General features: G+C 30.7%; 39 protein-coding genes. 18 read left to right on the plus strand and 21 right to left on the minus strand.

The annotated features are described in order from the left end of the window. The first annotated feature begins 271 nt into the window (after nucleotides 1–271). Entirely contained in the window at nucleotides 272–1,123 is an 852-nt protein-coding gene (locus tag ACJMLB_RS07620) for an alpha/beta fold hydrolase (RefSeq protein ID WP_405324958.1), read from the plus strand. Between the two features lie 332 nt (nucleotides 1,124–1,455). Continuing rightward, nucleotides 1,456–2,367, plus strand: a complete 912-nt coding sequence (locus ACJMLB_RS07625; protein WP_405324962.1) for a pyrroline-5-carboxylate reductase family protein — start codon at nucleotides 1,456–1,458, stop codon at nucleotides 2,365–2,367. A 104-nt stretch (nucleotides 2,368–2,471) separates the two neighbouring features. Here ACJMLB_RS07625 and ACJMLB_RS07630 read toward each other — a convergent pair whose 3' ends face one another. From ACJMLB_RS07630 to ACJMLB_RS07660, 7 genes are all read right to left on the minus strand, one after another. Then, nucleotides 2,472–4,280: a YhgE/Pip family protein gene (locus ACJMLB_RS07630; RefSeq protein WP_405324965.1), complete on the minus strand. Its 1,809-nt coding sequence runs from the start codon at nucleotides 4,278–4,280 to the stop codon at nucleotides 2,472–2,474. Nucleotides 4,281–4,501: 221 nt separating this feature from the next. Then, a complete protein-coding gene (locus tag ACJMLB_RS07635) occupies nucleotides 4,502–4,846 on the minus strand; it encodes a nascent polypeptide-associated complex protein (protein WP_405324968.1) in 345 nt (114 codons plus the stop codon). Nucleotides 4,847–4,936: 90 nt separating this feature from the next. Continuing rightward, nucleotides 4,937–6,937 carry a tRNA guanosine(15) transglycosylase TgtA gene (gene tgtA, locus ACJMLB_RS07640; RefSeq protein WP_405324971.1) on the minus strand — a complete coding sequence of 667 codons (2,001 nt, stop codon included), beginning with the start codon at nucleotides 6,935–6,937 and terminating at the stop codon, nucleotides 4,937–4,939. Between the two features lie 194 nt (nucleotides 6,938–7,131). Continuing rightward, on the minus strand, nucleotides 7,132–7,659 hold the full coding sequence (locus tag ACJMLB_RS07645; protein WP_405324974.1) for a flavodoxin domain-containing protein: 528 nt from the start codon (nucleotides 7,657–7,659) through the stop codon (nucleotides 7,132–7,134). A gap of 5 nt (nucleotides 7,660–7,664) precedes the next feature. Then, the gene (locus ACJMLB_RS07650; RefSeq protein WP_405324977.1) at nucleotides 7,665–8,906 is read right to left on the minus strand and encodes an MnmC family methyltransferase; all 1,242 of its coding nucleotides are present in this window, start codon (nucleotides 8,904–8,906) and stop codon (nucleotides 7,665–7,667) included. A 137-nt stretch (nucleotides 8,907–9,043) separates the two neighbouring features. Next, nucleotides 9,044–9,817: a 4Fe-4S cluster-binding domain-containing protein gene (locus ACJMLB_RS07655; protein WP_405324979.1), complete on the minus strand. Its 774-nt coding sequence runs from the start codon at nucleotides 9,815–9,817 to the stop codon at nucleotides 9,044–9,046. A 53-nt stretch (nucleotides 9,818–9,870) separates the two neighbouring features. After that, nucleotides 9,871–11,988 (minus strand): pyruvate formate lyase family protein, encoded by a 2,118-nt coding sequence (locus ACJMLB_RS07660; protein WP_405324982.1) that lies wholly within the window; start codon nucleotides 11,986–11,988, stop codon nucleotides 9,871–9,873. A 333-nt stretch (nucleotides 11,989–12,321) separates the two neighbouring features. Here ACJMLB_RS07660 and ACJMLB_RS07665 point away from each other — a divergent pair, with 333 nt between their 5' ends. From ACJMLB_RS07665 to ACJMLB_RS07680, 4 genes are read left to right on the plus strand one after another with little or no spacing between them, the layout of a single operon-like run. After that, a complete protein-coding gene (locus ACJMLB_RS07665; RefSeq protein ID WP_405324984.1) occupies nucleotides 12,322–13,317 on the plus strand; it encodes a glycosyltransferase family 8 protein in 996 nt (331 codons plus the stop codon). A gap of 14 nt (nucleotides 13,318–13,331) precedes the next feature. Beyond that, nucleotides 13,332–14,156 carry a DUF4422 domain-containing protein gene (locus tag ACJMLB_RS07670; protein ID WP_405324987.1) on the plus strand — a complete coding sequence of 275 codons (825 nt, stop codon included), beginning with the start codon at nucleotides 13,332–13,334 and terminating at the stop codon, nucleotides 14,154–14,156. A 56-nt stretch (nucleotides 14,157–14,212) separates the two neighbouring features. Beyond that, a complete protein-coding gene (locus ACJMLB_RS07675; protein ID WP_405324990.1) occupies nucleotides 14,213–15,256 on the plus strand; it encodes a glycosyltransferase family 2 protein in 1,044 nt (347 codons plus the stop codon). Between the two features lie 37 nt (nucleotides 15,257–15,293). Then, nucleotides 15,294–16,718, plus strand: a complete 1,425-nt coding sequence (locus ACJMLB_RS07680; RefSeq protein ID WP_405324992.1) for a flippase — start codon at nucleotides 15,294–15,296, stop codon at nucleotides 16,716–16,718. Nucleotides 16,719–16,781: 63 nt separating this feature from the next. Here ACJMLB_RS07680 and glf read toward each other — a convergent pair whose 3' ends face one another. Next, complete coding sequence (glf, locus tag ACJMLB_RS07685; protein ID WP_405324995.1) at nucleotides 16,782–17,882, minus strand: UDP-galactopyranose mutase; 1,101 nt, start codon at nucleotides 17,880–17,882, stop codon at nucleotides 16,782–16,784. A gap of 289 nt (nucleotides 17,883–18,171) precedes the next feature. Between glf and ACJMLB_RS07690 the strand changes: the two genes are divergently transcribed. Beyond that, the gene (locus tag ACJMLB_RS07690; RefSeq protein ID WP_405324998.1) at nucleotides 18,172–19,236 is read left to right on the plus strand and encodes an acyltransferase; all 1,065 of its coding nucleotides are present in this window, start codon (nucleotides 18,172–18,174) and stop codon (nucleotides 19,234–19,236) included. A gap of 212 nt (nucleotides 19,237–19,448) precedes the next feature. Here ACJMLB_RS07690 and glmS read toward each other — a convergent pair whose 3' ends face one another. Next, on the minus strand, nucleotides 19,449–21,233 hold the full coding sequence (glmS, locus tag ACJMLB_RS07695; RefSeq protein WP_405325001.1) for a glutamine--fructose-6-phosphate transaminase (isomerizing): 1,785 nt from the start codon (nucleotides 21,231–21,233) through the stop codon (nucleotides 19,449–19,451). A 296-nt stretch (nucleotides 21,234–21,529) separates the two neighbouring features. Beyond that, nucleotides 21,530–22,234, minus strand: coding sequence for a hypothetical protein (locus ACJMLB_RS07700; protein WP_405325004.1), 705 nt, complete (start codon nucleotides 22,232–22,234; stop codon nucleotides 21,530–21,532). A 356-nt stretch (nucleotides 22,235–22,590) separates the two neighbouring features. Between ACJMLB_RS07700 and purC the strand changes: the two genes are divergently transcribed. The 5 genes from purC (at nucleotide 22,591) to ACJMLB_RS07725 (ending at nucleotide 26,485) form a co-directional block, all read left to right on the plus strand. Then, nucleotides 22,591–23,328, plus strand: coding sequence for a phosphoribosylaminoimidazolesuccinocarboxamide synthase (gene purC / locus ACJMLB_RS07705; RefSeq protein ID WP_405325007.1), 738 nt, complete (start codon nucleotides 22,591–22,593; stop codon nucleotides 23,326–23,328). Between the two features lie 149 nt (nucleotides 23,329–23,477). Further along, the gene (gene purS / locus ACJMLB_RS07710) at nucleotides 23,478–23,753 is read left to right on the plus strand and encodes a phosphoribosylformylglycinamidine synthase subunit PurS (RefSeq protein ID WP_405289418.1); all 276 of its coding nucleotides are present in this window, start codon (nucleotides 23,478–23,480) and stop codon (nucleotides 23,751–23,753) included. Nucleotides 23,754–23,823: 70 nt separating this feature from the next. Then, the gene (gene purQ, locus ACJMLB_RS07715) at nucleotides 23,824–24,477 is read left to right on the plus strand and encodes a phosphoribosylformylglycinamidine synthase subunit PurQ (RefSeq protein WP_304087542.1); all 654 of its coding nucleotides are present in this window, start codon (nucleotides 23,824–23,826) and stop codon (nucleotides 24,475–24,477) included. 142 nt (nucleotides 24,478–24,619) lie between these two features. Then, entirely contained in the window at nucleotides 24,620–25,333 is a 714-nt protein-coding gene (cobA, locus tag ACJMLB_RS07720) for a uroporphyrinogen-III C-methyltransferase (protein WP_405325010.1), read from the plus strand. Nucleotides 25,334–25,765: 432 nt separating this feature from the next. After that, the gene (locus ACJMLB_RS07725; protein ID WP_405325013.1) at nucleotides 25,766–26,485 is read left to right on the plus strand and encodes a DUF4013 domain-containing protein; all 720 of its coding nucleotides are present in this window, start codon (nucleotides 25,766–25,768) and stop codon (nucleotides 26,483–26,485) included. 264 nt (nucleotides 26,486–26,749) lie between these two features. On the opposite strand, the gene ACJMLB_RS07730 is transcribed toward ACJMLB_RS07725, so the two are convergent. After that, nucleotides 26,750–28,264 carry a B12-binding domain-containing radical SAM protein gene (locus ACJMLB_RS07730; protein WP_405325016.1) on the minus strand — a complete coding sequence of 505 codons (1,515 nt, stop codon included), beginning with the start codon at nucleotides 28,262–28,264 and terminating at the stop codon, nucleotides 26,750–26,752. Between the two features lie 174 nt (nucleotides 28,265–28,438). Here ACJMLB_RS07730 and ACJMLB_RS07735 point away from each other — a divergent pair, with 174 nt between their 5' ends. The 5 genes from ACJMLB_RS07735 to ACJMLB_RS07755 all read left to right on the plus strand — a co-directional run bounded on the left by ACJMLB_RS07735 (nucleotide 28,439) and on the right by ACJMLB_RS07755 (nucleotide 33,522). Next, entirely contained in the window at nucleotides 28,439–29,215 is a 777-nt protein-coding gene (locus ACJMLB_RS07735) for a uroporphyrinogen-III synthase (RefSeq protein ID WP_405325019.1), read from the plus strand. Between the two features lie 187 nt (nucleotides 29,216–29,402). Continuing rightward, a complete protein-coding gene (locus ACJMLB_RS07740) occupies nucleotides 29,403–30,443 on the plus strand; it encodes a glycosyltransferase family 2 protein (RefSeq protein ID WP_405325054.1) in 1,041 nt (346 codons plus the stop codon). 99 nt (nucleotides 30,444–30,542) lie between these two features. Further along, complete coding sequence (locus ACJMLB_RS07745) at nucleotides 30,543–30,875, plus strand: signal recognition particle subunit SRP19/SEC65 family protein (protein WP_405325022.1); 333 nt, start codon at nucleotides 30,543–30,545, stop codon at nucleotides 30,873–30,875. Between the two features lie 91 nt (nucleotides 30,876–30,966). After that, a complete protein-coding gene (locus ACJMLB_RS07750; RefSeq protein WP_405325025.1) occupies nucleotides 30,967–32,460 on the plus strand; it encodes a DHHA1 domain-containing protein in 1,494 nt (497 codons plus the stop codon). 234 nt (nucleotides 32,461–32,694) lie between these two features. Continuing rightward, complete coding sequence (locus tag ACJMLB_RS07755; RefSeq protein ID WP_405325028.1) at nucleotides 32,695–33,522, plus strand: winged helix-turn-helix transcriptional regulator; 828 nt, start codon at nucleotides 32,695–32,697, stop codon at nucleotides 33,520–33,522. 241 nt (nucleotides 33,523–33,763) lie between these two features. Here ACJMLB_RS07755 and ACJMLB_RS07760 read toward each other — a convergent pair whose 3' ends face one another. The 6 genes from ACJMLB_RS07760 to ACJMLB_RS07785 form a co-directional block, all read right to left on the minus strand. After that, nucleotides 33,764–34,456, minus strand: coding sequence for a Dna2/Cas4 domain-containing protein (locus ACJMLB_RS07760; RefSeq protein WP_405325031.1), 693 nt, complete (start codon nucleotides 34,454–34,456; stop codon nucleotides 33,764–33,766). Between the two features lie 166 nt (nucleotides 34,457–34,622). Next, complete coding sequence (locus tag ACJMLB_RS07765) at nucleotides 34,623–35,072, minus strand: RDD family protein (protein WP_405325034.1); 450 nt, start codon at nucleotides 35,070–35,072, stop codon at nucleotides 34,623–34,625. A gap of 49 nt (nucleotides 35,073–35,121) precedes the next feature. Continuing rightward, the gene (hypE, locus tag ACJMLB_RS07770; protein WP_292777486.1) at nucleotides 35,122–36,132 is read right to left on the minus strand and encodes a hydrogenase expression/formation protein HypE; all 1,011 of its coding nucleotides are present in this window, start codon (nucleotides 36,130–36,132) and stop codon (nucleotides 35,122–35,124) included. Nucleotides 36,133–36,465: 333 nt separating this feature from the next. After that, nucleotides 36,466–36,843, minus strand: a complete 378-nt coding sequence (locus tag ACJMLB_RS07775; protein ID WP_292787740.1) for a 30S ribosomal protein S8e — start codon at nucleotides 36,841–36,843, stop codon at nucleotides 36,466–36,468. A 440-nt stretch (nucleotides 36,844–37,283) separates the two neighbouring features. Then, on the minus strand, nucleotides 37,284–37,964 hold the full coding sequence (locus tag ACJMLB_RS07780; protein ID WP_405325038.1) for a TIGR02253 family HAD-type hydrolase: 681 nt from the start codon (nucleotides 37,962–37,964) through the stop codon (nucleotides 37,284–37,286). A gap of 167 nt (nucleotides 37,965–38,131) precedes the next feature. Next, on the minus strand, nucleotides 38,132–38,812 hold the full coding sequence (locus ACJMLB_RS07785; protein WP_296856192.1) for a DNA polymerase domain-containing protein: 681 nt from the start codon (nucleotides 38,810–38,812) through the stop codon (nucleotides 38,132–38,134). Between the two features lie 335 nt (nucleotides 38,813–39,147). Here ACJMLB_RS07785 and ACJMLB_RS07790 point away from each other — a divergent pair, with 335 nt between their 5' ends. Continuing rightward, entirely contained in the window at nucleotides 39,148–39,417 is a 270-nt protein-coding gene (locus tag ACJMLB_RS07790) for a winged helix-turn-helix domain-containing protein (protein ID WP_405325040.1), read from the plus strand. Between the two features lie 100 nt (nucleotides 39,418–39,517). Here the strand turns inward: ACJMLB_RS07790 and ACJMLB_RS07795 are convergent, their stop codons facing one another. The 4 genes from ACJMLB_RS07795 to hemB all read right to left on the minus strand — a co-directional run. After that, a complete protein-coding gene (locus tag ACJMLB_RS07795) occupies nucleotides 39,518–40,294 on the minus strand; it encodes an exodeoxyribonuclease III (protein WP_405325043.1) in 777 nt (258 codons plus the stop codon). A gap of 131 nt (nucleotides 40,295–40,425) precedes the next feature. After that, nucleotides 40,426–41,973 (minus strand): phenylalanine--tRNA ligase subunit alpha, encoded by a 1,548-nt coding sequence (locus ACJMLB_RS07800; protein ID WP_405325046.1) that lies wholly within the window; start codon nucleotides 41,971–41,973, stop codon nucleotides 40,426–40,428. Between the two features lie 230 nt (nucleotides 41,974–42,203). Next, nucleotides 42,204–43,103, minus strand: coding sequence for a triphosphoribosyl-dephospho-CoA synthase (locus ACJMLB_RS07805; RefSeq protein ID WP_405325048.1), 900 nt, complete (start codon nucleotides 43,101–43,103; stop codon nucleotides 42,204–42,206). 17 nt (nucleotides 43,104–43,120) lie between these two features. Then, on the minus strand, nucleotides 43,121–44,103 hold a 983-nt coding region (hemB, locus tag ACJMLB_RS07810), incomplete at its 5' end, for a porphobilinogen synthase (protein WP_405325051.1).

Raw genomic sequence — 44,103 nt, forward strand, 5'->3', positions numbered from 1 at the left:
ATTTAAGGTGTAACCATGGTAGTCACGGATATCCCAATCTAAAACACCTACCCAGTAAACATTATCTACAATTTTGTATGCATCAGCCTTCATTTTATCACTAATCCTTTTTTAGATTAAAAAATTATAATAAGAATTAATATAATATATAATCATTAACATTAATAAATAATATGTTTTGTTCGATAGTAGGACAACTAATTAAATAAGTTAATATTAAGATAAGATTAAATTTTATAATTTAAAGATTAAAATTTAACTAAATGATAAAATGACTTTAAGATATTACAATAATTTGGCATATGATGAGATTGGAGAGGAAAACAGTGAAACAATACTGTTTTTGCATGCTAAATTATTAGATAAATGGATTTGGAAAAAGCAAAAGGAAGACTATGATAAATACTTCAAAGGATTCCACTGCATATTCCTTGATCTTCCAAATCATGGCGACAGCAAATCCGAAGAGGAATTCAGCATAGAAAAATCCTCTATTGAAATATCTGAATTCATAGCTCATATTCTTAACCATAAAGATATCAAAAAGATAAATATTGTAGCTTTAGGAATTGGGGGATCAATAGCTATTGAAATCCTAAATGAAAATCCAAAAATAATAGACAATCTCATATTATCTGGGCTTGAAATAGCAGATTATAAGGAAAGCGAATCAGATAGCGTTGCAAATGGACTTGCAAAGGCACAATCAGAATACCTAAATGAAAAATCAGACATTTTCATTACAAAGGCCTATTTAAGATATTTTGGAATCAGCAAGGAACACTACAACGATGTTGAAAGGATTTTAGACATTAGCATTAGAGACGAAAGGAAAATAGCTTTTGAATCATTGAATTACACAATCCCTGAAAGCTTAAAGAACAATGAAAATACCATTGAAAAGGACAATGTTCTGATAATCTATGGAAGCAAAGAAGACTTGAACTGTACAAAATCTGCAATAGATTTAAAAAACATATTCATTAATGCAAAATTAGTTGAAATCATAAAAGGCAACCACCTCTGGAATATAATTGATTATGAATTGTTCAACACCACCATATCTGATTTCATTAAATCTGGAAACATTGGAGAAAATCCAAAAATAAGGATTTTAGAATAACTCCTAAGACCAATTAAAAACCATCCCATCAAATTGAAACCTAAAAACCACTTGATATATTCTAAATTATATTTAACTAAATTAAAGTTTAATAACTCTAAAATAAAGTTGAATAAATGCTTTAAATCCAAAAATAAAACTATAAAGTTTATTAATAAGTTAAATAATAAATTATATTAGTTATAAATAATTTTAGAATTATTTTATAACTGTATAGTTTTAATAAATTTTTTTAATTAAGATTTGAGTTTTTTAAATTCCATAATATGCATAATTTCGGACCAAAGAAATTCATTATCATAATTAAAAAAACACATAGTGAAAGGGAAACTATGAAAATAGGAGTTATCGGATACGGAAATATGGGATCAATGATAGTAAATAACATACTAAAACTTAATTTACTATTAGATGACGAAGAATTAATTGTTTCAAATAGACACCTTAATAAATTTGAAAGTTTAATTGAAGAATATCCAGAAGAAAATTTAAACATTACTTCAGATAACAAAGAAGTCGCAACACAATGTGAAAAGATCCTTATTTCCGTCGAAACTCCTCAATTTAAGGGAATCATTGAAGAAATCAAACCTTTCATCAATGAGAAAACACACATCATATACACCTGTGCAGGACTTAACTTTAACCATATCAAACCATTATTCGATGGAAAATTAAGTTTAGTAATTCCCACTTTAGCTTCAACAGTTACTTCAAATAACTCAATAAGTTCACTGGCAAGAAGAAAAGGAGTTACCCTTGTAAAACACAATTCAAAAGTGGAATTGCAAGAAAGACTCTTCGTTGAAGACCTGTTCAATGAATTCAGTTATGTCAGAAAAATTGACAATCCAATATATTTCAAGGAAGAAGAGGATAATCTCCATCCTGCAGATAATGAATTGGAAATGAGTACAATCATCAGCAGTTGCGGACCTGCTTTCATTGCAATCATGATGGAGAAGTTTGCACAAAGCTGCAGTGAAGCATCAAATATTTCCAAAGAGGAAATAGAGGAAATGATCTTAAAGACAGTTATAGGAACTGCAATGCTAAAGGATGATCAAGGATTATCCAATGAAGAGATTATCAATAGAGTAGCAACTAAAAAAGGAATCACTCAAGAAGGAGTGGATTTATTGGATAAGAAATTCAATAAAATCAGTAAAACCTTAATCAGAACATTATTAAACAGATATGATGAAGTTAATGAGGATATGAATAAAACATATCTTAAAAAATAGTAAATTTAAACTCTTTTTAACTCTTTTTAAAAAATAAACTTTTTAAAATAGATTAATAATCAAACTTTTTTAAAAAATAAATAAAAAAATAGAAATGATTTGTATTAAAACAAATCAGTTTCATTTAATTTTTCTTCAAACCAATGTGCTCTTTTATCTGCAAACATTTTTACAATTAATGCTAAAACCAAGGTTATTGCACCCATAGCTATTAAAATTAAAAATGATGGGATATAATTAGACCATACTAATCCCAATGCAGTTTCTCTTAGCAAAGTGATTCCATGAGTCATTGGCATATATGGGCTGACAGTCTGAAGGAATTGACCCATCAATTGAATAGGATAAATACCACCAGTACCTGAAATTTGGAATACCAGCCAAATTACAGCCAAACCTTTTCCTATATGCCCTAAAGCAGAAATCAAGGAGTAGCAAATCAGCATGAATATCAGTGCAATGAAATAGGCCGAAAGCACAAACAGCAATGGGTTGGCCATTTTAATTCCCAATATAAATGCTCCGATAAGAGTTACGGTAGTTTCTAAAACCGCCATTACCATGAAAATCAACAGTTTTCCAAAGTACATTTCAGAAGGAGTGTATTTTGTTCCTGTTGATTGTCCTGTTCTAAGCATTACACAAGTAATTATTGCCCCTACCCACATGGATAAAACCAAATAGAACGGAGCGACTTCAGAACCATAATCTGGAACAGCATATAATTCATTTTCCTTTAAGACAACAGGAGAATAAATATACTCTCCAACTTCACTTTCATTCACACCAGTTATGCTGGAAAGGGAATCTGCAGCACCTGAAAGACCGCTTGAAGCTGAAAACAATGCAGAAGAAGCACCATTTGCAAGCAATGCAGAACCTGCAGCTAAGCTTACAGAACCATCAGCCAATTGGGAACCTCCATTTGCAACACTAGAAGCCCCTTCAGCCAAATCAACTGAACCATTTGCTAATCTTGAAGATCCTTGTGCAAGATTGCTTGAAGCTCCAGCCAAATCAGAACTTGCATTAGCCAATTCTTTAGAACCGTGTACAACTGGCTTAATCTGATCAGGCAATACACTTTCATCAACAGAACTGTCTAACTGCTTTGCAGATTCCTGCACTTGAGTGGAACCAGCTGAAATCTGATTTGCAGATGATGAAATCTGTGAAGATCCCGCTTTAACTTGAGAAGAACCTGCAGAAAGATCATTAGCTCCTTTTTTCAAATCATTTGCCCCGGATTTAACTTGAGAAGCACCAGATTGCACTTTTGAAGCACCAGCACTTAATTTCCCAGCACCAGAGGACATTTGACTTGCACCAGATGCAAGTGCAGATTGCAAATCACCTAACTTTTGATATGCTGCAACATTAATGAATTGAACAATCTTTGCATTGACCTTATTGTAAACAGCTCTTGCTGCAGAGTCACTTAATTTAGAAGCCATCGGATTGGATTTTCTATTTACAATATATTCCAATTCTGCAGAATGAGGATTATCAGAGGTAATTGATTTGATTGAACTGCTGAAATTTTTTGGAATGACAATTCCAGCGTAATACGTTCCATTATTAACCCCCTCCCGCAAATCTTCTTCACTTACAAATGTCCAATAGAAATCATCATTTCTTTTCAATTCATCTTCCAGTTGGTCTCCTACATTAATATCTTCACCATCAAATGTTGCACCTTTATCCAAATTGGCAACTGCAAATTCAAGATTTCCAGTATTGTCATAAGGGTCCCAACAAGCTTGAATATTTATAAGAGCATATAAAGAAGGTAAAATTATTATGGCAAGCAATGTTAAAGCAACAATTGGATTTTTTGAAAATACATCCTTAAAATCCTTTTTAAGAAGTTCACGAACATTAGCTAGCCCACTTCCTAAATTTAATTCTCTCATATTTAACCTCACAATTTTATAAAAAATCTGTAATCATAAAATTTTATGTAATTATTACTATTTATATTTAATAATTTATATAGTTAAGTTTTAAAAAAAAGTAAAAGGATTTTTTGAAAAATAAAAAAATTAATAGATTAAAAAAGAATTAAAAAAAAGATAAAAAATGATAAGAAAAAAATTAAAAAAGATAAAAAAAGAATTAAAAAAATAGAAAATGATTAGCTATTTAATTTTAAAATAGCTTCTGCTAAATCTCCACCGGTTTCTCTTAAAGCCTTTTCAGCATCTGCAGCGCTTACACCAGCAGTATTAGCAACCATTTCAATGTCTTCCTCTGGAATTTCAATTTCCTTTTCCACTTCTACTGCAGTTCCGGTGACTTGATAGGTTTCTTGTCCCATAACAGTCATTAAGCTCACATCAGCAGGAGAAATGATTAAATCCTTATCTTCACAACGAATAATAACTTCTTGGACACCTTCAATTTCCTTCATGTCCATACCCATTTTCTTCATTTGTCTTTGCATATTCTTCATTTGTTTTGGGCTCATACCAGGTATCATAATATTTCCTCTAAAATTTTATTAAAATAATAATTGTTCTTATGAATTTTTATTTAATTATACTCTATTAATTAGAATATATAATAATTTTTATTTTTTAAATCCTTTTCTTGTTTTAATGGCTTGACCAGTTTTAAAGTCTAGCATCTCTTTGTGATTTAAAAGTGCTTTACCGAATGCTAAAAGTTCACCCTCTTCATTCACAATCAACACTTCATCATTGGATCTGATGTTTTCATCACAATCCTTAATGAACTTGGCAAAAACGCTTTTTCCATCACGGGCAAATGATTCAACACTGTTATCAATCATGACCTTGTTTCTCATTCCTTCAAGAGTTGCAAGTCTTTTTGCACCTAATTTAGATAGAATCAAGAAACTGTCAGAAGCTCTCATGTTTACAATATTCTGATTCTTATCAAATACATGTCTTATTTTGCCTGTTTTCTTACTCTTTTCGATTTTAATCTTTCCAGTGAATAAGGCATCTCCAGCACCGTGGCCGAACTGATAATCAGCAATTGCCTTCAATTTCTTGATGTCATCCTTTTCAAACTTGATTTCTTCAGGATGTGCGTATTCTTCAATGAAATCAAGTTCTAGCTCATCCAATACTTTAGGATGAATCAATACATTATCATAATTTTCTGCAAAATCAACTAGGAAGTCCCTTACAAACTCAACGGCAATCTTATCATGAATCTTAGGGGCATCACTTTGGCTTAATGGATAAACCTCATCCAATTCAAGTGGAATCAAGCAGAAAGGAATATCCAAAACAGCAAAATCTGTTTCCTTATTATCAATTAGGCAAGGTTCATCTTCACCTTTGGATTCATCCTTTGCATAAACAAGGAATTCCTTAAAAGTATTTGATAAATACTTGCTGTAAGGTTTTCTATAAGCTGGAAGGACAACAAGATTTTTCTTTTTGTCCATGTTTTCCAATTGCTTGAGATGTCTTGTAACTTCCGCTCTTTTCAATGATTCTGGACCAGTGTAGAAAAATGCAGACTTTTTGCTTCTAGGGTCATACTTTTCCAAGTCTTCACTGTACTCACCTAAATGCCTTAATGCATCAAGAAGCATAGGATGAGCTCTGCAACGTTCCTCTACAAGTTCCATCAAGCTTCCTTCAGCAATAGCTTGTCTGATAAGTCTAAGTTCTGCAAAGCTTACATGAAGATTATGTTGAGCTATAAGTTTCACTCTTTCTTCCTTAGGCATTGCCCTTAAGTCATCTGGAGTGTATTTGCAGCATACTTCACAGGAACAAGGCATTTCTGTCATGTTCTCAAGCTTAATAGTGCCTCTTGTAGTGAGGAATCTGTCCCCCTCAGCATATAATATATAAGCTGCAGAGTCGAATAAATCACATCCCATAGCGACACAAAGTGCAAAGATCATAGGATGCCCAGCACCCATCAAATGACGTGCCTTAGAGTCTGGCAAGCATTTGACTGAATGCATTACTGCATCAACAAGGTCCCTGTAGTGATACATTTCCATAAGGGGAACAACTGCACCAATCGGATACAAGTCTGCATCAAGCTTGGTAAGCTCAGTTGCACAGTATTCACGCAAATCAGGATATGTGGATCCTTGAACCACAGAGTTTATTTTCATTTCATAATCATTATCCTTAACAAAACTGATAGCTTCTTTTGCACGTTCAATGGTGATTTCAAGGTCTTCTTCAGCTTTCTCCCTATCTACATAAGGGCCAGTCGGAATATCAAGGGAAGTTCCTATATCAGTCCCAATAGCTTCCTGAAACTCAATGACTTCCTTGTTTGTAATGTCCACATCACCATAAACTGATAATTGGAATGAACCGGAATCAGTCATGATTGGACCATCAAAGTTGATTAGTTCATGCAATCCAACATCCAATGCCTTCTTGCTTAAGTCCTCATCCTTATAAATCAAATAAGCATTTGTGATTACAATATCTGCACCATAATCCTTAACGTTTATGGTTTGCTTTCTTGGATGGATTACAGGCATCAAGTTTGGTGTTTTAACATCTCCATGCTTTGTCTTTAAAACACCCACTCTTCCTCTCATATCTTTTGCTTTAATCTCAAACATTATTTTCTCATCCTTGTAAATAATATAAAAGTAAATTTAATAAATCTTTAAAATTGTTAAATATGATAAAATCTTTTAAAAATATAAAAAAATAGATTTATATATCTTATATTAACTTATTAGTTTAAAAAGTTTTTTAATGAAATAGATTATTGAATTTCATCCACCATAGGATTCAAAGCATCCAAAATACCCTATTGAATTTCATCCACCATAGGATTCAAAGCATCAAAATCAATATAACTGACATTTTTTCCATATGTTTCAATAACTGCCTTTATTTCTGCAGTCATTTCCTCTTCCTTCATTCCTTTTACTTTCCTATGGATAAATGCCATCATTGTTTTGTGCTTTAGATTAAGATGGGAATAATCTATTGCACCCCTCAAGAAATATACTCTTGCCTTATTATAAATGCATCCATGAACCTGTTCCTTTATTCCATTCATGATTCCTTCCCTATTCCTTTTATCATTAGGGTCAGCCAATCCGACGGTTCCGACGATAAGTTTCTTGTCTTGAACATTCCTGATTTTATTTAGGGTCTTCTTTAAACCCATGACGCTTCCAGCGTATAAAGGTGCAAGATAGACTATTGTATCATACTGATTTATGTCTGTAATTTCAGTGTATTCCACTGTTTCAATGCCTGTTCTTTTAGACAACTCATCAGCATATTGTTTTGTTGATCCGTATTGTGAAGCATAAATGATTATTTTCATGACATTCATTCCCCGTTTTCCTTAATGGGCATGTTCCTTTTATTTTTAATCTCAGCTAAACGTTTCATCATTTCCAAAACACGTGTCCTGGTATTGTTATCCTCAAGATATTCCTCTTTATAATCATTTTCAGGCTCTACAATATAGAATGCCTCATTTGAGAGAACTCCTGGAATGTTCATTTTAGCAAGGTTCCTCTCAACTCTTCGTTTCAATGGTTCGTCATCCATCACTTGGCCTAAAAATATTGGAGTCTTGACTGCAGAGGATATTTTAGTGTTATGACGTGCATTATGCCTTTCTTCAGTCCTGTTGTCAAGAATCTCTTGAGATGAAAGATTGAGATTTGGGTCCCTAAATGGAATTCCAACATCAGATAAAGCCATTTTTATCTCATCATTTTTAGGCAGGGATTTTGTAAGATTTTTAGGATTTGGTGATGCCAATGTTCCTCCTTGGAAACGTCCAAAGATTGGACCTAAAGATACATAGAAATCCGCTTCAATAAATGCCATTCTTACTGGAGAAGATGAAGTATATGTACAGACAATTCCATTTTCCTTAATCACTCTTCTAAACTCCTTGAAAAAGTCCACGGACACCAATTCAGGAGACATGTTTTGGCTGAAAGGATCCAAAAATATTGCATCATAAGTATTGTCTTCCAGTTTTTGTATGACTTGTCTTGCATCATCAATATGAATCTTCAAATCAATGTTTTCTGCAATTTCTGTGCTTTCCAGTTCCAATGAGGCATATTCACAATCAATTAATGATTGTTCTATTGCCTTTTTGGTAATGTCATGAGCATCTATTGGAGAAGGAACCATTAAACCAGCCGCAAGGGTTGGCTTGGATATTTCAAGCAAATCTATGTGCAGATTTGTGCTCCCATTAGCATTCTTTAAAAAGTCATCAATAGCTGCAGATGAATTGTATCCAAGTCCTGCACAGATGTCTAGAATAGCTATGTCTTCATCATAATCAAGCTTTAATGGCTTTATGAACTTTTCAAATGATTCGCTTATTGCTCCTGTTGAAGTATGTAGTGTTTCCACCTTATGGTTTATTTCCTTTGACTTTATGCTGTATGATCCATCATCTGTCTTAACAAAATATTCATTGTATTTGGAAAAAATGGAATTTCTAAATTTAGCATCCTTGTATTTTCTCTCATTGTCAAATGCTTCATTTATTAAATCATAAATGGTTTCATCAATTACAGTAGACTCTTCAACATAGCTCATTTAATCACTTGAAATGTTTTTAAAATTAGTAAGAATAATAATACACTTTTATATTAGTTTATTTATTATTTAAAGTTAAAGTTTAAAATTTTAGTTATTCTAATTGAAATAAGAATTGATTTGAAAAAATAAAATCATTACAAACTGATTATTTTAACATCGGAATTCAATTCTTTGATTTTTTCAAATATTTCATTTAATTCATTATCATCAACTGCAGAAAAATTAGTGAAATCCTGATTTAATGATTCATATTTGCTTTCAGCTAAATTATGGGTTTTAAAAATCTCTACATTAAAATCAGAGTATTTTTCAATGCATTTTAGAATATTTTTTACATTATCATCTTTTAGCGTATACTCATTATTCAAAGGAATTCTGAAAGTAATTCTATTTTTATCTATTTCTGAACTGTTAATTATTTCTAAGTTTTTATAATATGAATCAACATCAAGATTTAAAACATTTTTCGCTTCCTCTTTATCCAAAATCTTCATGTCAATGAAAATCTCATCAATATACTCAATAGCTATTTCTAAAAGGTCAGAAGGGACAGATAAGGAAGTTTCAAAACAAATGTTAATGTTTTTGCTCCTTAATGACTTCAAAAGAGGTTTTAGTTCCCTTATTTGAAGCAATGGCTCACCTCCAGAGAATGTTACGCCACCATTGTTTTCAGTGTAAAACACTTCATCCTTTAGAATCTCCTTTTCAAGGTCGTCCAATGAAATGTCATAGCCAAATGACTCTTCCTGATTATCATGAACGTAATTTTCTATTTCAAAACTAATGTTTTCTGGATTGCAGCACCACGGGCAAGCTAGATTACAACCCTTTAAAAATACAGTTGTCCGGATTCTTGGACCATCATCTAAAGAAAAATGCTGTATATTCGTAATTCTAACTGCCATATTATACCTAAAAATATAAAAAAATAAAAAATAAGAATAAATCGTTTAAAAGTTTAACTAGCTATTTTACCTTCATTTTTTAAAGCTCTGCTAATTAATAAGTCCTGATACTCTTCAGGCAAATCATTGAAGTATGCACTGAATCCCCAAACCCTTACAATAAGATTAGGATGTGCTTCAGGGTTTTCTTTTGCTTCAATCAATGTTCTGCTGTCCACAACATTCATTTGCATTTGGAAAAATCCTAATTTAATGCTTGAATAAATGAAATCTACAAACTTATCACTATGATTTTTTATGAAATTCGGTGAAAGCATCAAATCAACCACATTTCCATTGAATTTCGCCCCACCATAATCCAATTTAGATGCAAAGCGCAAAACTTCAGTGAAGTCCTTATTGGTGTCCAATGAAATATGTGTAGATAAAGGTTCGCCTGCCTTTCTTCCATCAAAGGACGCGCTTATCTCTCCACCTGCGCTAATATATGAAGGTGCACTTAAACCAAACTTGATTTTGCCTCCAAATTTGTTAGTGTAAGCATTAAAGCAATCTTCTAAAAATTGAATGATCTCTTGGGAAATATCCAATATCTCTTCATCATCCATACCAAAGCGAGGCTTAAGATTTTTCAAATCATTATAAGCTGATTGATACTTGTCTTTTTTAAAGTTATTTTTTCTGATTTTATTTAACTCATTCAAGGAATATTTCCTCTCTTCAAAAACAAGCTTTTTAATAGCATATAAGCTATTCACCGTATTTGCAAGTCCTACAGTAGTGATTCCATAATGATTATACTTCGCTCCACCTTGTGAAATGTCCAGATTTTTATCATTGCAATCATCTATAAATAATGAAAGTAGAGGGTCGTTATTCCATTCAATATCATCAAGGAATGCGATCAATTCATCAGCATCCTTTTTCAGATAATACTTATATGAATTAAACAACTCATCAAAGCTTAAAATATTATCAAGGAATTGCTCTGTTTCACCATCAAAAAACTCATTTAAAGGTTTTAAGAATGAAATGAAATTGATATTGTTTTGTTCAAATCCTTTTCCAACAGCAGAAGGTTCCCAACAAGCGGAAACGACATAGTTATTTGCATCTTCCTTATCATATCCAAATTCAATCATCTTGCCAATAACCACTTCATCGTTAGAAAACAATGGACTTCCTATTCCAGTATTTATGGTTTCCAAGGACAATTCAATCAAATCACGTGGAGTTTCTTCACTTACCCTAAGCAAAACTTTAGGATCCGGCAATTGAAGCTCTTTTATTGCTTGAATGAACATGTAAGTCAAGTCATTATAGAAATAGTATTCTCCGTATTCATCATCATATTTTCCACCGAGAATGATAACTTGGCCAGTATCTCCCATTAGGGCTGCACTCTTATACCAATAATAAGTGTGCAATGTCTTTAAGAATGATTTGATTAAATCATATACCTCTTCCTGAGTGATGAAACCACTGTTTAAATCATCAAAATAGTAATCCTCAAGAATTTTATCCAATCTTCCAAGCCCATTTAAGCCATGGCCAGTTTGCCACAATAACTGATTGTAGAATAAGATACGTTGCAGTGCCTCTTCAAAGTGTTCTGCAGGATTATCAATCATATTTTCAAAATAACGGGCAAATTTAGCCCTTTCACTATGATTTGAATTCCTTAATTTCTTGATTATCCTATAAATCAATAATTCAATACCATCAAGAGCATCCAATTGATTTTTAATAAAGTCAGAACTTAAATCGCGGGCAAATCCACGACCTGCTTTAGGATGGAAATAAAACTCATTATATTCATATACTGAAGTTTTTAGAACTTTGGAATAATCTATTGATATGTTATCAATGATATGGCCATCTTCAGATAAGTTCTTGAATTCATCTAAAAAGAATATGAATCCAGATTTAGGAATGTGTATATCCACTTTCCTAAATAGATTCTTTATTTGTGTTCCTTTGTTGAATTTGGTGCCAGTAACATAGAATCTATGCATATTTTTAGCCAAATAACTGCTGGCTTTCTCTTTAGTCCCTAATTTTCTAGTTAACTTACGCATAGTGAAAGCTAAAATTATGGACCTTTTTCCTAAAGAATTGTCCTGTGCCTTATGATAAACCGGTTTAGCAATCTTTTTAATAAATGGATTCATAATTTAGCTCCCTTTTTTAGTTTATTGACAATCCAATTAAAATAACAACATTATTTAATAAAAAAGTAATGAAATTAAAATTAAGTAATAAACAAAAATGATTATCCTTATAATTATTTAGTCATTCATCAATAATATATTTATCAGTGCTCCAAATTACATCATACCAAAAAAATATATTTGAAAAAATAATCTTCTTTGAAAAACTTGCTTTTTAATTAAATTCATAAAAAGTTTAAATTATAAATAGTATTAAAATAATAAAATATAATATTAAAATAAAGGAAATTTTTCCAAAAAATTGTTTAATGAACAAAAAAATCAAGGTATTCCATGAATTATAAAACAAACGATTCAATAAATGTCCTTTTTGCTTCTGATGATAATTTTGCCCCATATCTCGGAGTAGCAATTTATTCATTTTTGAAAAATAATCATCAAGATTTTAGGAAAATTAATATACATATATTAGCTAAAAGGATTTCTAAAGAAAATAAAACCATTCTAGAAGAAATTGCAAGTCCTTTTGGTGAAAATAATTTAATTTTTATAGAAGATGAAGGAATATCAAAAATATTGGGCAAAAAAATTCAAGCAAATCGTGCATTAAGTTCATTTTCAAGGTTATTTGCAGCGAGTTTTTTAGATGAAACCATTGAAAAGGTTTTATATCTTGATGCAGATTCCCTCATTTTAGGTTCTTTTAAAGAACTTTGGGAAACAAATATAGAAAACTACTATGTGGCAGGAGTTCTTGACGTTGGTCCGGATTATGTTAAGACTGCTGTCGGATTATCAAAAGATGTAAATTATATAAATGCTGGCGTTTTATTAATTAATCTAAAAAAATGGCGCAATGAAGATGTTGAGTCTAAATTCATTGATTTTTTAGAAAAAAACAATATGCAAGTTTATAATAACGATCAAGGAATTATTAATGCTACACTGAATGACAGCATTCTTATTGTTGATCCTAAATTTAATCTCATGTCTCCATTTTTAGAAAAGGATTATGATGATGTGATTAAATGGAATGGATTAAAAAATTATTATGATAAAGAAACTATTGAAAATGCAATTAAAAATCCGGTATTTTTACATTTTGTTCATTTTATAAATGGAAGACCCTGGTTTAAAGATACCAAACATCCTTGTAAAGATTTGTATTTAAAATATGCAAGTGAAACACAATATAAAAATGATGTTGTTGTAGAAGATTACAGAGGATTAAAATATAAATTATTCTTTTCATTAACTAATTTTTTACCATATAAATTAGTTTGTTTGATTTATAGACCTTATAGAGATTTCTTTATAAAATATTTTTAATTGTAGGTTTTCTTATGAAAAATTCAGAAAATATCCGATTATATGTTATCACACATAGCGAGGAACTTATTAAACAAATTCCAAACGATGAGATATACACTCCCCTTTTTGTAGGGAGAAATGGGAAAGAAAACTTTGGCTTCTGTAGCGATGACAGCATTGAAGACAACATATCTTCAAAAAACAAAGATTATTGTGAATTAACTGGTCTTTATTGGATGTGGAAGGCACCTAATGCAGATATTATCGGATTATGCCATTATAGGCGTTATTTTAAAGGTAAAAAAACTAAAATGATCGAAAAAGATGAAATAATAAAAATTCTTTCTGAATACGACATGATTATTCCCAAAAAAACAAGTTTAATAAAAGGAACTTATTGGGAGAATTATAAAAATCATTATTTATATGATGCTTTAAAAATTTCAAGAGAAATTATTAAAGAGGAACATCCACAATATCTAGAAACGTTCGATGAAGTTTTATCACAATCCAGTTTTTCAAACTATAACATGTTTATAGCTCCTAAAGAAATTATTGAACCATATTGCACTTGGGTTTTTTCCATACTTGAGGAGCTAGAAAAAAGAGTAGATATGGCAGAATATCCGAGAGTATTCGGTTTTGTTTCAGAAGCCATATTTAATGTTTGGATAGAACATCATCATTTGAAGACTAAAGAAGTTCCAATATTTTATTTGGGAAATAAACTTAAATTTAGAATGTCTCTGTCAAATAATAAGGTTTTGAGAAAAGGATATCAAATTTTCTATTTCAATTTCTTTAATACACATTATGGAAAGAAAATAGAAGATAAGATTATCGAATGGTTTTATTAATATTGAAAAAATGAATATACTTTAATTGCCTTTCAAAGATTTTAGGAGGAAATGATTTGGAATATAAAGTCTCTGTAGTGATTCCAACATATAATGGTGAAGAATTTATAGATGACACTATTAATTGTTTAAAAAATCAAACTATTGGTTTTGAAAATATTGAAATAATTATAGTTGATGATAAATCTGAAGATTCAACACAAGAAATTTTAAAAAAATATTCTCAAGAATATTTTAATATAAAATGTTTCTACCCTAAAACTAATTCAGGCACTCCTAGTAGGGGAAGGAATATCGGTATTGAAAAAGCACATGCAGAGTACATTATGTTTTTAGATCAAGATGATAAATATGTGAACACTATGTGTGAAATTTTATATGAAACTATTAAAAAAACTGATTCTAATTTAGTTATGTGTAGACATGCAAATATAGAGAATAATAAATATAAAGACATTCAACCTAAAAAATTAGAAGATATGGATTATATTATTTTAGACCCTAAAAAAGAAAGAAATATTTTCACATATCCTCTTATTTGGAGTAAGATTTATAAAAAAGATTTTTTATTGGAATATGATATAAAATTTCCTGAAGGATATTTTATGGAAGATGTTTATTTCTCTGTTAAATCTTATTTGAATACAGAAAACTTAGTTTTTTTAAAAAATTTTTATGGTTATGAATACAACGTTAGAGATAATGGGGAAGATAAGTCTGAAAGCCACAATATAACAAAGAAATTGTTTTTAAATTGTATTAATGCTTATTATCTTATATACGATTTATTAAAGGAATACAACGATAAAACTTTAATTGCATGGCTAACAAAAGATCGCTATATAATACTTATAGGATGGTTTTCAAGAATCAACGAAAATTATGCAACAAAAATGGAATTAATTAAAGAATTTTATAAATTAATTGAATATTGTGATTTTAATGAAAAATTAGGTGAAATATGGGCAGATTTAATATTTATTAATATAAAAAAAAGAAATTTTAGGATAGCAATAATGTTATCAAAAATAATTAATATTCTTTTCAATTCCATGCTTTTAAGAAAATTTTACAGAAAACTGTATAATAAGCCACAATAATTTAAAAAATTAAAAATAAAACATAAAAATTGATAAAATGAACCAAGTAAAATCAATATTTAAGAATACAAGTTGGCTATCTATTTCACAAATTTTAACAAGTATTTGTGCATTTTTGTGGACCATACTTATAGCAAGATATCTTGGAGTATCTGATTATGGTATAGTATCTTTTGCTATTTCATACACTGGCCTAATTGGAATAGTGATAGACTTAGGTCTCAGCACTTACATTACACGTGAAATAGCTAAACACAAAGAATTATTATTTAAGTATATGAATAATATATTTTTATTTAAGATTATTTTAGCCATAGCTCTATTCTTTATAAGTGGTTTAATTTTATATTTTTTAGGTTATTCTCATTTAACAATAATCGTTTCTTTGATATTTACTATAGAAATTATAATAATGTCATTAACTACATTTTTAAATGGGATTTTTCAAGCAGTAGAACAAGTAAAATATCAAGCTATTGGAAGCATTATAAATAGCATATTTTTACTAATAGGAATTTTAATAACAATCAAGTTTGATTTTGGAGTTATTTCTATAGCTATAGCTTATACAATAGCATATTCCATATTTTTCATTTATGTATTTTTAAAATATGTCCAGAAATATAATTTACCTAAATTTGAATTAGATTTGGAATTTATAAAGGAAGTTCTAATAGCATCACTACCTTTTGGCTTAACAAATTTCTTTTATAACATATATTTCTCAATAGATATAGTTATGCTATCTTATTTAACAGGTGATTATGCTACAGGACTCTATAAATCAGCATATAATATTATTACAGTATTTACAACATTCTTTGTAGTATATCAAAGTGTTGTTTTCCCAGTTATGAGTAAATTCTTTGAAGAAAGTCAAAATCTTATCAAAGTAAGTTATGAATTATCCGTGAAATATTTATTATTAATAATTATTCCTTTAAGTGTGGGTGTTTTCTTCTATGCAAGGCCTCTCGTAGATCTAATATACAACAATCAGTTCTCTCTTGCATCAACTCCTGTACAAATACTCATTTGGACTGTTTCATTTTTATTCGTTAATGGATCCGCCGCAATATTATTAAATGCTATAGATAAAGAGAAAACAGTGACTAAAATTTATATTTTAGCTGCAATATTTAATATATGTCTTAATTTAGTCCTTATTCCAATGTACAATTATAATGGTGCTGCAATAGCTACTGTATTAAGTGAGATGCTAATTACTGCTCTTACTCTCTACCATATATTCAAAACAGCATATAAACCTGATTTTGAATTATTAAAAAATGTTATAAAAATAGTTATTTGTGGATTAATACTTTCAATTATATTAAACTTTATTCAAGTCCCTATTTGGTTAGCTATCCCTATAGGATTAGTAGTTTATTTAATATCAATATTCATAACAAAATCAATAGATAATATGGATAAATATTTAATTAAAGAATTATTAAGATAAAAAATTAAAAAACTTTCTTAAAAATTTTTTTAAATGCAAAAATCGACAAAAGTTAAATATTAACTAAACTCCCATACTTTCAACCAATTTTAAAGCCTCTTCAATGACTTTCCACATATCAAAATATTGATACATTCCAAGTCTTCCACCAAAGATCACTTTATCTTCATTGTCTGCCAATTCATTATACTTTGCAAACAATTCATTGTTCCTTTCATCATTAATCGGATAATATGCCTCTTCTCCTTTTTCCCATGCTTTAGGATACTCCCTTGTAATCACTGTCTTATCAGAATCAGCGCCTTCAAAGTGCTTATGCTCAATTATTCTTGTAAATGGAGTTTCCCTATCCGTATAATTGACAATTGCATTCCCTTGGTAATTTTCCATATCAAGAGTTTCAAACTCAAAATCAAGCCCTCTGTATTCAAGCTCTCCAAAGCAATAATCATAATACTGGTCTATCATACCAGTAAAGAGGACCTTATCAGCAATACCTAACCATTTTTCCTTATCATCAAAGAAATCGGTATTTAGCTTAACTTCAACACCTTCAAGCATCTTTTCAATTATTTTAGTGTATCCTCCAATTGGAATTCCTTGATACAAATCGTTAAAGTAATTATTGTCAAAAGTGAATCTTACAGGTAATCTTTTTATAATGAAAGCAGGCAAATCTGTACAATCTCTTCCCCATTGCTTTTCAGTATACCCCTTTACAAGTTTTTCATAAATATCCATTCCAACAAGAGAAATTGCTTGCTCTTCAAGGTTAGATGGGATTTCAATATTAGCTTCTCTCTTTTGCTCTTTAATTTTTGCTTTAGCTTCCTCAGGAGTCTTCACTCCCCACATCTGATAAAAGGTGTTCATATTGAAAGGAAGATTATATAATTCACCCTTGTAATTGGCCACAGGTGAGTTTGTGTAACGGTTAAAGTCAGTAAATTGATTGATATAATTCCAAATCTCTTTATTGTCTGTGTGAAATATATGAGCCCCATATTTATGCACATTTATGCCATATTCCTCTTCAGTATAAACATTTCCACCAATATGGCCTCTTTTTTCAATGACTAAACATTTCTCGCCTCTTTTAGTCAATTCATATGCAAATACAGAGCCGAATAAACCAGATCCCACAATCAAATAATCATATTTCATGAATACACCTAATTAAAATAAATAATAAAAAGAGTTCTCTAATTATTATTAATATATGTCATTATCTTATAAATAAATTTAATTTTTCAAATACTTAGAAACTTCAAATACCCTTAAATTTTTAATTTTTAAAAAAATACTTAGAAACATCAAATACCCTTAAATTTTTAATTTTAAAAAATACTTAGAAACATCAAATCTTTATTAATACTTTAATATTCTAATAAATACTTAAAATATTAAATATCTTTATTAATACGAACAAAAAGATATAATCATAAGTGATATAATGAGCATAAGTCCCAAGCGTATAATGTATTTAGATGAAGTCCGCTCCCTTGCTATAATGCTTGTAGTTATCGGACACATTTCCAGATTATTTTCATATGATTTCTACAGCTGGCTATTCTGCAGTGGAGTGTTCTCACTTACACGTATAGGCGTTCCACTTTTCTTTACAGTTAGTGGATCTCTTCTTTTAACAAGGAAATATGAAGTGAAGAAATTTCTTGAAAAACGTTTCAAGCGTGTATTCTTACCATTCCTATTCTGGATTATAGTATACATTATCGCGGGAATTCTTATATGGCAATATCAGCCTACAATAACTTATTTTATTGATACTGCATTTGGTGTACAGGACTATTCAAGACCATTCTGGTTTATCTGGTCACTCATTGGAGTTTATCTTCTCATTCCAGTAGTTGGCAGCTTTATACGTGAAGAGGGAATGAAAGGGGCAGAATATCTAATTCTGATAACATTCATTCTTTCCATATTGTACACAGTTGGATTCTTCGACTATCCACAAATGAAATACAACTTCAGGGTAATCTTCAATTTCTTCCCTGTTCTCGGATACTTCATTATGGGATCATATATCCACAACAAGCAGTTCAAATACTCTGACAAGAAGATGTTTGCAATAGGATGCATAATATTCCTTATAGGAATAGCTGGACACTTTACAAAGATATACCTAAAGGGAGTTGGAGGTATTGCACTTGCCCCAATAGACTTCTTTGACATATTTGTAATTCTTGAAACCATTGGCCTCTTTACAGCATTCAAATATGCAAGTGTGAAATGGATTAAGAAAGATGCTAGAATGATTAGGGAAAGAAAGATAGGTGAAGTGATTCTTTTATTCTCATCATGCAGTTTTGGAATATACTTCTCACACTATATCTTATTGCAATACTTGACAACCAGAAGCTTTTTAGCTCCAATAGTAAAAACCAACGCTTACCTTTGGTTACCTGTCAGTTCAGTAATCATTATTGGATTAAGCTGGTTACTCATATTCACAATGAGCAAAATTCCAATTCTTGAAATAGGAAGCGGAAGAAAATAAACTCAATTTTTCTTTTTTTATAATTTTTAAGGATAAATAGATAAATATTCTTTTTTTAAAAATAGTTAGAAATATTAAAAAATAGTATAAAAATTAGATTAAATTAAATTAAAATAATAAAATAAAAAAAGGAGTTGAAAGATTCACTCCCAAACTAGAGAAAAGAATTTTGGTCCAGGTTTTACGAGCCATAGGCGAGTAAAAGCTAGAACTTATTCTACAGTTACACACTTAGCCAAATTCTTAGGCTTATCAGGATCCAATTTTCTAATTACAGACACATGATAACTTAATAATTGAAGTGGAACTATATAAACAAGCGGAGCTAAGATATCATCTACTTCAGGATTAATTAAGAATACATTATCAGACTCAGACACTAAATCTTCATCCCCTATAGCACCAATACCTAATATATCAGCACCTCTTGCCTTAACCTCTTGCAAATTGCTCATGATCTTTTTATAATCTTCACCTGGAGGTGCAACTACAACTACAGGAATATGTTCATCAATCAAAGCGATTGGACCATGCTTAAGTTCACCTGCAGCATAACCTTCAGCATGAATATAGGAAATTTCCTTTAATTTTAAAGCTCCTTCTAAAGCGATAGGGTAAGAGAAACCTCTTCCAATAAAGAATGCATCCTTATCCCTTTTGTATAAATGAGAAATTTCACGAATGATCCCCTGTTTCTTGAGAACCTCATCAATATAATCTGGAACTTTCTCTAATCTTTTAAGCAATTCCTCATCATCTGCAAGGAGTGCAGAGAATAAGTAAATAGCTATTAATTGGCTTACATATGTTTTTGTAGCTGCTACACCAATTTCAGGACCTGCTTGAGTTTGAATGACATAATCTGCCCTTCTTGTAGCGGAACTTCCTCTGACATTTACAATAGCTAATGTTTTGGATACCTTATTAGCTGCATCCAATGCCTTCAAGGTGTCTGCAGTTTCACCTGATTGGGAAATGAATACAACAAGAGTCTGGTCATTCAATGCCTTTGCAGAATACTTGAACTCAGAAGCAAGCAATACCTCTGTTGGTATGCCAACTAAAGACTCTATAAGGTATTTTCCAGTCAATGAAGCATGGTAAGATGTACCGCATGCAACAAAAACAACCCTATTTATGGTTCCTTTAACTTCATCGACAATAGCCTTAACCTTATCTTTTTCAGCTAAAGTATTTCTGATTGCCACATCCTGCTCATTGATTTCCTTAATCATGAAGTGGTCATAGCCTTCTTTTTCAGCCATTTCAGGAGACCAATCAAGTACATCAATATCCTTTTTAATCACATTATCATTTTCATCCTTAAAGATAACTCCGTCTTCAGTAAGTATGACAATGTCTCCCTTATCCAGGTATGCGATATTGTTTGTATATTTCAAAATAGCTGGAGAATCGGATGCAACGAAGTATTCATCCTCACCAATTCCTACAATCAAAGGACTGTCCTTACGGGTAGCTACAACTTTATTCGGTTCATCGGTGCAAATAGCTGCAAGAGCATAAGCCCCTTCAATAATGCCTATAACCTTATGAACAGCTTTTTCTAAATCCAATCCCTCTTTCATGAATTTATCAAGCAAGTGTGGAATTACTTCTGTATCTGTATCAGATTTAAATTCATAACCTTCAGAAATCAAATCTTCTTTAATTGCCAAATAGTTTTCAATAATCCCATTATGGACTACAGCAATTGTTCCAGAGGAATTTAGATGAGGGTGTGAATTTTCCTTGCTTGGATCTCCATGAGTTGCCCATCTTACATGAGCAATTCCATAGCTGCCTAGCATTTCTTCAAAGTTTAATTTAGCATTAACTTCATCTATTTTACCGGCATCCTTTTTAAGATTGATCTTACCATCACAAGCAGTAGCTAAACCAATGGAGTCATAACCCCTATATTCCAATTTGGAAATTGAATCCAAAAGAATCGGCGCAACATTTTCATTTTTCAATACACATCCAACAATTCCACACATAATATCACCGAATAAAGTAATAAATAATTATAAAATAATTTTTACATTTGATTAATATTAAGTCAATAATAATTATAAATCATTTATAGTTTATTTTATTTAAATCTTTTACTTAAAGTTTATATTAATTTTATATATCTTAAATGGATTAATTAAATATTTCTAAAAATTAATCAAACACTTTCTAAAAATTATTATTTTAAAAAAAAATCATTTAACATGGTTAACTGAATTAAGTAATTGAAATTAAAAAAAAGTAAGTGTATCATAAAAAAAGAATATCATTATTAAAAGACTTAATTTTTGTCTTGAAGTTTCTTAGAATTTTCCTCAACCAATCTTTTTGATTCATCAGTCAATTCAATCCATTGCCATCCTCTAGCTAAAACCTTAGCCTTAAGAGTGCTGATATTTACTGAACTGACGAAATTTAGTTGATTGTTTTCTTTAAATGAATAAGCCCAAGTAAAACCTTGTTTGGTGTTGGTTTTACGCTTTGTCACTCTGAAAAATCCTGTTTTATTCTGTCTTTCCAATGAAGACTCATCATAGGTTTCCCTATATTTCAAGACCAACTCACTAGCCTCATCTGTAAATTCTATCCAATCCAATCCTTTATCCAAAACGATTACCTTTAATTTGTATAGATTTACAGAAACAATTCTTCTTAGCTTGCTGTTTTCATAATATTGGTATGACCAATAGTCATTTCCATTTCTCTTGTTCTCAACAAAGCTTACCCTATAAATTCCAGAGGTGCTCTTGTATTTTGAAAAATCAAACTTGTTTTGACCTCTTAATTTATTGTATTGGCGAACTTTAATCTCCTCATCATCATAAACTTGATGGATGATCTTGCTGACATATATTTTGCTTCTGCCAACATCCTTTGCAATGTCCAGCATGGTCTTGCCTGAATCATAAGCTGATAGGATATATTCAGATAATTCCTCCTTAGACATAGCTTTGCCATTAGCCTTATTGAGAGAATTATTTTCCATAAAAACAATCCTCAATATTTTTAAGTTACATATTATTTAAGAAAAATCCCCATTTTTCTTATAGTATTATTTTTTTAAGCACATATATATTCTTTTCTTTTATTATTATTAAAAAAAATAAAAATCAAAGAAAAATAAAAAATTATTTTACCAGTTATCAAGTTAGCATAAATATTATTAAATTGATATTGAGAAAAAGAAAGATAAAAAATTAAAAAAAATATGTGAAATTTAAATTATATTTATTAATGATAATAAATATAAAATTAAATATTATAGAATATAAATTTTTTAAAATAATTATTAAGTCTAATTAATGAATTATTTTCAAAAATAATTTTAAAACGATGATTAAAATGGATTCTAAAAATTTACTTTATGAAGGAAAAGCAAAAAGCGTTTTCCAAGGCGAAAATCCTGATGAAGTCATAATTGACTTTAGAGATGACATGACTGCAGGAGATGGCGCTAGAAAAGAAAGCATGGGCCAAAAAGGTTACATTAATTCAGTTATTTGTGCAAAGATCTTTGAAACTCTTGAAGATGCTGGAGTTGAAACACAATTGATTGAACTATGTGAACCTTGTGTCATGAAAGCTAAAAAACTTGATATGATCCCTATAGAAGTTATAGTTAGGAACATAGCTACTGGAAGCATTATCAGGAAATTCCCATTTGAAGATAAAGCTCCATTCAACCCACCCCTTATACAGATGGACTTTAAGGATGATGAATTCCACGACCCAATGTTAAATGATGCAATAGCTATTGCTCTTGGAATAGCAAGCAAAGATGACTTAGACAAATTAAGAGAGCTTGCCCTTAAGGTAAATGAAGTCATGAGCAAAATGTTTAAGGACATTGGAATCATTCTTGTAGACTTTAAAATCGAATTCGGTAAGGACAAGGATGGAAACATTATCTTAGGTGATGAGATAAGCCCTGACAGCTGCAGATTATGGGATGCTGAAACCCTTGATATGCTTGATAAGGAACTTTTCAGACAAGGAAAGGATGATGAGGTCATCGATGCATATGAAGAAGTGTTCAACAGACTCTTAACCGATGCAGATAAAGAAAAATGGGGAATCTAAATAATCTATAGAATTTAAACTAATCTTAAGAATTAAAATTAATCATAAAAAATAATTAAAATAATTAAAATTATAATAATCATTAATAAAAATTGAACTATTATTTAATATTAAAATCAAGCAATTAAATTAAATTTAGGTGATTGAAAATGATGTATGACATTGAAGTTAAAGTTTCCTTAAAACCAGGAATGTTAAATCCAGAAGCAACCACTATTCAAAGATCCCTTGCTCTTTTAGGATATGAAGTAAAAGGAACCAAAACAAAAGAAATCATTACTTTTTGTATGGAAGCGGATTCCGAAGATGATGCAAGAGAAAAAGTAGATGACATGTGTCAAAAACTATTATGCAACCCAATTATCCACAATTACACTATAAAAATCATTAAAATGGATTTAAGCTGCGGATGCGGATGCGAATAGATGGAATAATAGAAATATCTTAAGCAAAAAAGACAATTTAAAAACTAAAATTTATTCATAAAGTGATAAAATGGCAATTGGAATTATAAGATTCCCTGGAACAAACTGCGACCGTGACGTGTATAAGGCTATTGAACTCGCAGGCGGAGAAGCAGAATATATCTGGTGGAATAATGAAGATTTAACTGACTATGATGGAATTGTTATACCTGGAGGATTTTCTTACGGAGATTACTTGCGTGCAGGAGCAATAGCTTCAAACACTCCTGTTGTGGAAGGAGTTAAAGCACTTGTAAAAGAGGAAAAGCCAGTTCTCGGAATATGTAATGGAGCACAGATTCTTGGAGAGATTGGACTTATTCCAGGATTGTTCATTACCAATGAAGTACCTAAATTTAATTGTGAATGGTCTAAATTGAAAGTTGCAAACAACAAGACCCCATTCACTAAAAACTTTGAAAAAGGCCAAGTAATTGACATACCAATAGCTCACGCTGAAGGAAGATTCTACACTCAAGACATTGATCTTATGAAAGACCAAGATCAAATCGTTCTTCAGTTTGCAGAGGAAAACCCTAATGGTTCTATGGAAGCAATCACTGGTGTTTGTGACGAATCAGGACTTGTCCTTGCTATGATGCCACACCCAGAAAGGGCCACTACAAAACTATTAGGTTCAGACAATGGTCTTGAATTCTTTAAAGGTATGTTAGATAGTATTTAATCTATCTAAATATACTGAATTTTTAAAATCCATAAAAATCTAAATAAAAACTAATTAAAAACTAATTAAAAACTAATTAAAATCTCTTGATATGTAATTTTACAAACTCATTTTAAAAAAAATATAAAATAAGGAAGATAACATGCCAGTATATTTAATAGGTGCAGGTCCAGGAGACCCTGATTTAATAACTTTAAAAGCTGTGAAAGCATTAAACAAAGCAGATGTTGTTTTATATGATTATCTTGCTAACGAAGAGATATTGAAGCATGCTCCAGAAGATACAAAACGCATTTATGTAGGTAAAAAAGCAGGAGAACATTATAAGACACAGGATGAAATCAATCAATTGATCATTGAAGAAGCTAAAGAGCATGAGAATGTAATCAGATTGAAAGGTGGAGATCCTTTTGTATTCGGTAGAGGTGGAGAAGAGCTATTAGCTCTTGCAAAGGAAAACATAGACTTTGAAGTTATTCCAGGAGTGACCTCCGCTATTGGAGCACCTACAAGCATGGCATTTCCAATTACCCATAGGGCAGTTGCAACCTCCTTTACAGTTGTTACAGGCCATGAAGACCCAACCAAAGCAGACAAGCAGGTGAAATGGGATTACACTGCAGATACCTTGATTATCCTCATGGGAATCGGAAACATCAAGGAAAACACTGAAGAAATCATGAAATACAGAGACCCAAAAACTCCTGCATGCGCTATTGAAAGCGGAACACTTCCAAATGAAAGGGTGGTATTTGGAACCCTTGAAACAATAGCTGACAAGGAAATCAACACACCGGCAATACTCGTAATCGGTGATGTAATCAATGTATTTAAAGAAATTAAAGGAATTGAATAATCCTTTAATTTACCTATTTTTTAAAATACAGATTCAAGAACTATTTTTTAAACAATTTTTCAAAATTTATCAAATTTTAAACTGTTCTTTTTACAATTTTTTAAAACTTATCCATTTCCAAACTATTTTTTAAAATATTACCCTCTTTGAAAAAAAGTATTAACTTGAAAAATGAATTATTCTAATTAAAAAAGTAAAATAATTAAAATTTACATTTGAAATTTATTAAAATTAAATAAATTCACATATTTTAAAAAATTAGATAAAAATACTATTTTAAATCTAAAATAAAGAATATATAATCCAAAAAAAATAAAATTTTTCAATACATTTATATATTATTAAAAATAAATTTAATAATAACTCAAATATACTTTATAATTGATTTTATAAGTTATGAGTGAATAAATTTAAAAAAAGAGGTGTTTAAATATGGAAATCGGTGAAATTATTGGTGACGCAGTACGTTACCCATTAAACCACACAAAATCATTATTAATTTATATAGTGATTATGTTCATAATTGCATTAATTGCCGTCTTTACAGGCGTAGGATTAATTGCAGGTCAAGAAGCTAACCAATTTTTAGCAAGTGGAATTATAGGAATTATTGGATTACTTCTCATAATCATTATTGGATTATTTATATACGGATATGGATTAGACATTATAAAATTAGGTATTGAAAGAAGCGAAGCTGCTCCTGAAATTGATATTGGAAGACAAGCAATCTCTGGTCTTAAATACTTGATTTTAGCATTTATATACTGTATCATCCCAGTCATTATTATGGTATTATTAGGTTACATAAATAATACTTTAGCTTTAATTGTCGGTTTAATCTTATTCATCATATTCGGATTAACTCTTGTAATGGCAGAAGGTAGATTAGCAGACACTGGCTCATTAGGTCATGCTTTAAATATTCCTGAAGCAATTAACGATCTTCAAACCGTCGGTATTGTAAAAACCATATTAGTTATAATTATTGTAGGAATTATTTATTTCATTTTAAGCTTAATTCCTGGAATCTTTAGTGGTATGGGAGACATTGGTTCCATTATTGGAGCTCTTTTAAGTGCAATCATTTCAGCATACTTATTCTTCTTCTCCCAAAGAGCAACTGGTTTATTATATTCCGATGCTAAATAAATAAGCTAATTTAAATTTTACTAATATTAAGAGTTGATTCTCTTAATATTCTCTTTTTTCTTTTTTTAAAAATTTTAAACCAAATAAATACTATTTTTTAGAACAATTAACCGTTTTAATTATAACGAACTAAATAATATATGAAAAATAAAAAAGCAATCTCTTAAAAAATAAAAAAAATGAAAAATAAGAAATACAAATGAAGGAAAATAAGAATATAATAAATAAGAATATAGAAATAAAAAAAGAATAAAAAATAAAAAATTAATCTAAATTATTAGACCTATTTAAAGCTTTTTTTACCCTAAATGCAATATATTGAGTTCCACCACGCATTACACGCTTGAATTCCACCCAATCAAGATTTGCCAGAAATGTCTTTACAATATATGCAAATGAGAAATAGTACTTGCTCATCAAATTGTCCCTTAATTTCTCTATTTCAGTGTGGTCTGCATAAGGGTAATCCACAAGACAATTCAAGTAACCGTCATCATTCAACCATTTGGAATAATCCTCAGTAATCAAATACCCATTTTCCTTAGCCCAATCATAAAAACCAGTTCCTGGGAAAGGTACTGCTTGCTGGAAGAAACACATGTCAGGATAAACTGATTGAGCAAATTTATAGGTTTCATCAATTGTTTCAAGACTGTCTCCAGTAAGTCCAATCATGAAGCATCCAAATACCTTAATGTCCAATTTCCTTGCATTTTCAGCAAATGCCTTTGATTGCTCAAGAGTGATTCCCTTCTTGATTTCATTCAAGACTTCCTGATTTCCGGATTCATAACCGCAAACAAGCAATCTGCAACCTGCATCCTTCATCTTCTTCATGGTTTCATAGGTCAAGTCAACCCTTGTGTTGCAGGACCAAACTGGCTTCAATCCTCTTTTGATGATTTCATCACAAAACTCGATTACCCTTGGCTGGTTTACAGTGAATGTATCATCTTCAATGAAAATTTCCTTAATCTCTGGAAGCTCATTTAGAATATATTCAAACTCATCTGCAAGGTCACTCACAGATCTTGTCCTATATATTCTACCTCCCATTGTAGATGGATAACTACAGAAATTGCATTGGTTTGGACATCCCCTTGAAGATACTATCTGAATCATTGGCTTTTGAGCAAATGCATAAGCGTAATCATCAAAGTTCAAGTATTTCTCATAAACCTTGGAAACATAAGGAAGACTATCCAAATCTTCAAGAGGTTCCCTATCTTCAGTATGTTTAATGCTAAAATCAACAGAACCAGATAACAGATTCACATCATCTAAACAAGCAATATCCTCACCATTGGAATTCACCCTATATGAAACTCCCTTGACTTTTGACACATCATCAGAGTTTATCAGTTCACCGACTGTATAGTCATACTCCTGACGAAGAATATAATCAATTCCCAAACATTCATTAAGTACAGCATCAGGCAAGATGGTAGCATGGGTTCCTCCAATCATTATTTTAGCTTTAGGATAAGCTTCCTTAATTGAATTGATAACCTTATAATCATAAGCGCAGGTAGGAGTTGTTATCTCAGCCATTATATAGTCAGGCTCGTATTTCTTTACTTCCTCGATTGTATCCTCAATTGAGTATGCCTTTGTAATGCAATCAACAAGCTTACAATCAAATCCTTCCCTTTCGCACACTCCAACACAGTATGCTAACCAGTAAGGATAATACAAAGTACCTGACTTGGTCTTTTCAGGCCATCTGCTTGCCCTGCTTATATTGAATTCATATGGTAAGTTCAAAAATAAAATTTTCATTAATATCACGGATAATTATAATTTAAATAAATTGATAAAATTTATACATATTTTTTTACATATATAATTTTAGATATAAGTATTATATAAATTTAAATAAGTATTAAATAAGTTTTATAAAACAATAAATATTGCAAAAACATAATATTAATTATAATCTTAAGATGTGGAAATATGGTAAAGAGAATAGCTATCACAAGACCGAAAGAAAGATCTAAAGCTGCAAAGGAATTCATAGAAAACTATGGAGGGGAAGCACTTATTGTGCCGACATTGGAATTGAAACTGGAAAACACCGATTCATTAAAGGAATTGATGAGCAGATTTGGAGAATTGGACTGGTTAATATTTACATCAGTAAGTTCAATTGATTCAATCTTCAAGTTTTATCCAGACTTTGTTCAAAGTTTAAATCAGGACTGCAAAATTGCTACTATAGGTACAAAAACTGCAGAAGTAGCTATGAATAAAGGCCTACATATAGATATCATACCAAAAGATTATACTGCTGAAGGACTCATTGAAGAATTTAAAAAGTTCGACTTAAATAATAAAATTGTTGGCGTCCCTCGTACATTTTCTGCAAGGACTATTTTACCAAATAGCCTCAAAGATATGGGGGCGGAAGTCATCTTGGCAGAAAGCTATAAGTCAGTCATTCCAGATGACAAAAAGGACATTGAAAACTTAATCCGAGAAATTATAGATGAAAAGATTGATGGAATAACATTTACAAGCCCACTTACTGTAGTGAATCTCTTCAAGACAGCTAAAGATGATCAAAAGGATGAACTTGTTGAAAAATTATCAAGTTCCACACTTACAGTAGCTATTGGACCAATAACTGGAAGAATACTTGATGATTATAATGTAAAGCACATCTATCCTGAAAGATACACAGTCAAAGACATGATTGACTTGATGTTTAGGGAATTGAACAATCAAAATTAGAATAAATAATGCAACTAAAAAATAATTTTTTTGGATAATTAGACGAATATTAGAATATAATTATAATATAATTATAATATAATTAAATCTTAGTAAAGGAGGAATTTCTATCAGCCAATTCAAGATAAGCATAATCATACCTGTTTACAATGGAGAGAAATATCTTCCGATTACTTTAGATTCAGTTATCAATCAAACAATAGGGATTGAAAACCTTGAAATAATAATAGCTAACGACTGTTCCACAGACAATACAAAGCAGATTATTGAAGAGTATAAGGAAAGAATCAACAAAGAGACCAATAAGGAAACCATTAAGTCAATCCACCTTGTGGAAAATATGGGCGGAGCATTCGGTCCTCGAAACATAGCATTGGACCATGTGAATGGTGAATACCTGATGTTCATTGATTCAGATGACACTTATCCTTTGGATGCATGTGAAACATTATACAATAAGATCAATGAATATGGTTGTGACATTGCCTTTGGAAGATACTTGAGGCATTACCCTGAGAGAAATCTCATTAGAAAATCATACACTCCTTACATAGACAGCTTGAAAAAGCCATATGTCGATTATCTTGATGATTTGGTTGAAGGTTCTAATTTAAAGGGATTCATAGGTTCTCTCTGGAAAAACGTCATTAGCAGATTCTTTTATGGCAAACCCATAAAGAAGGTAAACAATGAAGAGATATTCATTAAGGATTTCAAAGAGGAAAATGATGATGAAATAGCTATCTTAAAGATATTACCATCATTTTGGACTAAAATATACAGAACAGAATTAATTAAAGAAAACGCAATCAAGTTTCCTGAATGCATATCTGCTGAGGACTTGAACTTCCTATTGGAATCATATGTCAAAAGCGAAAAAGGAATTCTATTTTTAAACAATAAGATTGTCTACAATTATTTCATGAGACTGGAAGATGAAGACAAGTCCATTACAAAGAACATTAACTTCCGATTAGTGTACGATTCATTGAAAGCTTACAGGTTGTCTTCAGAGCTTTCTGATAAATACGGAATTAGGAACAAGGACCTCTTCCTAAATCCATACCTATTGAATTGGATTAGCCTATGGAGAAGCAGGGATAATTCAAAAGATGAAAATGGAATATTCCTTAAAGAGATTGAAATGATGGAAAAGGGAAATAAAAATGGATTGAAGTACAAGCTTATTCTAAAATTCATTAAAATCCTATTGAAAATCAAATCATGAGTAATTTAAAAAAATAACTTATCAAAATAAATAATTTTTAAATATTATGCTAACATATTATAAATAAGAAAGCAAATGAAAAATAAAAGAGGTGAAAAAATGAAAGACGTAATGATTTGGCCAATATATCTTGATGCTGAAAAATCCTTGAATGAAGGCAGAAAAATATCCAAAGAGTATGCCATCTCTGAACCAAGAATCAAGGAAATCGTGAAGGCAACACAAAAATTAAGATACAAGTATTATGCTGAAGAGGATAAGGCATATCCTGGAGAATGGTACAATAAATCAGGCAGAGTCATAATTACCAGTGATGACAGCAAAAAGGAAATTCTAATCAATTTATCAAACACCATAAAACAAATGAGAGAAACCAAACAATCAAATAGGCCTAACAACAGGAAAGGCAAAAAAGGAAAAAGAAGAAAATAAACTTCTTTTCCACTATAAAAAAAGAAAATAAACAAAAAAAATAAAACAAAAAAATCTATTATTCACTGTAAACAGATAAAAAGGCGTTAAAATGACAAGCATACCACCAAAAATGAAAGAAAGATATGAAGAAGCTAGAAGACTTATAGAATCTTCAAAAGACATTAAAATTTACAGCCATACTGACTGCGACGGAATCTCATCCGGAGCTATCCTAACAGGAATCCTAAAAAAGATAGGCAGACAATTAGGAAAGGATTTTGAAATTGAAATCGTTAACCTTGATGTTTTGGAAAATGTTCCAATTGAACATGAATTGACAATATTTTCTGACCTTGGGTCTGGACAGCCTGTTGATAAGAATGCAAATAAAGATTCCAAAATACTTATTCTCGACCACCACCCTCCACTTAGAGACATTGATTACTGCGATACAGTAGATTATGATTATTTGGAAATAAATCCTATTTTTTATGGAATAGACGGTTCTCAGGAAATTTGTGGAGGAGGTCTATGCTACCTTCTTGCTAAGGAATTCGGTTTTACCGATTTAAGCTGGCTTGGAATATTGGCAGCTATTGGAGACATACAAAACGGTAAAACTGGAAAATTGGAAGGAATGAATAGAACTATCCTTAAGGATGCTGAAGACGAGGGATTAGTTAATGTAATCAAAAATGACCTATCATTATACGGCAGACAAACAAGACCGTTGTTTGTTGCATTATCCTATTTCAGTGATGTAAACTTGGAAATCACAAATGACCAGAACAGGTCATTGGACTTGTTAAAAAGACTTGGCATAAATACCAGAAACCCTGTAAATGACACATCCATCAGATCCTGTGATTTAAGCCAAAACGATAAATTCAAATTAATCAAAGAATTAATTAACATGATTACAAAGGAAATCCCTAGCAGATATGCAATTCATGCTCCTAAATTAGTTATGGGGGAAAGTTATGAATTTGCAAATGAGGAGAAATACACCTTCTTAAGGGATGCATCTGAATTTTCTACAGCAATGAATGCATGCGTTAGAAATGAAAGGCCTGAAGTTGCTTTGAAACTATTGGATTTGACAATAAGGAGAAATGAAATATTAAGTGACAATAATGTTTCAGTAGATATTGAAAGCGATAGGGCAGTGGTGCTAGATGAACTTGAAGAGATTTCAAAAGCCCATAGGTTCTATTTGGCACAGAACATTAAGACCATTGGTGAATCTGACTCAATAGTGCAAATGAAAAATCTCCAGTATTTCGATGGAGAAGGCATAAGAAGCAATGTTGTAGGTACAATTGCTGGAATGGTCCTAAGTCAAGGAGATTGGAGAAAACCTATTATTGCATTTACCCAAGTGAGTGAAGAGAATGATGATTTGAAAATTTCACTACGTTGCTCTAAGCTACTCGCTTATGATGGAGTTCACTTTGGGAAAATAATCAGAAAAGTGTCTCAGAGTTTAGGTGGAAACGGTGGGGGCCACGATGTTGCTTGTGGAGCTTATATCCGTAAAGACCAAAAGGATGAATTCTTTGACTTGATGAATAAAGAATTGGAAGGTAAATTGGTACTTGATTAACCCTTCAATACCAATTTATTAATGCCAATACTATTTTTTTATATATACATTTATTAAGACTACATTTAATTTAAATCATTTTAAAACTATTTTTTTAAGCAAATTTTTTTAAATAATTTTTACATTCAAATAAACTTTATAAAAAACTAAAATAAACTTTAAATATTATAAATGACAAAATAACTATTAACTGAAATAATTAATTCTTTCAATAAAAAAAATGAAGTGGTTATTATGGAAATCTTACAAAAAAGAGGAGCATTAACTCATTTTCAAATTTTAGGGGAAATCTCTAAGCAAGAACCAAATCTTAAGCAAAAGGATTTGGCTGAACGTTTAGGAATTACAATTCAAGCGGTTTCTGAAAATATCAAAACATTGACTGAACTTGAATACATCACATCTAAAGATGGTAGAGCACCATATAAGATTACCCAAAAGGGAATTGCTAAAGTCAAAAAAGATGCAATTACCTTAAGAAAGTATTCTGACAGTGTTCTTGAAACCATGACCTATTATAAATCTACTTGGCCTGCAATTGCTAAGGAAGACTTGAAAGAAGGTGACGAAGTAGGTTTATTTATGGAAGATGGCAGATTATACGCTTCAATCAATGCGCAGACTGATGCATACGCTGATGTAATTTTGGATACTAAAAAAGGATTTGATGTTGCTTTAACCAATCTTAAAGGAACCATTGAAATCAAGGAAAGTAAAATCCTTATAATTACATTGCCTCCAATAAAACAAGGAGGATCAAGGTCTGCAGATATCGACTTGATTAAGGAAATCTATGATGGAAAATATGAAAACTATGGATTAAGCTCAATTGACAAGGTTGCAGCAATTGGAACCACTTCCCATGTAATAGCTAATGCTTTGGACATTCCAGTGGATATTGAATTTGGAGTGAGTGAAGCGGCACAATCTGCAGTTAGAAAAGGATTGAATGTTTTGATTCTTTCAATCGGTGACATGAGCAAAAACATAGCAAAAGACTTGGAAGAGGCTAATGTTCCATATCAAGTCATAGATGCTAAAAAATCAACTATTGAACTTTAAGAATATATTTTAAATATATTTTTAAATTCATTTTCTTTTTTTATACAATTTTAAATCATCCAAATAAAAAAAAACTATTTTTAAAAAAAAAAATAAAGTTAAAAAAAGAATAAAAAAACTATTTTTAAAAAAAAAATAAAGTTAAAAAAAAGAATAAAAAACTATTTTTTAAAAAGATCTTAAGTTAAAAAAAAGAATAAAAAAACTATTTTAAAAAGAGAAAAAAATATTTAAAAAAAAATTAAATAGCTTTTTCTTCACAATAACTTTGGAATCTGCATTTTCTACATTTATTTGGGTTTTTAGTAGGTATCGGGTCTCTTTTATCATCAATTAATCTGTGTAAAAAATTGATTGTGTACCTAATATTCTGTTCATTGCTTTCATTGAATTCTTCACTCCAGAATATATTGTCTGTTCCCCTTTGCCTTAATGCAGCAATGATCGTACGGTTATCATCCCCAATCATGTTTTTAAATGCCAAGCAATAAGCACGAACTTGATTGATTGTTGATGGATAAGCCCTATTTCCAGGTTTATCGTCAATTATGATTATCTTATCAGGAGTCATTCGAACTTCATCAATAAAACCGCGAATTCCATCTTCAGTATCAATAACAAACATTTCACGAGATAGAATTTCCTCTTCCTTAGACAATTCAAAAGCGTCTTTAAAAGTTGATGGCTGAGCGGTTTCCTTGAATTTTTCCTCTAAAATAGAATGGCCTTCAGTTCCTTCAAGCATTTCTTGAGTTGGTGCAGTGCTGACTCCTTGACAATATTCAAGATATAAACTGTATTCACAATATCCTTGTGTATTTAACCAGCTAATTGGAAAATTAGCCTTTTCATCAATAATTCGAACCATCTTATAATTTTCATGACGTTCAAAATCTAAAATATTGAATTCGTCTATAATAAGTTTATTCTCCATAGAATCCCCTTAATAATAAAAATATTTAAAAAAATAAAATTAAAAAATCTTAAAAAAAACAAGAAAAAAATAAAATAATAATTAAAGAATAATTAAATAATTATTAAAGAATAATTAAAGAATAATTAAATAATTATTAAATAATTATGAAGAATATTAAAGATAATTAATAATTTCTTCTACTAAAAAATACATCAGTATTCTCTTCAATAACAGTAGTTCTGGTAATGCCATCTAAAAGTCTGGTTTTACCTGTAATCCTTCCAAGAATCACATCAATAATTATTGGGAACCAGTAAATTTTAGAAAGGGATCTGACCAATGCCTGAGCATAGGTTATGGAATAATCTCTTCCAAGCCTGCCTCTCCTTGGCACCGCTGATTTAACTTCAATAAACATCAATCTTTTACCAACAGTTGCACCTATATTCTTCTCTAAAATTGTAAAATACGCTAAAATTAGGAATGGAAGAATAAATACAAAATAATGGTAAATTTGGAACATATTGAAGTAGTTTATAAAGAAATATGCGAAATAGGAAATAATCCACATAAATGCAGAAACTACAAAGAAATCGAGAATATATGCTACAACTCTTTTACCGAATAAGTCCATCAAATCACCATCTGATTATTTATTATAAACCTATAATTTAAAATTTAATTTAACATACTCTTGGAACAGGATCTGCTATAGGAGTTTCTAGGATTCTAACTCCACCAATGCCTGTTTCAATCAATACTTTATCATCATCAATAACTTCACCGATAATGGCTGCATCCTTACCATATTTGTCGGTTTTAATAGCTGCCAATACTTCTTCAGCCTTTTCAGCTTTTACACCCATTAAAACTTTTCCTTCATTAGCGACTTCATATGGATCAATACCTAACATATCAGATGCTGCTCTAACTGCCTCTTTAACAGGGATAGCTTCATCCTTAAGCATAACTCCAACACCGGATTTACGAGCCATTTCATTTATGCAGTTTGCAAGTCCTCCACGGGTAGGGTCTTTCATAGCTGTTACTCCACCTACTTCAAGAGCCTTGGAAATGATTCCCCACATTGGAGCTACATCAGATTTCAATTCAGTTTCAAAACCGAAACCTTCCCTAAAGGACATCAAGCTCATTCCATGGTCTCCAACACTACCAGTAATTATGATCTTATCTCCAACACTTAAAGTGGAATCCTTGATTACTTCTCCTTTTTTAGCAATTCCAATACCAGTAGTTACAATAACAATACCATCAAGCTTGTCTTGTTCCATTACTTTAGTGTCTCCAGTAATGACTGCTACATCAGCTTCTTCACAGGTATCGCTTAAAGATTTTATGATTTTATCCAAGTCTTCAATTGGAAAACCTTCCTGTAAAATCATTGCATTTGAAATAGCTAAAGGCTTTGCACCCATTACAGAAACATCATTTATAGTTCCTGCTGCTGAAATTCTTCCAATATCTCCACCAGGGAAGAACAATGGGTTTACGGTATGACCATCAGTTGTTACAACAATCTCATAATCTCCAAGAGGGATTGTTGCACCATCATCCAATGCATCTAAGCCGTATCCTCCTTCAACTGATTTTTTTGATAAATTATTTAGAATGGTCTGTGAGATCAAATTTCCCATTACTTCTCCACCAGCACCATGTGACATTCCTATCTTCATTTTATCTCCTTAATGTTAATAATTAAAATAAATAACAAGCAAAATTAATATCTTGCTCAAACTTATAAAAGATTCGTAATATCTTCAATAGTTTATAACATTATAATATATCTAATTAATATTAAATAAGTATTTGCTATTTTAAAAAAATAAAAATAAATTAGTTATTTGAAAAAAAGTAAAAATTAGTTAAAAAAGCAATCTAAAAAATAACTAAAAAATAACTAAAAAATAGCTAAAAAAGTAAAATAAACTAAAAAAAGTAATAAATGTAAAAATTAGTAAAAAAAGGGTAATAAGTAAAAATAAATAAAAAAAGATAGAATAACAGGATTATTCTACAATAACTCCGTTAACAACACCATCTTGACCAGGTCTGGAGGTAACTTTTGCGTGACCTAATTCGGTTTCTACAATAGCACCTTTGGTGATGATGTTCCTTCTTACGTAGTTAGGGTTAGCACTGTTTTCAATTACGTTTAAGATTTCTACAGTGTGAGCTTTACCGTCAGCATCGATAACGTTGATTTGGTTTTCGAATGCTAATCTGTGTTTTTCATTTCCACCACGGGTTCTGATTTTTCTTAATTTTTTCTCACCTAATCTGGTTTCTGCTGATTCTCTACCTAATTCAGATTTCCTTTTACCACGGTTTGCAACTCTTCTAGCACCAGATGGAGATCTGGTTGATTTTCCTTGACAAATAGCCATAACAATATCTCCTTATATTATTTTTTCCGTAATCTATGTAATTATTAAATTTTTTAATTCCACAAGATCTTATTTAGTTAAATTTACATAAAGTAATCTAATGGAATGAATTTTTTAAAATATGAAACTCAAAAAACAAGCTTCCGCTTTGCTTGATAAGAGATAAATTCAATAAAAATTTATTTTTTAAATAATTATTAAAATTTATTTTTGATTTATTTTTTTAATGATTGAGAATAAAATTCTCATAAATAAGCAAGTTAATTAATGATTCTTACTGCAAGATAAAATAAGAATGTATATATTTATATTCAAAACTATATATAAAGGTAACTATTTTTAGAACTTCAAAAAATTGAAAATTAGAAAATAAATTTTAAAAAATAGAATAAATAAAAAAAATTAAAAAAAAATAAAGGAAAAATGAAAAATAAAGAATATCATAAAACAGTGTCAACATCAGAAATACTGTCTAAAACAATGATATCAATATCTTCTTCATTCACTCTTTCTTTCTCTTCTTCATCTAAAGTTGAATTGACAAGAATAGCACTCATTCCTGCATTAACTGCTCCCATACAGTCAACATCCAATTTATTTCCAATCATGATGCTTTTTTTAACATCACATGCCATTCTTCTGCATGCTTCTATATATATTTCAGGATCTGGCTTTTCAACTCCAACTTCCTCTGAAGTGATTACAATGTCAAAAAAGTGGTATAAATTCAATCTGACCAATTTTTCCCATTGCTTAATAGTGATTCCATTAGTGATTGCACCTAATTTATATCCTTTACTTTTAAGGTAAATCAATATTGCACTTGTTCTAGGGAATGGTCTTAAAAGAGCAAATTTCACATTGTGATATGTTGTCATTCCAATAGCTACTAAAAGAGGATCTTCCTTTCCTAAAACTTCTTCTGTCAAGATATTGAAGTGTTTGGAATAGTTTGAACCTTTTTCTTTAATAATGTCCTTTAATAAATCATATGCTTCTTCTGGCTCTAAAGGCAAACCATTGTTACACATACTTTCAATAGCTGCGTGTCTTGCTAAATCTGCAAAACTTGAAGTGTCTACAAGAGTATCATCAATATCAAAAAATACTGCTTTTGTCATTATTACACCAAATACTAAATGTTTAAGTAATTAAGCATTAAAATTTCATTTTTAAATATAATTTCTTAATAATATTCTAATTATATATTTATTTTATTATTATATAAAAATTCCTAAAGAAAATTATTTATATAGCAAAATATTTGTAAATTTTAATTCATTAGGAATTAAAAGAAAGCATCTAAACTTTGTTGCCTTTCATTGGAAGATAATTCCCTTAATCTATCCTTATCATAACCTAAAGGTTCCATCATCCTCGAAACAGCCGGAATCAACTGATTTTCAATATAATACTCCTTATCATATTCGATTCCTTCACTATATTCATAAGGAACTGCTCTCTGGCTAATTGAACCTTTTCCCTTAGCTATTATATATTGGACAATGGTTCCTTTACCTACCTTGATTCCATGAGATTCTATCTCTCGAGCAGCAATAACATGAGGGCCAACCTGTTTGTAATCATCAAGATTTTTGGTGATTTGGGTATGGATAACCAATTCCTTCATATCCAGATTACCTGACTTGATTTGTTTTAGAACTTTGCTGATGATCTTTTCAGCCTTTTTTACATTACCCTCTTCTAGAATAGCCATTAATATATCTTCCTGAGTTTTCTTTGCAATTGGAGCCCAATCTCTTCTAACAAGTTCCAATCCTTTTGCAATGATCTTACCATCTTCGATTACAGCATATCTTTTCTTGCTTACAAAGAACCCTCTTCTATAGAATCCTTCAAATTCCAATTCCATTGTATCAGGTAAAGACCCATTGAAATAAGATAAAAACTTATCCTTTTGTACCTTTATCTCATTTTCAATAGCTATTTGCTCAGGGGATTCAATCATTTTTACACCTAAAAATCATTATTCTATACAAGTATATCTTTTTTATCTTTTTAATAAATGTTTTTAATATTACCCTCACTTAAATTTGAAAATTATTTTCTAGACTTATCTATCTAATATCTATCTAATATCTATTAAATATCTATCAAATATCTATCAAATATCTATCAAATAGATATTATGAACTTAAACATTTAATATTTAATATCTAACTTAATATTATGAATAGTAATATATATTAAACTAAATTTGAATTCTTAACAAAAAATAAATATAATAAAGTTCAATATAATAAAAACAGTTTAATATAATAAAAACAGTTGAAAGGGATTGCTATGAAAGACTCTGAGAAAATTATTATAGAATTCATCAAGTTGTCAAAAAATCGAGAGAAAATATTCAAGGCATTAGATGGGGAAACATTAAAGCCTACAGATATAAGCAAAAAGACCAATATCCATAGTAACAATGTTAGTCGCATTTTAAGCCAATTGAGAGAGAAAAATTTAGTTCGTTTATTAAACCCTGAAACTAAACGAGGCAGGTTATATGAATTAACAGACTATGGAAAAGAAATTTTAGATTTAATGAAATCTCAAAATTAAGATTCATTAAATTTATAAAAAATAATTAAAAAATAATTAAAAAATAATTAAAAAAATAATGAAAATAATAAAAAAAGCAAATTAATAATAAAAAATAAAATTATATTTCTATTTCTAAAGCAATAGGACAATGATCAGAACCCATTACATCAGATTTGATATAGGATGCCTTGACATTGTCTTTAAATTCTTCATTAACAAAGAAGTAATCTAAACGCCATCCCACATTTCTTTCTCTAGCACGGGTCCTATAACTCCACCATGTATATTTATCCCTTTCATCTTCATGCAACATTCTAAAAGTGTCAACATAACCATTATCAAGGAATTTAGTTACCCATTCTCTTTCTACAGGCAAGAAACCTGAAACATCTTCATTATTTTTTGGCCTTGCAAGGTCAATTTCCTTGTGAGCAGTGTTTAAGTCACCACAAATCACCAAATTGTGACCTTTATCTCTTAAATCATTAGTGTAATCAAGGAATGCATCATAGAAATCAAGTTTATATTTTAATCTATCTTCATTCATACCACCATTAGGATAGTAAATGTTCAAGAGAGTGAAACCGTCGAAATCACATCTTTGAAGTCTTCCTTCAACATCAAACTTTTCAATCCCCATACCATCATAAACCTCTTTAGGTTCAATAGCTGTGTAAGTGGCTACACCACTGTATCCTTTCCTTTCTGCAGAATTGAAATAACTTGTATAACCTGGAATATTAACTAATTTTTTAGGCAATTGGTCTATTTGAGCCTTGGTTTCCTGAAGGCATACAATATCTGCCTTTTCCTCATTGAACCAATCAAGAAAACCTTTTTTATGAATAGCTCTAATACCATTTACATTCCATGAAATAAGTCTAATATCAGTCATAAAAATCACTTTTAAACAATAATTGAAAAATTGAATAATTATACTTAATAATCAAATCATCAGATAATAAAAAAAATTAAGAAAAATAAATAAAAAAAGAATAAAAATTACAAAAAATAAAAGGAGAAAAATTAATCAAATCTTACTCCTTCTTCTAAAGGCACCTCTCTTAACCAGCTAATATCACTCTTATAAAGCATTCTAATGTCAGATAAATCATATCTGATCATAGCAAGACGTTCAATACCTAAACCAAATGCTAAAGCTGGTGTATCGATTCCTAAAGGTTCTAAAACTTCTGGTCTGAACATTCCACAACCACCAAGTTCAATCCAGCTTTCCTTTTCCTCTAAATAAATTTCACATTCAGTTGAGAGATAGGTATAAGGGAAATAAGCAGGCCTGAATCTGACTTCAAATCCTAATTTCTTATAGAATTCCTTTAAAGTACCTAATAAGTTTTGATAATTGATTCCGGGAGCAGCAACAAGTCCTTCAACTTGATGGAACTCAGGCAAATGCTTATAATCAAAGGTTTCTCTTCTGAATACTCTTCCCACTGAAAACATCTTAATAGGGAGTTCACCTTTTGCCAATCTTTGAGTGGAAATTCCAGTTGTATGGGTTCTTAAAACAGATTGGCGAGCAATATCCTCATTCCAATCATAATTCCAACCTTCAGAACCTGTATTTCCACCATCTTCATGAGTTCTTGCTACTTTTTGAACAAGCTCATCATCTGGCAAATCACAAGTTAAAGGATTTTTTACATAAAATGTATCTTGCATTTCTCTTGCAGCATGATCTTGAGGTTGGAAAAGAGAATCAAAATTCCAGAAGGCAGACTCTAAATAATCACCTTTATCTTCAGTGAATCCCATATTCAAGAAGATTTCTCTAATTTCCTGAATGATTCTTCTTAAAGGATGCTCTTTACCTGGGAAGAATATAGGATACTCCGCATTAATATCATAAGGTCTGTATTTCAAGTCTTTCCAAGACCCTTCCTTAAGCTGTTGATGGGTCAATTGTGTAGCTTCCTCTTCAATGGTGAAGCCGATATCTAAAATCTCACGACCTAAATCGGTTAATTCAAAACTATGGAGAGTTGTCTTTTGCTCAGCAATAAGGTTTTTCCTCTCTTTAAGTGCAGATAAACCTTTAGCCATATCCTCATCTAATTGCTCTTTAGAGACTTGTGCCTTTTCAATAAGGGTTCTTAATAATGATTCATCATCCCCTAATTTTTCTTTGCTGGACTCACCTACATCGGTAATGGACAATACTCCCTTATCCATTTTTGCCCAGCTTTTACGAACCAACCAACCAATTGATATATTGACCTCTTTTTTGTCAAGCCCTTCTAAACTAGCCAAATCCTTCATGGCCAATTGCTTTTTATCCTGCAATACCTTTAGGATTCTTCTTTCAGGGAGGCCTATTTCAGCATATTTTTTACCATTCTCAGTCAAGCTAAATTTCTCTTTTGTCTCTTTGTTTACAATGATGATTCCTTTAGAAGCTAATGATCCTGCAGCACTCATAACTGATTTAATATTTAAACCAGTATTTTCAGCTATTTCATCAGGAGTTGCATTTTCATTAATCTCTAACTCTTTTAATAGCTTTTTTTCATAAATATGCAATTCATTGATAATTTTATTAATATTTTCACTCATCTAAACACCAGATGTTTTTTATAATAATTGATAAGAATAATTGATAGAACATGATTAATTATTTAATTTATTATTAAATGGTAAGAATTAAACAAAATATCTATCATTTCATAATATTATAATATATCTCTAATCTAATTAATAAATATATTCAAAAATAGGAATTTAAAATTTTAATAAAAAATTGGATAAAATAAGAAAATAAGAAAATGAAAAAAATAATAATAGAATTAGAAATTATCTGCAAGATAAGATAAGAATATGGATGCTGCAGTTAAATCAGCAGTTGTTCCAGGATTCAATTTGTTATCATAAAGATAATCATCAAATTCCAATAATTTTTCAACAAATGAATCATCATCCTTAAATTCCAAAATATCCATTGCTTTTTGAGATACTGATTCTGCCACTTCATCCCCATATTTTCTTGAGATTAAAGTGTCTGGAATTTGAGATAGGATAGTCATGAATGTTAAAACTGTAGCCTTATTGATTACATCAACATCATCAGAGGTTTTCCAGAAATTTGAAAAGCAAGGATATCCAATTTCAAAACAAACAGGCATTTTATTGGTGAGCTCATTTGCTAATCTATCCCAACCTGCTGAGATTTCCAAAACATCAAACATTGTTTGATTGTTTGCACGCAATTCATCCTTAGCCTTTTCGCTCATTACATCAAATTCCTCTTGATCTCCCATTCCACCTGCATCCGCAACATTGATTGCATCATAAAGATTCACTGCATCCTCAACAGTAGTAGCATTCATTAAACGACCTACATTCTCTTGAATTTCATCAAAGCTATTGCTTATTGAAGCTGCAGCGGCAATTGGAATACACATCATCATAATGCCTAAATTAGTGTTGGTTTCAATCCATCTGTTGGTTTCATCAACAGCTTGGAAAATGTATCTTCCTAATTCCGCTTTAGATAAGTCATCGATTTCCTTAACTTGACTTGCAACAGCTTCCATAGTGTCTCCAATAACTACAGCACTTATTGCAAAGTCTTGAAATACCATATCATCGTAATTTCTAGTTCTGTGAACATTTCCAGGTTTTGGCCAACCGCTCACTTCAAGAACTGATGCAATTTGAGCCAATTTAGCGATTTCTTTTGCTTCCACAAGCACTCCCCCAATCATTATAAGTGGTCTAAAGCATATGGAGCAAAATTAGTTATAATCAAGTCTGCACCAGCTCTCTTGATAGATAATAATGATTCCATAATAGAGTCTTCAGTCAAATAGCCATTTTCAATACCTGCCATAATCATGGAGTATTCCCCACTGACATTATAAGTTACTAAAGGAAGGTCAAATTCTTCTCTAATTGTTTTGATAATATCTAAATAAGGTAATGCAGGCTTAACCATTAAAAAGTCAGTTCCTTCAATCACATCAAGTTCAGCTTCCCTAATTGCCTCAAGAGCATTTGCAGGATCCATCTGATAGGACTTTCTGTTTCCAGCTGAAGGAGCTGAACATGCAGCTTCCCTAAATGGAGCATAGAATGAAGAAGCGAATTTGACTGAATAGGACATAATCATTGTATTGTAATAACCGTTTTCATCAAGAATTTCTCTTAAGGCTTGGATTCTACCATCCATCATATCAGAAGGTGCAACTATATCTGCACCTGCTTCAGCATGAGATAAAGCAGTTTTAGCCAAATATTCCAAAGATTCATCATTTAAAATCTCATAACCAAAATCAGTGTCATCATTTTCACGAATGAGACCACAGTGCCCATGAGAAGTATATTGGCATAAACATACATCAGTGATAATCACCAAATCAGTTTCAGCTTTAAGTTTACGTACAGTTCTTTGAACAATTCCTGTTGATGCAAAGGCAGGAGATCCGATTTCATCTTTTTTATCTTCACTTGGAAGGCCAAATACTATGATGGACCTTAATCCTTTAGCTTCCAATTCCTTAGCATATTCCACAGCCCCATTTAAAGAGAACCTATATTCACCAGGCATAGTGGAAATAGCTTCCTTTTCACCATCTTTAAGGTCTTCTTTAACGAATATTGGATAAATTAAATCTTCCTTATTTAATTTAGTCTCACGTACAATATCTCTAATTTTAGAGTTTTTCCTATATCTTCTCATTCTTGTAA

Origin of the sequence: Methanobrevibacter sp. (assembly GCF_045114555.1) — an archaeon.
Taxonomy (GTDB): Archaea; Methanobacteriota; Methanobacteria; order Methanobacteriales; family Methanobacteriaceae; genus Methanobrevibacter.

Bases quoted from the DNA above. Each gene is read 5' to 3' on its own strand.
- ACJMLB_RS07620 (WP_405324958.1), top strand. From the start codon at position 272: ATGACTTTAAGATATTACAATAATTTGGCATATGATGAGATTGGAGAG.
- ACJMLB_RS07625 (WP_405324962.1), top strand. From the start codon at position 1,456: ATGAAAATAGGAGTTATCGGATACGGAAATATGGGATCAATGATAGTA.
- ACJMLB_RS07630 (WP_405324965.1), bottom strand. From the start codon at position 4,280: ATGAGAGAATTAAATTTAGGAAGTGGGCTAGCTAATGTTCGTGAACTT.
- ACJMLB_RS07635 (WP_405324968.1), bottom strand. From the start codon at position 4,846: ATGATACCTGGTATGAGCCCAAAACAAATGAAGAATATGCAAAGACAA.
- tgtA (WP_405324971.1), bottom strand. From the start codon at position 6,937: ATGTTTGAGATTAAAGCAAAAGATATGAGAGGAAGAGTGGGTGTTTTA.
- ACJMLB_RS07645 (WP_405324974.1), bottom strand. From the start codon at position 7,659: ATGAAAATAATCATTTATGCTTCACAATACGGATCAACAAAACAATAT.
- ACJMLB_RS07650 (WP_405324977.1), bottom strand. From the start codon at position 8,906: ATGAGCTATGTTGAAGAGTCTACTGTAATTGATGAAACCATTTATGAT.
- ACJMLB_RS07655 (WP_405324979.1), bottom strand. From the start codon at position 9,817: ATGGCAGTTAGAATTACGAATATACAGCATTTTTCTTTAGATGATGGT.
- ACJMLB_RS07660 (WP_405324982.1), bottom strand. From the start codon at position 11,988: ATGAATCCATTTATTAAAAAGATTGCTAAACCGGTTTATCATAAGGCA.
- ACJMLB_RS07665 (WP_405324984.1), top strand. From the start codon at position 12,322: ATGAATTATAAAACAAACGATTCAATAAATGTCCTTTTTGCTTCTGAT.
- ACJMLB_RS07670 (WP_405324987.1), top strand. From the start codon at position 13,332: ATGAAAAATTCAGAAAATATCCGATTATATGTTATCACACATAGCGAG.
- ACJMLB_RS07680 (WP_405324992.1), top strand. From the start codon at position 15,294: ATGAACCAAGTAAAATCAATATTTAAGAATACAAGTTGGCTATCTATT.
- glf (WP_405324995.1), bottom strand. From the start codon at position 17,882: ATGAAATATGATTATTTGATTGTGGGATCTGGTTTATTCGGCTCTGTA.
- ACJMLB_RS07690 (WP_405324998.1), top strand. From the start codon at position 18,172: ATGAGCATAAGTCCCAAGCGTATAATGTATTTAGATGAAGTCCGCTCC.
- glmS (WP_405325001.1), bottom strand. From the start codon at position 21,233: ATGTGTGGAATTGTTGGATGTGTATTGAAAAATGAAAATGTTGCGCCG.
- ACJMLB_RS07700 (WP_405325004.1), bottom strand. From the start codon at position 22,234: ATGGAAAATAATTCTCTCAATAAGGCTAATGGCAAAGCTATGTCTAAG.
- purC (WP_405325007.1), top strand. From the start codon at position 22,591: ATGGATTCTAAAAATTTACTTTATGAAGGAAAAGCAAAAAGCGTTTTC.
- purS (WP_405289418.1), top strand. From the start codon at position 23,478: ATGATGTATGACATTGAAGTTAAAGTTTCCTTAAAACCAGGAATGTTA.
- purQ (WP_304087542.1), top strand. From the start codon at position 23,824: ATGGCAATTGGAATTATAAGATTCCCTGGAACAAACTGCGACCGTGAC.
- cobA (WP_405325010.1), top strand. From the start codon at position 24,620: ATGCCAGTATATTTAATAGGTGCAGGTCCAGGAGACCCTGATTTAATA.
- ACJMLB_RS07725 (WP_405325013.1), top strand. From the start codon at position 25,766: ATGGAAATCGGTGAAATTATTGGTGACGCAGTACGTTACCCATTAAAC.
- ACJMLB_RS07730 (WP_405325016.1), bottom strand. From the start codon at position 28,264: ATGAAAATTTTATTTTTGAACTTACCATATGAATTCAATATAAGCAGG.
- ACJMLB_RS07735 (WP_405325019.1), top strand. From the start codon at position 28,439: ATGGTAAAGAGAATAGCTATCACAAGACCGAAAGAAAGATCTAAAGCT.
- ACJMLB_RS07745 (WP_405325022.1), top strand. From the start codon at position 30,543: ATGAAAGACGTAATGATTTGGCCAATATATCTTGATGCTGAAAAATCC.
- ACJMLB_RS07750 (WP_405325025.1), top strand. From the start codon at position 30,967: ATGACAAGCATACCACCAAAAATGAAAGAAAGATATGAAGAAGCTAGA.
- ACJMLB_RS07755 (WP_405325028.1), top strand. From the start codon at position 32,695: ATGGAAATCTTACAAAAAAGAGGAGCATTAACTCATTTTCAAATTTTA.
- ACJMLB_RS07760 (WP_405325031.1), bottom strand. From the start codon at position 34,456: ATGGAGAATAAACTTATTATAGACGAATTCAATATTTTAGATTTTGAA.
- ACJMLB_RS07765 (WP_405325034.1), bottom strand. From the start codon at position 35,072: ATGGACTTATTCGGTAAAAGAGTTGTAGCATATATTCTCGATTTCTTT.
- hypE (WP_292777486.1), bottom strand. From the start codon at position 36,132: ATGAAGATAGGAATGTCACATGGTGCTGGTGGAGAAGTAATGGGAAAT.
- ACJMLB_RS07775 (WP_292787740.1), bottom strand. From the start codon at position 36,843: ATGGCTATTTGTCAAGGAAAATCAACCAGATCTCCATCTGGTGCTAGA.
- ACJMLB_RS07780 (WP_405325038.1), bottom strand. From the start codon at position 37,964: ATGACAAAAGCAGTATTTTTTGATATTGATGATACTCTTGTAGACACT.
- ACJMLB_RS07785 (WP_296856192.1), bottom strand. From the start codon at position 38,812: ATGATTGAATCCCCTGAGCAAATAGCTATTGAAAATGAGATAAAGGTA.
- ACJMLB_RS07790 (WP_405325040.1), top strand. From the start codon at position 39,148: ATGAAAGACTCTGAGAAAATTATTATAGAATTCATCAAGTTGTCAAAA.
- ACJMLB_RS07795 (WP_405325043.1), bottom strand. From the start codon at position 40,294: ATGACTGATATTAGACTTATTTCATGGAATGTAAATGGTATTAGAGCT.
- ACJMLB_RS07800 (WP_405325046.1), bottom strand. From the start codon at position 41,973: ATGAGTGAAAATATTAATAAAATTATCAATGAATTGCATATTTATGAA.